The organism is Desulfobacter vibrioformis DSM 8776, assembly GCF_000745975.1.
In the GTDB taxonomy this organism is placed as follows: domain Bacteria; phylum Desulfobacterota; class Desulfobacteria; order Desulfobacterales; family Desulfobacteraceae; genus Desulfobacter; species Desulfobacter vibrioformis.
This window is the reverse complement of the sequence record NZ_JQKJ01000021.1, coordinates 1-57671: the sequence shown is the minus strand read 5'-3', so window position 1 is coordinate 57671 and position 57671 is coordinate 1. Positions and strand designations below refer to the sequence as shown.

Below are 57671 nucleotides of genomic sequence, written 5' to 3'. Positions count from 1 at the left end.
GTGTCCCCGCAGCCAACTGTCCCGGAACTGATCAATCAGGCCAGAATTTCAAGTGATCAAGGATTTGCCCAGGAGGCCCTGCTCATGTACAGTCATGCCCTTGATCTCGTCCAAAGATCCGGGGCCGGTGGTGACGCTGTTTTCAAAACCATGATTCTTGATGATGTTGAAACGCTTTTATCAAAAACAGATCCCGAAGAGATTCAAAGATTTTCAGGCATAACAAATATTTCCATTCCCCAGGACCTTTTCGATTACTGGGCCGGGTACCAATTTGCCCGGCGCCAAGATTATGCCAACGCTGCAACTGTCTTGAATGCTTTTCTTAAAAAATATCCCGGCCATCCCAAGACCGGGCAGATCAAGGAACTGTTGGCAGGTCTGGGCACCATATCCTTTAATAAAAAGAAGCTGGGGGTTATCCTGCCCATGTCCGGGAAGTATAAACTTTACGGACAAAAGGCCATGAAAGGTATAGAGATTGCCCTGGCCCGGCTATCTGAATCCGGTATCAAGGATTTAACCATTGTGGTCAAGGACAGTATGTCAGATTCCGCACACGCTGCCATGTGTGTGGACCAGCTTGGAAAGGAGAATATTTTTTCCATTCTGGGTCCTGTTTTTGTTTCAAGGGAAGCGGCTGACAAGGCCCAGGCCCTTGGCATTCCCATGATGGCCCTGACCCAGAAAACTGAATTCCCTGAATATGGGGATTATATATTTGCCCATTTTATAACCCCTGAAATGCAGGTCCAGGCCTTGGGGACGTATGTTTTTCATGAACTGGGACTGAGAAGAATGGCTGTTTTATATCCGGACGATAAATATGGAAACCGGTATATGCAGGCGTTTCGGGTGATGGTTGATCAGTTTGGAGGCCAATTAACGGCAGCCCAGGTATATGACACCAGCAAAACTGATTTTTCAGCTGCCATCAAAAGGTTGATCAGGAATACGGGGGCAAGTTTCCAGGCACTGTTTATCCCGGATTCGGTGACCCGGATCAATCTGATGCTCCCCCAGCTCGTATATCATGACGCCCGGGGCTTTGCCTTGTTAGGCACCAATCTGTGGCACATGGACAGCTTTTTAAAAGAGACCAGAAGGTATAATAGAAACACCATCATCTGCGACGGATATTTTGCCGGCAGTGCCAATCCTGAAACCGCATGGTTTGATAAGGCATTCCAGGATTTATACCAGGAAAGGCCCGGCTTTCTTGAGGCCGTTGCCTATGATACGGCCCAGATTCTGTTCAGGGCAGCCAATGCCGATGATGTTAATTCAGGCAGACAACTCAAGGAGGTCCTCCAAGGCCAATTTATCTTTGACGGGGCCACCGGCCGCACACGTTTTGACGAGACCGGCACCCCGCACAAGGCGTTGTTTCTGATTACCGTAAAGGATGATCAGTTTATGGAAATCAGCCGTTCAGGCACTGAATAGTGAATTCTGGCCTGTGGATTCAAGAACAGACTGCCACAGCCTGCCTGACGGATCCATCTTTTTGCGCCGTCCGGCTGAGGCATCCATGGGCACATGGACATAATTATTATTCCAGAAACTGATAAGCAGATTGGTTTTACCGGCCATGCCTGCATGTACGGCATCCCGTGCCAGCAGTCCGCAGAACACCGAGTCATTGGCATTGGCCGGCAGGCTGCGGATGATGTAGGATGGATCAATGTATTTCAACGAGATGGGGATATCTTTGGATTCAAAATAGGCGCTGATTTCCGCCTTTAAAAACAGCCCGATATCCTTGAGCTTCACGTTTCCCGATGCATCATGCTCAATATCCTTGTCTTCAAAAAAATTCTGGCCGGCTCCTTCGGCAACAATGATCACCGCATGCTTTCTTAAAGCCAGACGCCGCTCCACAGCTGCCAGAAGCCCGTTTTCGCCATGCAGCATGATTTCTTCTTCAGGAATGAGTACAAAATTGGCATCAGGCTGGGCAAGGGCGGCCGTGGCTGCCAGAAATCCCGAATGCCTGCCCATGAGCTTGATCAGGCCGATACCGTTGGGATAAGCCTCTGCTTCGTTATGGGCGCTTTTGATTGCCAGGGTGGCCACATCCACGGCTGAATCAAAGCCAAAGGAACGGGAAACCAGGAAGATATCATTATCAATGGTTTTTGGAATGCCAACCACGGAAATCTTCAGTCCGCGGTTTAATACTTCATCACCAATGGCCTTGGAGGCCATGAGGGTTCCGTCGCCGCCCACCATGAAAAGCAGCCCCACCCCAATACGTTCCAGGCAGTCCACAATTTCCCCGATATCCTGGCCCCCCCGGGATGAGCCCAGCATGGAGCCTCCGGTATTCTGAATGCCTGACACCTGTTGCGGGTTAAGCTCGATCAGGTCATGGCCGTATTTGGGGATAAAGCCCTGGAGTCCGTAGCGAATACCATAAATATTTTTAACCCCGTACACATGGGACAATTCAAGCACTATCGACCGGATAATGTCGTTCAGCCCTGGGCAAAGTCCTCCGCAGGTAACCACCGCACACTTGAGTTTGCTGGGGTCAAAGTAAATTTTTTCCCGGGGGCCGGCCTGTTCAAAACTGAGTATGCCGTCTTCTTTTTCTTGGGCAATATGGTCAACCTTGACATCAACGCGGATTCTGTCTTCATCTTTCATGAACCGGGTTTTGCCGTCACAGGCTGCACCCTCACAGGCTACGCCCTGGGAAACCAGGGGAGACGGAATCCGGGCAGGGCCTAAAACAGGAATGATGGTGTTGATGTTCATATGTTTCATTGATTGCCTCCATTAAATTTAAAGGTTCCCTTTCCCAGGATATCGTGGAGATGCAGCAAGCCTCTAAGACAGCCGTTCTCCCCAAGGATGGGCAAAACCGTAATTTCATATTTTTCCATTAAATTCAGGGCATCATACAGATAAGAATCTGGGAATAGATGTCTTGGGGAGCGGGTCATCACCTCATCCACAAGAAGGGTGTCGGCCCTACCGCCTCCTTTTGCAATCCAGTGCCGGACATCCCCGTCAGTAAGTATTCCCATGAGTTTATCAGCCGAATCAAGTACAAAAACAGCACCCAGGCGGTGAGCATCCATGCAGGCAAGGGCCTGGGCCATGGTGGCACCTGTTTGCACACAAGGCACGCCTGATTTTTCAAGCATCAGCTCGCGGACCTTGCCTGACAGGCGCTGTCCCAGTGTGCCGCCGGGATGGGAACGCATGAAATCAGCTTTTTTAAACTTTTTCTTTTTGATCAGGGCCACGGCCAGGGCATCTCCCATGGCCAGCTGGGCTGTGGTTGAACAGGTCGGTGCCATATTCAAGGGGCAGGCCTCTTTTTCTACGCCGGTGTTTATAATCAGATCGCAAAACCCTGCCATGGTGGATTCTGGCTTTCCCGTAAATCCTGCAATCCTGCAGCCCACCTGCCGGATCACCGGCAACAGCTGGTTAAGTTCTCCGGTTTCACCGGAATTTGAGATGGCAATGAATATATCATTTCGGCTGACCATGCCAAGATCCCCGTGAACCGCCTCAACCGGATGAAGAAACATGGCATTGGTTCCCGTACTGCTTAAGGTGGCAGCAATTTTTCTTCCGATTAACCCCGATTTTCCGATTCCCGAAATAATGACCCGTCCTTTTGCATTGCAGATTGCATTGACAAGAGTTTGGAAATCCATATTTAGTTTTTCAATAAGGTCCAGAAGCGACTGGGCTTCCATCTTCAGAACTTGAACAGCATCGTCTATGATCATTGGTTTTCCCGAATTATTATTAGACTGGATATGGTTAAGGTTATGATATCTGGCGTTTTCATGTTATACATCAGAAAAGATCTGCCCACAAGAGACAGAACCCGAATTTACCATGGAACAAATATTTGTTTAAAAATAATTAGTTGACAATTAAAGTAGCATTGTGATAGTTGGGTACGGTTTATTTTTCCCGGTTTTATATAAAAAACCGGTTTTATTTTGAAATTTATAACATCATTATAATAATGTAATGAAATATAACACTGAAACAGGAAGACGATTATGATTTGTACAACTGTTAGAGAAGGCCAGGATTGTGTATTCATGACTGCCCAGGGCTGCAGCTATAACGAAGGCAGCTGCCTTCCCATTATTGATGAATGCAAAGGATGCCAGAAAAGCGGGGAGTTCGCCACCGGCGTTTACTGCACGGCTGCACCTGATCCGTCTCTGAAATGGAAAAACGGCAACTGCAACATGGCCACCCATGTTAAAACCGCCACCGAAACCAAAAAACAGAAACTTAACCCCATCAAGGCATCCAAACGAAGATAACACAACTAATTCTGTACATGAAAAAACTCTGCAGTTTTCCTTGGCCTTCCTTGGGTCTGACTGCAGGGTTTTCTTTTTTTCAGGTACAGATATACATTTTTCACTGAACTGGATAATACTAATTTACAGGTTAAATCATGAATCCAATTGCCCAGGAATTGAATAACACAATTAAACAGGCTGCGCCCCATGTGTATGAAATGCTTTCTGATATGGGGAAAAATCTGTTCTTCCCCGAGGGTATTTTAACCCAGAGCGCTGAAGCAAAATTAAAGGCTCACAGGATCAACGCCACCATCGGCATCGCAAGGCAGGGCAGTTGCGTTCTAAGTCTTCCTTCCGTGACAAAATACATTACAGAAATTGAACCGGATAATTACCTGTCCTATGCGTCCTCATTCGGGCTGCTGGAACTGCGTGAAAAATGGCTTAAGGAACTGTATGTTAAAAATCCTTCCCTTGGGGGAACTGCCGTCAGCCTGCCCGTTGTCACATCCGGTATCACCCACGGGGTTTCCATATTGTCTGACATGTGGGTAAATGCCAACGATGTTATTGTCATGCCGGATATGATGTGGGGCAACTACAACATGATTTTCTGTGTCCGCAATAGTGCCCGGTTTGTTACATACAAGTCCTATGACGACGCACTGACCCATTTTAACATCGATGATTTCGAGCGTGTGATCAGGGAACAGGCGGCACACAATGACAAGATCATTACCATACTTAATTTCCCCCACAATCCGACCGGGTATACCTTAAGCAGGGAAGAGGCGACCCGTGTTGCTCAGATCCTCATTGATGTGGCACAAAAGGGCACCAATGTGGTGGCAGCCTGTGATGACGCCTATTTTGGACTGTTTTTCGAAGAGGAAACATCCAAAGAGTCTCTGTTTGCCAAACTTGCCGGCAAAGCGAGCCGGCTTTTGGCTGTCAAACTCGACGGACCCACCAAGGAAGATTATGTCATGGGGTTCAGAACCGGGTTTACCACTTACGGGGTTGCAGCAGATGCCAACCTTGACAGGGTGTATAGGGTCCTGGAAAAAAAGACAGCCGGATGCATCCGGGGCAACATCTCAAACTGTTCCCATTTAAGCCAGACCATTCTTGTTAAATCCATGGAAGATGCAAACTATAAAATTCTTAAACAGGAAAAGTTTGACCTGCTCAAATCCCGGGCCACTGCCATCAAAGAGGTACTCAAAGATCCCAAATATGCGGAGGGTTTTGATGTCTATCCGTTTAATTCAGGATATTTTGTGTGTATCCGTGTTAAGGGTGTGAATGCAGAATCGTTAAGGCGTCATCTTCTTGACAACTATGGTACGGGTCTGATCTCCATTGGAGAAGACAATCTTCGGGTGGCTTTTTCATGCCTGGAGGAAAAGGATGTAAAAACTTTATTTGACATTATCCTTTCAGGGATCAATGATCTGAGATAAGTAAAATTTTTTAGGGGATGTTACAATGGGAGGCAGATTAAAAATATGGGGATAACCTAGGCGTTAACCTGAACCGGAAACTGGCAATATCCGGACAATCCTGGTCTTTAAAAACTGTTTGATCTGATTTTCGTCAGGCGGTTTTGCCGGGACAAGCGATGCAGGGCAGACAATGAAGTTAAGCAGAAAAAGTGATGTTGATCTCAAATATGCCGGCAAATGGGTATTCTATTTTGTCCTGATAGGCGTCATGTCGGGCCTTGGGGCGATTCTGTTCCATTACCTGTGCGGCCTTGGCATGCACTATTTCATGGATATGATGGCCGGATACAGGCCCCAGGGACCTGCAGGCGAACATCTGCTGCTGCCCCACACGGATACACCGTTCAACAAGTGGGTATTATTATTTTTACCGGCATTGGGCGGGCTTGTTTCCGGGTGGCTTGTTTATACCTTTGCCCCCGAGGCCGAGGGGCATGGCACGGATGCCGCAATTGACGCCTTCCATCGCAAGGGCGGCATTATCCGGTCACGGATTCCGATTATCAAAACCATTGCCTCCACCATTACACTGACCACCGGCGGTTCAGGGGGCCGGGAAGGCCCCATTGCCCAGATCGGAGGCGGATTCGGATCTTTTCTGGCCACCAGGTTCAACCTGTCTGAACGGGAGCGGTGCATCATGATGGCCGCAGGCGTCGGTGCCGGTGTGGGCAGTATCTTCAGAGCGCCTTTGGCCGGCGCGCTTTTTGCCGCAGAAGTACTCTACCGTGATCCTGAATTTGAGTCTTCGGTCATCATTCCGGCAGGTATCTCCTCTGTGGTGGCTTATTGTACCTTTTGTCTGGCTTTCGGATGGGGATCGCTTTTTGAGTCCCCGGCGTTTAAATTTCACAATCCGCTGCAACTTGGTCCCTATCTTGCCCTTGCCGTAGTTCTGGTGCTTACCGGCGTTTTATATATTAAAGTGTTTTACGGGACGACACACCTGTTTAGGAAACTGAAAATTCCAAACCATATCAAACCTGCCATTGGCGGGCTTTTGACCGGCATTATCGGGTTTTTCATTCCCGAAACCCTGGCGTTCGGATACGGCATGGCCCAGAATGCCATTTTCAATCAGCTGACCATCTCCGTGCTTTTAGCACTGGCTATAGGAAAAATTTTTACCACGTCGTTTTCCATTGGGTCCGGCGGTTCCGGCGGTGTGTTCGGGCCTTCGATTGTCATCGGCGGAGCCATGGGCGGGGCAGTAGGGCAGTTTTTCCACATGTGTCTGCCCACGGTGATCACCCAGCCCGGCGCCTTTGTTATCGTTGGTATGGCAGGATTTTTCACGGCTGTGTCCAACGCCCCCATATCCACCATTATATTTGTCAGTGAGATGACCAACTCCTATCACCTTCTGCTGCCAAGCCTTCTGGTCTGTTCGGTGTGTTACCTTTTATCAACAAAGTGGTCTATTTATGAAAATCAGGTAAAATCGCGGGTGGATTCGCCGCTTCATGCCGGAGAATTTATGATAGATATTCTTCAAACCATAAAAGTGGAAAAACTTAAAACGCTGATCAAGGAAGTCAGATGCCTGAACCAGGACATGAGTTTCTGTCAGTTTAAAAAAATATTTCAAACCACCAAACAAAGATATTTTCCCGTCATGAATGACCAGGGAAAATTATGCGGCATTTTTTCTTCCACAGATGTCCGGGAGGTCCTTTTTTCAAGTGATCTTGAGCAACTGGTCGTCATGAAGGATATTATGGTATCCAGTATGATTACAACCACCTTGTCCGAAGATCTGAACACGGTACTGCTCAAACTGACAAAGAAAAACATTGATGCACTGCCTGTGGTGGATGAGGATGATCCGGGGCAGTTTATCGGCATGCTTTACCGCCGTGACATCATTGCCTATTATAACCTTCATATAACCAGAATCCGGGAATCCGAAATATAGCATCTCTAATTAATAATTTACGTGATGTAAAAACAGTCCCCTTGAAGGCGCAGTCGCTCCGGCAAGGGGACGTTCACACGAATAGAGTATTTTATTGAACATTTCCGGATTAATCCGTCCTGTACCGGCATCTTTCAGCGTACCCACTATATTTCTGACCATGTTTTTTAAAAATCCTGTGGCACAGATGCAAAATTCCAGCCGATCGTGAGGCATCTTTGCCCAGCTTGCACTGAAAACCGTTCTTACGGTGGAAGATCTTGGGCTGCCTGTATTCTCAAAGGCTTTAAAATCATGTTCGCCCACAAGGTATTCACAACACTGATTCATCATGTCAATATCCAGAACCGGTTTGACATGCCATACATAATCCCGGCCAATGGCAGTGGGGATTTCCCTGTTCAATATGTAATACCGGTACTCTTTGGAAAGGACATGGTACTGGGCATGGAAATCAGACGCTGCAAGACAGCAGTCATGGATCACAATGGGACCGGACACAAGGCTGTTCACCCCTTTTTGAATGATATCCGGGGCAAGCCGGGTCTTTGCATGGAAATGGGCGACCTGGGCCCGGGCATGAACACCTGCATCTGTACGCCCGGAGCCGTGGATCTTAATGTCCTGGTTTAAAATGGTGGATAATATGCGTTCAATCTCGCCCTGGATGGTGGGTTTATCAGTCTGGCGCTGCCACCCGAAAAAGTTAGTGCCATCATAGGCCACCACAATTTTAAAATTCTTTACCGGATTATCCGGCATCCTCGTCATATATTGTGGAAAGGATTGACAGAATGATGGTTATCGGTTTTTCTGTGCATATTCATAATCACCTCTTTAACCCCGTCAACATTTTCCGCAATGCGTTTTATTTCATTAAATGCATCATTTTTTATGTCCGACAGACCTTCCGAATCACTGATGCTTACAACACCGTCATCGGCAGTGACGATGCTTTTCGGAGCTATTTTCACAAGCGCAGCATGGATTTTTGCAGAAAGAAGCGCATCATCAAGGATTTTTTCCGATTCAGGTGTGGTTTCAAAATTGGGTTTTCGAACCGCCCGGCAGATCAGATCTGCGGCATCCTCAACCGAAAGGTTTTTTATATTAAGGACCATATCATAAAGTCTGCTGTCCCATGTATCAATTCCGTATAACCGAAGTCCCCATCTTCTTCGTTCATCATCATCTTTTCTCAGAATATAACGTGCTTTTTCCCCGGTAATATTTTCCCGCCTGACTTCTTCTTTCACACGTTCTTCCATATCCGATATAATTCTGATTTTCAGAACATTTGGGATATTCAGTAAAAAATAGTGTCCTGCCAGTCCGTGATATACAACGTTGTCCTGCCGAATATGCTGTAAAAGCGCTTTACGGATATAACTTACATAGCGTTCCCTGCCGTGGGTGAATCTTTCAAGAACCGAGGGCGCATCATGAAGCGCCCTGACCAGCCTGATTTCCGGAATATTGAATTCTTCCGATGCTTCCAGCAGAATATCCCGGGAAATACATTCATACCCCAGTTCTGCGGCCACCTTTTCAGCGACTTCCTTTCCGCGACTGTAAGAACCTCTTGAGATGGTGATAACGGGCATTGTGAACTCCTTGTTTTAAAGTTTGTATGTCGAAGGATAAACTTTAGGCTGGTATTGATCAAGAAATATTTTAACATCTGAATCACCGGCTCGCCCGGTGCATTTTGATTGTCAGGGAGCGATATATTCGGCCATCTTTGGCGCTAATGAAATAAGCTTCTTTGCTTCCTGGGAATTTAGATCCATAAGTGTGAAATCAGAAAATTCAAAACCAGGAGCAACCGAACAGCCCACCAAGACCGATTCGGAAATAGGTTTTGCCGCTTGCCAGAAACCAGAAGGGACAACATGGCAGAAACAATTGTCGCAAGCAGATAACGTAACACATTGGGGTGGCGTGTTTGTCCCATCCCATGTATACAGTTTAATTCCTGTTCCCTGGTAGAGATTCCACACCTCATCAGAAGAAACTTTATGGAATCTGCTTATTTCTCCCTGATCTAACGAAAAATAAATGTGAGTCAACGCTGATTTTATCGTGCCATCATGTTTTGACACTGTTCCGGCGGATCTAAAAACTTCACGAAATCTGCCTCCCTCTGGATGTTCTGTGAAATCAATTGGTTTCATAATATAATTAAAAAAACTCCCGAATAAAGTTGATTTGTGGTTTTATGTTTAAAGGTTTTTAATTCCAGGATAAGGTTAACAAAAAATTTAAGTTTTTGTCATTAAAAAGCATAAAGGGATTGCGATAGTTTGACAATTACCACATTGTGGCATACCTTAGCGCATAAACTTAATGATTTGTGGAAAGAACCTATGACCAGCAAGGAATTTAAAATATTCAGATCTCGTTTAGACCGTACCCAGAAAGAGATGGCCCAGCTTCTAGGGATATCCATTAAAGCAGTCCACAGCTATGAGCAGGGATGGCGTAAAATTCCGGGCCATGTGGAGCGACAGATCTATTTTCTGCTCTCCCGCACCCTGCAGCGGACCGGCGAGAAAAAAAAGTGCTGGGACCTTTTGCAATGCCCGGAAGAGCAGATGAACCAATGCCCGGCCTATGAATTCAAATCCGGGGATGTGTGCTGGTTTGTCAACGGCACCCGGTGCGGGGGTAAAACCCATGGTTCCTGGGACAAGAAAATGGAAGAGTGCCGAAGTTGTGATGTATTCTTGGCATTGTTTGATGATATGCAGGGGAGTTAAGAAAAATGAGTCTGCCAGATAAAAAAGACAATCTGTGCCGATGTGTGGGCACACGAATCCGGAATGTTCAAAGAACGGCCCTTCCCGGGGTCATTGACCGGATCATCAATACACTGGATGATCCTGAATGCTTTGCCCACATTGGTGATGAACCCATCCATTTTTCCACCTCAGTCGGGGATATGATTGAAAAATTAAGAAATATTCTGTTCCCCGGATATTTTTCAAATGAAAAAGTGGACAGTGTCAACCTGACCTACCATATGGGCCAGGAAATCACGCGGCTCTATGACATCCTTTCCAGGCAGGTCATCCATGTGCTGCGCCATGACTGCCTGAGATATGACAGGGTTTGTTCGGAATGTGAGCGCCGGGGCAATGAGGCCGCGTTCACGGTGATCGAACAGATTCCGGTTCTGCGGAAGAAATTATCCGCCGATGTCAGGGCCGCCTATGACGGCGATCCGGCCGCCAAAAGCCACGATGAAATTATTTTTTCCTATCCGGGCCTGTATGCCATCACGGTTCACCGGATCGCCAGGATCCTTCACCAGCTTGATATCCCGCAACTGCCCAGGATCATGTCGGAACTGGCCCACAGCCTGACCGGCATTGATATTCACCCGGGCGCCACCATTGGTGAGCGCTTTGTCATTGACCACGGAACCGGCGTTGTCATCGGGGAAACATCTGTGATCGGTGACAATGTGCGCATCTACCAGAATGTCACCATTGGGGCGTTGTCCCTGCCCAGGGATGCGGGGGAAAAGTTGCGCTGGGCCAAGCGGCATCCCACCATTGAAGATGATGTGATTGTTTACTCCGGGGCCACGGTGCTCGGGGGCGACACCGTTATCGGGGCACGGTCCGTTGTGGGCGGAAACGTATGGCTCACACACTCAATTCCGGCAGATACCAAAATATTTATGGAAGAGCCCCGCCTGATTATTAAAAGCCAAAAAAAGGAGACGATCCTTGAAAGCAATTAACAATATCACCCAGGCCTGCGGTAATACCCCCCTGGTTTATCTGGAAGCACCTTCCCGGGAATGCGGGGCAGATCTTTTTGCCAAACTGGAGTATTTCAATCCATTGGGCAGCGTCAAGGACCGGGTCGGGCTTGCCATGATTGAGGCAGGTCTGAAAAGCGGACAGATCGGACCGGACACACTGATCGTGGAACCCACCTCGGGAAATACCGGTATTGCGCTGGCGTTTGTGGCCCGTATAAAAGGGTGCAAGCTTGCTTTGACCATGCCGGAAACCATGAGCCTGGAACGCCAAAAATTGTTGCGCCATTTAGGGGCACAACTGATTCTGACCCCGGGACACCTTGGCATGCAGGGTGCCGTGGATAAAGCGGCCGAGATGGTGGCAGCCCATGAGAATGCCTATATGCCTGACCAGTTTTCAAATCCGGCAAATCCGGCTGCCCACCGGACCACCACCGGGCCTGAGATCTGGGAGGCGGCACAAGGCCGGGTTGATATTTTTGTGGCAGGGGTGGGTACCGGCGGCACCCTTACCGGGGTAACGGAATATATCAAGGGCAAACAGCCGGATCTTATGTCCGTTGCCGTGGAACCGGCTGAATCGCCGGTGCTCTCCGGCGGGAAAGCCGGTCCCCACGCCATCCAGGGCATTGGTGCCGGTTTTATCCCGGCGAACCTGAACCGGGATCTGGTCGACCGGATTTTTCCGGTCAAAGGAGAAGATGCCATAAATGGTGCCAGAACCCTTGCCAAATCATGCGGAATTCTTTGCGGCATCTCATCGGGCGCCAATTTTCATGCGGCCTTTCAGACCGGCCGGCGTCATCCGGGGAAAACCATTGTTTTTATAGTATGTGACACTGGAGAACGTTATATCAGCACGAACCTGTTCGCCCTGTAATTGCCCTGGGGTCGGTCATGCATTCCGGGCGCAGTATTTCATCCAGTTGCGCGCTGGTAAGCAGTCCTTTTTCCAAAACCAGGTCATATACACTCCCGCCGGTTTTGAGCGCTTCCTTTGCAATGGACGCGGACTGTTCATACCCAATGACCGGAACCAGCGCGGTGACCAGTCCGATGCTGGTCTGGACATAATTTTGGCATATATCCCGGTTCGCTTTGATGCCGTCAATACAACGTGCAACCAGTGTGATACAGCCATTTTTAAGAATCATCATGCCGTGCAGCAGGTCATAGGCGATGATCGGCTCGCCCATGCACAGCTCCAGCTCACTGGATTCCGCTGCCATGGATACAACCATGTCGTATCCGATGACCTGATAGCAGATCTGGTTCATCAATTCCGGGATAACCGGATTTACCTTGCCTGGCATAATGGAAGATCCAGGCTGCATAGGGGGCAGATTAATTTCATTCAGGCCGCAGCGGGGGCCGGAAGAGAGCCAGCGCAGATCATTACATATTTTTGAAATCTGTACTGCCGCAAGTTTGAGATTGGCAGACATATGGACAAAAATGCCGGCATTCTGGGTGGCCTCCACCAGGTTTTTTGCCCGTCGCAACTGAAAACCACTGACCTGGGTGAGATTTGCCACCACCAGGGCGGAGTAACCCGGCGGACTGTTTATGCCTGTACCGATGGCTGTTGCCCCCATGTTCACATCCCGAAATGCATCTCCCGCCTGGATAATGGAACTGATGGCGCTGTCAATCATGACCGCATAGGCGGAAAATTCCTGACCCAGGGTCATGGGAACCGCATCCTGATTTTCGGTGCGTCCCATCTTCAGTACGTCTTTAAACTCGTCAGCCTTTCTTTCCAGGGAATTGCGCAGTTCTTCCAGTGCCCGCACCAGATTTTTCTGGGAAAGCAGTACCGCAAGTTTTATTGCCGTGGGGTAGGTGTCATTGGTGGATTGGGAGCAATTCACATGGTCATTGGGATGCAGATACTGATACTCGCCTTTATGATGGCCCATGATCTCCAGACCCCGGTTGGCAATGACCTCGTTGGCATTCATATTGGTAGAGGTTCCGGCACCGCCCTGGAACATGTCAACGGTGAACTGGTCGTGCAGTTTACCGTCCAGAATTTCGTCACAGGCCTGGGTTATGGCCGCCATCTTGGCCTGATCAATCCTGCCCAGTTCGTAATTGCTCAGGGCTGCAGCCTTTTTGACCATGGCCAGTGCCTGGACCATGTGTTCAAAATTATTGATATGTGCACCGGAAATGGCAAAGTTTTCCATGGCGCGCTGGGTCTGCACGCCGTAATAAACATCATCGGAAATCTCACGCGCTCCCAGGGAGTCATGTTCCAGGCGAAAACCGGTTGTGACCACAGTATCGTTTTTTTTGTTTTCAAAAAGTTTATTGGCAAGCAGGCGCATGCGCTGGTTAATGCCGACGGCAATCTGGGAGACGATCCTGTAAAAAGAATCCGGTTCAGTTTCTCTGAACGCATCAATTTTTTCCCGTGATATCTGCCAGATTTTTACGCCGTTCCGGGTAAAGGCACCATTGGTGTGTGAATCATTTCCCAGAAACGTGCCCTCGCTGATCATGGATCCTGCATCCATGGAGCCAAGCTTGCGGGAAGATCCATGCAGTCCGCGCACGATTTCCACGTCTCCTTCAAGGATGATGCCGGCCCATCTTCGGGGCGTTGATTCGTGGAATATCCATTCATTGGGCTGGTACACCTGGGCCCGGCCTTGGGTAAGAAAAGTTGCCAGATCCGCCTCGCTGATACCTGTGGATTTTGCGGCCAACTTTATAATACTTTGTTCTATAAACATGAAACTCTCCTACCAATAAATGCAATAAGGGAAATTGGGTAATGTATTTTTTTTGCGCCTATGAGTAACTCGATCGAATATGTTATCACAAAGAAGCGAAAAAATAGCCCCGGTATTGATTAATTCCTACGGGGTATAATAATATTTCCATATTACCCATGAATAGGATGAAAATGCCATGAGACTGCTTTTGGTTGAAGATGATGAAAAAATAGCCAGGTTTGTTGAAAAGGGGCTAAAGGCATCCGGGTTTGCCGTGGACGTGGCCAATACAGGCCCGGACGGCTTTGATATGGCTTTAGGTGCGGATTTTGATACCCTGATCATCGACATCATGCTGCCGGGCATGGATGGGTTTTCCCTGATAGAAAAACTGCGGGCCAGTGGTAAAAATACCCCCATTATTGTACTCAGCGCCCGGGGCAGGGTAGGGGACCGGGTTAAAGGCCTTGAGGCGGGTGCTGATGACTACCTGACCAAACCCTTTTCTTTTTCGGAACTGCTGGCCCGGATTCAGGCGCTTATCCGGCGGGCCGGGAACAGCACCGAACCCGTGTCCCTGTCCTATGCGGATTTAAGTGTGGATATTGTCAAACGCCAGGTCAAAAGAGGAGATGATTTTATTGAGCTGCAGCCCCTGGAATTTTCCCTGCTGGAGTATCTGGTACGCAACCGGGAGCGCGTGGTCTCCAAAACCATGATCATGGAACATGTCTGGAACTATAATTTCGACCCCATGACCAATGTGGTGGAAGCCCGCATCTGCCGGCTGCGCGATAAGATAGACAAAGGGTATCCAAGCAGGCTGATCCATACGGTCCGGGGAGCCGGGTATGTATTAAAGGCCGAAGATGCCTGAGTTTTTCCGCACCGGTTTTTTCAGAAGCATCGCCTTTCGTCTGACTGTATGGTATGCAGGTATTTTTTCCATCTCGTCCTGTGTGGCTTTTGGCTTGTTCTATTTTCTTGCCACCCAGACTATCATGAACCAGGTGGACCAGGAACTGATGGACAAGGCGGGATATTTTCGTACGATTATCAGCCGGAGCGGAATTGTGGGCGCCCAGAATCTGGCCGTGATTGAGGCCCAGGCAGCCGGGGAAAAGCAGGTTTTTTTCAGGCTGCTCTATCCCACAGGCGAGGTCTTTGCCTCCTCTTCCATGTCCTATTGGAAAGATGTCCGCCTGGACAAGAAAATGGTGGACCGGCTGATGAAGTCCAGGGTTACGGTGTTTAATACGCTTCACATTGCAGGCCAGGAACAGAACGCCAGAATGATGTATACCTTTGTGGCTTCCAATGTTATTTTGCATACCGGCCTTGCCATGAATGCATATTCCCGGTTTTTATCAGGTTTCAAGAAAATATTTTCCATTTCCATGGGGTTTGTTATTTTATTTTCAGCGGTTTCAGGCATGTTTTTGTCCCGGCAGGCACTCTACGGTGTTTCGGCCATCAGGGCCACAGCGAGTACCATAACCGGGTCCAATCTGGATGAGCGGGTTCCGGAATCCGGCAGCCAGGACGAGCTTGATCTTCTGGCCGTGACATTTAACCGGATGCTGGACCGGATTTCAGCCCTGGTAAAAAGCATGCGGGAGATGTCCGACAATATTGCCCATGACCTTAAAAGTCCGCTGACCCGGATCCGGGGATTTGCGGAACTGGCATTGATCCAGGAGACCCCGGGGGATATCGAGTCCTACCGGACCATGGCTGCCAACACCATTGAAGAATCCGATCATCTGCTGGACATGATCAACACCATGCTGGTCATCTCCCGGGCCGAGGCCGGGGAGGCTGAATTTGAGTGCGCACCCGTGGATTTAAGTGCCATGATCATTGATGCCTGGGATCTGTTTGTGCCCCTGGCCGAAGATAAGCAGATTACGTTTACCCAGCAGGTGGATAAGGGGGTGTGCATCCAGGGGGATGCCGGCATGCTCCAGCGAGCCTTTGCCAATTTGATTGACAATGCCATCAAGTATACCCCTGAAAAGGGAAGTGTCCACCTGACACTGCAGACTTGCGGCAAAGCACTGGTGGAAATTGGCGTCAAAGATTCCGGGCCTGGTATTGATCCACAAAACTATCAAAAGATCTTTGAGCGGTTTTTCCGGGAAGAATCTTCCCGGACAACACCGGGTACAGGCCTTGGTTTAAGTCTTGCCAAAACCATTATTGAACAGCACTCGGGTACAATTTCAGTGCAACCCTGTGAAAATGGGGGCAGTATATTTATCGTAACATTACCGCATCGTAATTTTGAGATCATTTAAAAATTATCTTTGTGTTTTATTCTTTGTTTACGTCCGCAAAGCAAGCTTTTGAAATAAATTATCCCCCTTTGGGCGGGTTGTTAAGTTTTAGGTGGTATAATTTTTATGTAGATGGAAATTCCTATACGTTTAAATTAATATTTTTTTAAAGGAGGTATAAAATGAGACCGGTTGATAAACAAATCAGAATGATTACGGCATGTTTGATGTTTTTGGGTCTGTTGGTTTTTCCTGCATTGTCAGGTGCGCAGACCCGGATGATTCCGGCAAATTTTTCACAACTGGCTGAGCAGGCCAAACCTGGTGTGGTCAATATCCAGACCGTAAAGACAATCAAAGGCGGCGGCCGGGTCTTCCGGCATTTTTTCGGGTCCCCGTTCGGCAACCAGCCAGGATTGGAAGATTTTTTCAGTCCCTTTGGGGGGGCGCCGCGGAATCGTACGGAAAGCAGCCTTGGATCGGGCTTTATCTTTGATAAGGCAGGATACATTGTAACCAATCACCATGTAATTAAAGATGCGGACCAGATCAAGGTGATCCTTCATGATGACCAGGAATATGATGCCAAGATCATCGGCGCAGATCCTGTAACAGACCTTGCATTGATAAAGATTGATGCCAAGGATCTTAAGCCGTTGAAATTCGGATCCTCCCAAAATGCCCGGGTCGGTTCCTGGGTCGTGGCCATTGGTTCTCCCTTTGGCCTTGAGCAGACAGTGACCGCCGGCATCATTTCAGCCAAGGGCAGGATCATCGGTTCCGGTCCCTATGATGATTTCATCCAGACTGATGCCTCCATTAACCCGGGCAACTCAGGCGGACCCTTGCTGAACATGGACGGTGAGGTGGTCGGCATCAACACCGCCATTATTAAATCCGGCCAGGGCATTGGTTTTGCCATCCCTTCGGATCTTGCCACCACTGTCATTGACCAGCTTAAGGATTCCAAGCGCGTATCCAGAGGATGGATTGGCGTGTCCATCCAGAATGTAAGCAAGGAGATGAGTGAATACTATAATCTGGATCCGGATGAAGGTGTTTACGTGGCAAAAGCCTATGAGGATAATCCTGCCTATGAGGCCGGCATACGCCAGGGTGACGTGATTATCAGTGTTAACGGTGTAAAAACCAATTCATCCAGGGACCTGACCCTGACCATTGCCAATTTAAAGGTGGGTTCCAATGTCAATATTGAGGTGATTCGCCAGGGGAAAAATAAAACGTTCACGGTTAAACTTGGTGAACGTCCGGATAGTGTAGAAGATTCCCAGTTCGGAGAAGAACTCAACGGCTTTGATGATCTGGGCTTTATGTTTAAACCGTTGGATAAGGATTTGGCCGAACAACTTGACTATCCTTCGTCCTTCAAAGGGCTTGTGGTGACCCGGATCGATCCGGAGTCCAGGGCAGCAATGTCCGGCGTGAGAGCCGGGGATCTGCTGGTGGAAATAAACCATAAAAAAATTGCCAGTATAAGTGACTATACCGGAACAATGCGTAAGATAAAGAAAGGACAGGCTGTCCATATGCTCTTCAGGCGAGGCAGCTCCCAGATATTTGTGGTCCGGTTTGGAAAATAGAAAGGTTTAACAGCCGTCAATATTATCTTGAAATTATTTTGAAGACGGTGCATGTCAAGAATTGATGTGTACCGTTTCAGCCATTTTATACAAGGAGAAAATTAATGTTAACCGTTTACGGAGCAGCATGGTGTCCCCATTGCACACAGACCGTTTCCTATTTGGAAGAGAAAAATATTGATTTTAAGTATGTTGACATTGAATCTGCACCCGACGATGTGGTGCGGCAGGTTATTGAAGTCAACGGCGGTGATGACTGGGTGGTTCCCACACTTGAGAACGACGGGAAATGGCGACCCGGCAAGGTGTTCAGTCCCCGTGATATCGACAGCGACCTGAAGGCGCTTGGCCTCAAACTGGACTGACGGTGACGGTTTTTGGGTTTTAAACCTGAAAAGATTACTATTTGATAATACTGGCGTCATGTTCAGGTAAGGTCCAGGTGCTAAGTTATCATCCAACGCCGGATAATTTGCTGTTGCGGCAAATGCGGTGCAAGCCGTTATTGATACATCATAACCGGTGGAAACTCTCCCTCCTTTTTCAAAACGGGCTGCCTTTTTCAGGGCAGCCCGTTTTGATTTATAATTGTTTTTGAATTTTAGTGTTTATACATTGTTGACACGATTTTTTTTGTGCCGTATCATATTTTCACAATATTTAACCTTTTGAGGAAAGACGAAATGGCAGAACTGGTTATTAAAAAGTGGGGCAACAGCTTGGCAGCAAGGATACCAAAAGTGATTGCTGATATGATCCAGCTCGAAAAAGATCAAACCGTTACCATTGAGGCGAAAGACGGCAGGATTATTATTACCCCGATCAAGGAGAAAAAAGATTATACGCTTGACGAGCTTTTAAGCCAATGTGATCCCGATGCTGTTATTCTGGATGCCGAGGATAAGGCATGGCTGAACGACGAGTCCGCAGGAAAGGAATGGTAATGGCTGCAAAATCCGAAAAAAAGATATATATTCCTGAACGTGGAGATCTTGTCTGGACAGATTTTGACCCAGCCGCCGGTCACGAGCAGATGAGACATCGGCCTGCCTTGGTCCTTTCTCCTGCAATTTTCAATAAAAAAATTCTGCTGGCTCTGGTCGCTCCTGTCACGAGCAGGGTTCGGGGGCATGGTTTTGAAGTCGCTTTAACCGGAGAAAAGATTTCTGGTGTTGTTCTCTGTCATCAGGTCAAGACAATTGATTTTGTGGAAAGAGGTTTGACGTTTGCTGAAAAGGCCCCGGCTTCAGTGGTCAGTGATACGTTGGCCAGAGTAAGGGCAATTGTAACAGAATAAGGGACTTCAAAGCGAGGAGCTTGCGGCGGGAACAACTTGCAGGACGGCTTCGTTTTTCAGTGATTTATCTCCCTTGACCGGGCCGGCACGATCTTTTTGTTTTCATTTCTGAGCGAATAACTTTTTTGCTGAAAGGCACATGCCATGATATATATGGTCAATGTCATAAAGTGAAGAAACTTTCAGATTAAAAACACGAAGTTTAATACTCTAATATCTTCGTGAGCTTCGTGTTCTTCGTGGTAAAATAAAATCTCAATGCTTAATTTTATGACATTGTATATATGGTGGGCAAAGCGTTGTGAAAATATAACCAATGGAAAAAGAGCTGTTTGGGGAGAAGCGATGAAGAGATATTTTACGGTAAAAATAGTGTCCTTAAGTGTTGCCATCATGTTTGCCATTTATCTGCTCTTGACAGGACTTGTGGCACCCTGGGCCGGAAAACGCATTTCTGCTGATTCGCTGACTGAAAGCCTGGGACGACAGACTCATATTGAATCCATAACCTTTAATCCGTTTACGCTGGAGGCCCGGGTCAAAAATTTTGCCATTGAAAGTAAAATCAAGGGCGAAAATCTGGCCTTTATTCAGGAAGTTTATTTTAACCTGTCCGCCTCTTCCCTGCTTCATCTGGCCCCGGTGATTTCGGCTGTTCAGGTGACAGGGCCTAAATTTGCCCTTCATTTGAATAAGGACAATACCTTAAATATTTCAGACCTGCTCCAAGGAAAAACGGAGACACCCGGGCCCGCTAAAGAGAAGTCCGGCGCTTTGTTTGAATTCAAGGTATCTAATGTAAAAATTACGGATGCGGCCCTGGTTTTCACCGATCATATCCGTTCCGTTACCCATTCAGTGGCGCAGTTGAATTTTGATCTGCCCCTTGTCAGCACCATGGGAAAGGATCTGGCAACACCTGTCAAAGCAGTTATGAACTGCCTGGTGAATAAGGCCCGGGTGGATATCAATGTGACGGGTATCCCCTTTGATGCCTCCCGGAAAATGTCGGTTTCTCTGAATATGCAGCCCCTGGATCTTAACGCGTTTGTCCCCTACATTGATCTGCCTGCCCCCTATAAAATTAAATCAGCCGGTAATCTTGCCGTATCCGTTTCAGGCGAGTATGAGATCCCGGCCGGAAAAACCGCTGAAGACCAGATCCTTGCCGTCAATCTGAAGACCCGGGTAAAAGATTTTGATCTGGGCAATGTGTCCGGAACCGATTTGTTTGCCTGTCCCGAACTGGCGGTGGATGCATCGTCCCGGAATCTGTTTGATATGAATTTTCTGGTGGACAAGGTGTTGGTTGATCAGGCCTCATTGTTTGTTGAACGTGATGCCCAGGGCCGCATCAACCTGGTTCCCGGGGGGCAGGGAGCCAAGGCCTCCCCGGATCAGGCGGCAAAACCGGCGCCTTTCCCGGAACCGTCAAATCCTGACACCCAGGCAGAAGCGACCCCGGTCCCGGTTGCCCCGTCAGATGCGGATGCCGCTAAACCTGAAAAACCGGTGATTGCCCTGTCCCTGCCTTTTACTGTGAAAATCAACCAGGCAGCCGTGAAAAACATGCATATCCGCTTCAGTGATAAAATGGTATCACCTGAAGTCATAAAAAAGATTTCCAGCCTGAATTTTATCCTCACTGACATTCAAGTCGGTTCCAAGGCCGCAGGAAAATTTGACCTCCATATTCTAACCGGCGACAACGAAGAGATAAAAACAGCAGGCGATTTTCATGTTCAAAATGATCTGGCTGTCAATGGCACTGCTTCTGTTGATGGGATTGCCCTTAAAAATTTTCGCCCCTATCTGGCACCCTATCTTGGCGATAATGTCACCCTTGAAAATGTGGCTGGCGGTCTGAACTTCAAGGTGGGACTGACCCAGGCGGGCTTAGGTGTCAAAGTATCCGACGGTCAGGTGACCCTGAATAAATTCGGTCTGACGGAACAGGACCAAAAAGAGCCCCTGGTACAGTTCGACCAACTGGCATTATCCCAGATCTCCTGTGATCTTTTAAAACAGGAGGCAGGCGTCGGGCTTGTGGAACTTCATAAGGCCCAGGTTAAGGTTAATCGGGATAAAAAAGGGGGGATCGACCTGCTTGCCGCCATTGAGCAGGCTGTGAAAACCGGGGAAGATTCCGGGGCAAAGGCCACGACAGCCAATCCTGCACACACAGAACAGGCAGCCGCCAAACAGGATGGGCAAAACGCGTCTGCATCTTCCTGGGTTGCGACGATACATAAAACGGTCTTAGACCAGTGCCAGGTGCAGATCAGTGATCAGGCCCAAAAAGAGCCGGTGACAGTGGTTGTGAAGGACATTGGTGTCACGGTTGAAAATTTCTCCACAAAAAAAGGGGAAAAATCAACCTTCAAGGCATCCATGACCAACAAGAACAAGGGAGAAATTAATCTTGACGGCAGCTTTGACATTTCAGGGCCAGCGGCAACCGTGAATATAGACTTCAACCGGATTGACGTGAACACCGCTGAACCGTATTTTACTGATTTTTTAAAAATTTCAATATCCAAGGGATATCTTAACACCAAGGGGACAGTGGTCATGACCCCGGCCCAAAAGAAAAGTGACCCGCCAAATATAACATACAAGGGCCAGGTTTCCCTTAATAATTTTCTGTCCAAAAACAAGGTGGATAACACCGATTTCTTTTCATGCAAATCGCTTTATGCCACGGGCATGGATATTTCCGTAAACCCTATGACGGTGGTGATTAAGGAAATCGCGCTGACGGATTTCTACCAGCAGGCCATACTGAACAAAAATGCCCAGCTCAATTACAAAGAGATCATGGTGGAACAACCCGTAGACAAGAACGCGGCCAAAGGTAAAGCCAAGGCCCAAAATGGCGATGGCAGTAGCAGTGCAATACCGGATATTCGCATTGATTCCATTACCCTGCAGGGTGGCCATATCAATTTCAGCGACTATTTTACCCAACCTAATTTTACCGCCAATATGACCGAGATCGCCGGCAGCCTTACAGGCCTGTCCTCCAGGGGAACGGCGCATGCCAGCCTTGTACTCAAAGGTGTGCATGGCGGATATGCGCCTTTGGATATCACAGGGCAGGTGGATCCTTTAAAAGACAATCGTTTTGTTGATCTGACCATATCCTTTAAAAACATTGAGCTGCCTAAATTCAATGTGTATTCCAAAAAGTATCTGGGATATGAAATTGAAAAGGGAAAGCTTATCCTGGATCTGCATTACAATATCGACGAAGATAAACTTAATTCAAGCAATCGTGTTCTGTTTGACCAGTTAACATTAGGTCAGAAAGTGAAGAGTGACGATGCGCCTTCGCTGCCTTTGGAACTTGCCATCTCCCTGCTTAAAAATTCCAAGGGCGAAATTGACCTTGATCTGCCCATTACAGGAGACATCAGCGACCCAAAATTTCATTTCGGGAAGGTTGTGGGAACGGTCCTGAAAAATTTTATTACGGGGATTGTGACTGCCCCTTTTAAATTTTTAGGTGGTCTTGTGGGGGCCGGTAGTAACCAGGATCTGGGATATGTGGAGTTTGATCCGGGAAGAAGCCAGCTGGATCAGGCCCAGAAAGATAAACTGGACAAACTGATAATGGTGCTGGGTAAAAAACCGAACCTTAAACTTGAAATCATGAGCCAGTACAATACACATAACGATGCCGGGCAATTAAGATATGATGCCTATGAAGCCATGGTTTTGTCCATGGACAAAAAACTGCCTGCAGACGGTACGGTCAAGCTGGCTGATTTGGATGAAGAGACGCGCACACGTCTTATTGAAAAATCATATAAAAAGGCTTCGTTCCCCAAACCCAGGGATGCGGCCGGAAAAGAAAAGGAACTGACCCTGGAGGAAAAAGAAAAGCTTTTGATCACCAGCATGCCCCTGGATGGGGATGCCTTAAGTGCCCTGGGGCGGCAGCGTGGCCATGAAGTTGCCAATTACCTGACAAAACCCGGCAAGATTGATATAAGAAGGGTTTTTGTTACAGAACCGGATCCTGTTGCTGCAAATGAAGAGAACAATGCCAGGATCAAAGCCACATTTAATTTGAAATAAGGGGTGCAAACCAGGGGGCGGCTGTTTTTTGTAAGAAACTAGAGACAAGATACAGGAAACAAGAGGGCGAAGCGCCTGGGGCGCCCATTTTAGCCCGCATTGTTGGTGTCTTTAGTTTCATGCTTCGTTGTGTCCGCTAGGACATGGGGGTTTTATATGAAAAAGTTTAACCACGGAAATCACAGAAGACACTGAAGATAGAATTCTGTGATTTCCGTATGTTCTGTGGTTAAAATGTTTTTCATAAGCTCACTCATAGCGGATTTCAAACTGTGTTAATGCCGGATCCACTGAAACCGTTCGGGTGTTTACATCCTTTACCTCTGAAAAGGTGGCACCCTTTCGGCACCAGGCCAGTATATCCTGTATATTCTCCTGATTGCCCTGGAACAGGGCCTGGACCGATCCGTTGGGCATATTTCTGACATAGCCTGACAGACGGCGCTCCCGGGCCGCCAGCCGGGTTTCATGCCTGAAGCATACGCCCTGGACCCTTCCTGTAATGGTTACTTCCACAGCACAAATCGGGTTCACTTTCCGGTCTCCTATGTATTTGGGTGAAAATTTATGGATTTTCAGGTTGGCCTTATTCAGGGCATTGGGGCCGAATTTGGCAAGCACCGAATCCATGGCGCGATCCACGGCCTCCCATTGCCGGAGATCTTCCTGGTTTTGATCGGTAAACAAAGACCGTTGAATGGGTTTTTCTGGGTCCTGGAATTCAGAGACTCCCACCCCCACCAGCCGGATTTTTTTTGTGATATTTAAATTATCATATAAGGACAGTGCCTGGTCAAAAATAGCATTGGATGATGAGATCCATGTTTCAAGGGATTTACTCCGGGTAATTTGGGAAAAATCTGAAAATTTCACTTTAATACTGACCTTTTTACATCTTTTATTGCAGGTCCGCAGTTCATTGCCCACTCTGTGGGCCTGGGCAAGAAGCAAAGATGTCACTTCCCGGGGATCTGAAATATCACGGGACACCGTAACTTCACCGGAGATGGATTTGCGGGGCCTTTCGGGTTCTACGGGGGTGGGATCAATCCCTTTGGCCAGCTCAAACAGCCGTTGTCCGAAACTGCCGAATTTGTTTTTTAACAGTTTGGGATCCACTTTTTTTACATCGCCCAGGGTGTGAATCCGAAGGCCTTGCATCTGGGCCATGGCCTGGGCGCCGACGCCAGGCACCTTGCTGATGGGAAGGGTATCAATCACCTGGGCCATGGCCATTGGGGATATAATGGTCAGTCCGTCCGGCTTGTCCATATCTGATGCGATTTTTGCCAGGAAACGAATCGGTGCTGCGCCCACAGAACAGGTCAGGGCGAGCTGATTGGCAATTTCAGTTTTGATTTTTTTTGCGGTCTGTTCAGGTGTGCCGATCAGTTTTTCACACCCCGTGATGTCCAGGAAGGCTTCATCAATGGAAACAGGTTCCACCAGAGGGGAGAATTGTCTTAAAATAGCCATGATTTTTCTTGAATCCCGGGCATATTTTTCCCGGCTGCCCGGCTGGATAATCAGATGCGGGCATTTCTGTCTGGCCTGGAACACGGGCATGGCTGAATGAATGCCGAATTTTCTTGCTTCGTAACTGGCCGCAGATACCACACTGCGGCCGGAATGACCTGCCACGATAACGGGTTTACCCAAAAGGGCCGGGTTGTCCCGCTGTTCCACTGATGCAAAAAATGCATCCATGTCTACATGGAGGATCATGGTGATGAAAACTCCCCTTGGATCGAATTAAAAATTGCTGTATTGTTTTACTTTTTAAAAATTGTTGTCAAGGATTGATTAAATCATTTTAAAATCAGGGAAGAGATATAGAGGTGACATTCAGGCGGATTTTATTTGCAGTATGGGCGATTCTTTATCTTTGTGTTTTAAGCGGGATGTTCGGATGCTCATCAGACCGGCCCCCAAATGCGCCATCGTCTGAACCGCCTTCCAATGCGGGGCTTGCGCCCCTGGTATATCAGAAACTGCCGGACAATATCCAGTGGATCACCAATGATACAGACCCGGTCTTTGCCTCGGACAATGCTGAAAAAGGCGGGATGCTCCGGGAGGCCATCATGAATTTTCCCATGACCTTCAGGGTGGTGGGGCCGGATTCCAACGGATCTTTCAGAAGCGAAATTTTAAACAATCAGCTCTCTTTGATCAATATTCATCCCATCTCACGGCGGATTATCCCCGAGCTTGCCACCCACTGGGCCTATGCCCCTGATAAAAAGACCATGTATTTCAAGCTGGACCCTGATGCCCTGTGGTCGGACGGGGTGCCGGTTACGGCCAGGGACTATGTGTATACCCTTAGATTTATGCGGTCTGAATATATTGTGGCTCCCTGGTATAATGATTACTACACCCGGGAGATCGAATCTGTTACCGCGTTTGACGACTACACCATTGCGGTAAAAAGCACCAAGGCCGTGCCGGATCTTTATTTGAAGCTGGGCATCAGTCCAACGCCCGAACATTTTTTTAAAACCCTGGGAAAGGATTTTCTATCCCGGTTCAACTGGGCTGTTGTGCCCAATACCGGAGCGTACCAGATCAGTGATTTTAAAAAAGGGCGGTTTATCCGGTTTTCCCGCAAGAAACAGTGGTGGGCAAAAAACCGGCGGTATTTTAAAAACCGGTTTAACGTGGATTCGGTGCTTTTCACGGTAATCCGTGATGCCAACATGCAGTGGGAATATTTTAAGAAAGGCCGGCTGGATACCTTTGGCATGGTGCTGCCCAAATTCTGGTACCAGAAATCCGACACCCCGGTTATTAATAAAGGATATGTGGAACGTATCTGGTTTTTCAACGACCTGGAACAGCCGTCCAGGGGACTGTGGCTGAACCTGGACCGGCCTATATTCAAGGATATCCGGGTTCGGCAGGCCTTTGCCCATGCCATGAACATGGATAAGGTGATCAAGCAGGTTCTACGGGGGGATTATTTCCGGCTGCCCCAGGCCTTTTACGGGTATGGAGAATATACGGATTATACCATTAAACCCCGTGGATACGATATTTCAAAAGTTGAAGCGCTGATGAAGCAGGCCGGCTGGAAAAGAGGGCCGGACGGCATCTGGCACAAAGGGGATATGCGGTTTTCCGTCACCGTGACCTATTATCTGGAAGAGCATATGCCCCGGCTGGCTGTTTTGAAGGAAGAAGCGCTCAAGGCCGGTCTTGACCTGGAACTGGAGCGTCTTGATTCCACAGCCATGTTCAAGAAAACCCTGGAAAAAAAGCATGATGTGGCCTGGATGGGGTGGAGTGCCGGCATGCGGCCCGCCTTTTGGCAGGGGTGGCACTCGGACAACGCACATAAACCCCAGACCAACAACATCACCAACACGGACGACCCTGAACTGGACAGGCTCATTGACCAGTACCGGGACAGCCTGGATGAGCAGGAACGCATCAAGCTGTCCAAGACGATTCAGAATAAGATACACGATATCTGTGCCTATGTGCCTTCCTATATGGTGCCCTATGTCCGGCTGGCCTACTGGCGATGGATGCGGCTGCCGAAATTTCACGGCACCCCGATGTCCGACAGCCTGTTTGATCCTTTTTCCCCGGAGACGGGCGGGCTTTTCTGGATTGATGAACACATTCGGCGTCAGACCCTTGCCGCCATGAAAGGCAAGCAGGTGTTTGCCCCTGTTACCATCATTGACGACAAATATAAAAAAAAGGTCCGGCCGGAATGAATCAAGGGTATCGTCCACCACTTTTAGCTGTTAAACATCTTGGGGTTGCGTTCCAGACCGACCAGGGACAGGTCCTTGCCGTGGATGATGTCAGCTTTGAACTTGAGCCCGGCCAGGTGCTGGGTATTGCCGGGGAATCCGGGTGCGGCAAAAGTGTGACCGCCTTGAGTTTGCTGCGTCTTTTGCCAAAGCCTGTGTCAAAAATCAAAGCAGGTGAAATCCTGTTTAAAGGAGAAAACCTGCTTGATTTGCCCATTGACGAAATGCATAAAATCCGGGGCAAAAAAATATCCATGATTTTCCAGGAGCCCATGACCGCATTAAACCCGGTTCATACAATAGGCCGGCAGATTGCCGAAAGTTATTCCCTGCATTTCCCCGGCATGGGGGCAAAAGAGAAAAAGAGAGCGTCATCGCAGATGCTTGAAAAAGTAGGTATCGCCGATGCCCGGCAGATCATGAAAAAGTATCCCCATCAACTGTCCGGCGGGATGCGCCAGCGGGTAATGATCGGCATGGCACTTGCCTGTGAACCGGATATCCTTATTGCCGATGAGCCCACCACGGCCTTGGATGTAACCGTACAGGCCCAGATTATGGACCTTATTTTTCAATTCCGGGATAGAACAGGTATGGCTGTGATTTTAATCACTCATGATCTTGGACTGATCGCAGAGAACTGTGACAGGGTTGTTGTGATGTATGCCGGTACCGTGGCAGAGAGCGCTTCTGTGACAACCCTGTTTCGGCAACCGTTTCACCCGTACACCAAAGGACTTTTGCAATCCATTCCTTCCCTGGCGCGAACGGCGAAAGAACCGCTTCCCACCATCCCCGGCAATGTGCCTGCTTTGTCTGAAATGTCTGCCGGGTGCCGGTTTGTCAAACGCTGTAACAGGGCATTGATGCAGTGCAAAGACCAACGCCCCAGGCTGATGCCTGTCTCTTCCGGCCATTTTGCTGCATGCCACCTGGTTGATGCTGGCGAAAAAAAATCAAATTTTAATAAATAATCCTTGATTTTTAAGCAAAAGCTAATAATATACATTCAAAGCTGCGGATTACAGGGCTTTTAAAGTTTCGTTCTAAGGACTGGACCCCATTTGTTGGCGTAGAAGGACCTGAGTTTGAAACTAAATTTATTCACTAAAAGTAAGGAGAGAGTCGCAATGGCAAATGGGATCGTAAAGTGGTTTAATGATGCAAAGGGTTACGGATTTATCGAACAGGAGGAGGGGCCTGACGTATTCGTGCATCATACCGGCATCAACGCATCAGGCTTTAAATCTCTTAATGAGGGTGACCGGGTCACTTTTGATGTGGAGGACGGACAGAAAGGACCTGCAGCGGTCAACGTATCTGTCCAATAAGTTCAGTTCAGTAAGTTAAGTCTATTTTCAAAGGGTTTTTGAACAATGATTCTGTTCAGAAGCCCTTTTTTTATGTCCAAGGTATAGGAATCGCCATTTCCTAACACCTAAAACTTAACAACCCGTCCGAAGGGCAATAATCCAATACCCTCCTGTCCCACATATTTAAAGGAGAGTAAAATAGAATACTTTTTGTAATAATTCAACCCTTAATATGCCTTTTTTGTTTTATTTGTGGCGAATTTCTTTCAGGATAAGGTCTTTTACGTGGTGTGAGTCTACGGGTTTTGAAAAATAATATCCCTGGATAAAGTCGCAGCCGATTCCCTGGAGCGTCTCAAATTGGTCATCGGACTCAATACCCTCGGCAATAACTTCAAGGTTCAGGTTCTGGGCAAGGGTGATAATGGCTTTAGCAATTTCAAGATTTTCATGGTCCCGGTTGATATCATTTACAAAGGACTTATCCATTTTCAAAAAATCCAGGGGGAAGTTTTTCAGATACGCCAATGAGAAATAACCTGTGCCGAAATCATCAATGGCAATTTTGATTCCGCTTTGTTTTAACCGGTTAAGGTGACCTATTACCGCCTCAGGTTTGTCGATTACAGCGCTTTCCGTCAGTTCCGCCACAAGGCAGTGGGCAGCAAGTCCTGTGTCATTCAATGCGGTTTCTACAATTTTTTCAAGATTGTTGTAGGAGAACTGCTGGACAGAAATATTGACGCTTACCGTAAGATGCTCATAGCCGGAGAATTGGCTCTGCCACGTTTTAAGTTGTCGGCAGGCGGTTTCAATCACCCACTGCCCAATGGGGATGATCTGGCCGTTTTCTTCGGCAACGGGGATGAAATCCGATGGGGGGATAATCCCTCTGAAGGGGTGGATCCACCGGATCAACGCCTCAAACCCTTTTATCCTGCCTGTTTTTGAGGATACAATGGGTTGATAATACAGGGTAAGCTGCTTTTCCTCCAGTGCGGTTTTCAGATCGTTTTCAAGCTGCAGTGCATCATGGGCCATCTGTTGAAGTTTTTTGCCGAATATCCTGAATCTGGATTTCCCCGTTGTCTTGGCCCGGTACATGGCAATGTCAACATCCCTTAGGATATCATCGGCCCGGATATAAGAACTTGTGTCAAGTATAATGCCGATACTTGCGCTGATCAGGGCCTCCTTTCCTTTGAGCATAAAAGGCCGGGCCGTCTCATCCCGGATTCTTTTGGCAATGGAAATAATCTGTCCGGCATCACTGATATCTTCCAGGAGTACTGAAAATTCATCCCCGCCCAGACGGGCCACCGTGTCCATGCTTCGGACGCAGGATAAAAACCTTTGGGACACTTCTTTTAACAGGGTATCCCCACTTTGGTGGCCCAGGTTGTCATTCACCCATTTGAACCGGTCCAGGTCGATCATAAATACGGCAGAGTGTGCCTGTTTGTTTCGCTCCTGCCGTTTTAAGGTTTGTATGAGGCGGTCTAAAAACAGTACCCGGTTGGGCAGTCCTGTCATGCTGTCGTAAAAGGCTTTGCGGTATAACTGGTCTTCCAGGGCCTTTCGTTCGGTGATGTCCTGGTAAATGAAAAATTCGCCTTCAATACGATTCTTGATCATGATGGGAAAACCGAGAAGGGAAACCGGAATCAGCCGTCCGGATTTATGTCTGCGTTTGGTCTCTTTTTCAATGGTCTTTCCGCTTGAAATGACCTGGCGCAAGGTGGTGGATTCAAGACGCAAATCTTCAGGCACAATCAAATCCAGGTTGTATGCGCCGGTCAGGCTTGCGGCTGGATACCCGAATAAGGTTTCAAATCCTTTATTGGCATGGATAATACGGCCGCCGGGATCCATGGAAACCATGGCCTGGGGTGATCCGTCAAACAGCTGCTGGAACCTGGCCCCCATCTGTTGTAAGGCTTCCATCATTTTATTATACCGGGCCGCAATAATACCGGTATCTGAAAAAGGGTCAGCAGGCACCCGCAGGGACAGATCACCGGTCTGTTCCTGGGCCTGCATGACGCGTAGAAAATTAAAGGTTTCGGTTTTGGCACCGTGCTCGGAAACATTTAATCCCATCTCCTCCTCTTCGACGGATACGCGCAAGGGGGATATCCGATTGATCTTTCTAATGATTAAAAAGGGGATGATAAACCCCGCAAAACAGGCGGCCAGAATGCCTGTGATCTGAACTAAAAGCTGGGATATAAAGTCCAGTCCTGTGCCAAGAATCTGCGGGTCTCCGAAAAGCGCCACGGCAAGGGTTCCCCATACACCACATCCCAGGTGGACCGGCACAGCAGAGACGGCATCATCTATATGGTAATGGAAAAGGAGTTCTTCCATGGCCAGGCACAGGATGCCGGCCACTGCGCCGATGAACACGGATTCTGAAACAGATACGCAATGGCAGCAGGCGGTGATGGCCACAAGGCCGCCTAACGACCCATTGATCAGAAAGGCAATTTTGGAGATTCCGGTAACCATGAACCCGATGAAAAGACAAACGGCTGCCCCCGAGGCTGCTGCCATAATGGTCTTTACAATAATGCCCGGGACCCGGGCATCCATTGCCAAGGTGGAGCCGCCATTGAAACCAACCCAGCCGATCCATAAAAGAAGGGTGCCCAGAACAGATAAGGGCAAGTCGTTGCCATGGAAGTCCACGGGCTTGCCGTCTTTCCCGAAACGCCCATGTCTTGGGCCGATGACAATCAGGGCTGCAAGGGCAACCCAGCCGCCAATGCTGTGGACCACGGTGGAACCGGCAAAATCCACAAACCCTGCGGCCCCCAGCCATCCGGCCGTGGTACCGCTGTCAAGGCCGTTCCAGGCCCAGTGGCCGAACACCGGATAAATAATGGCAGATAAAAGTACCGCCACCTGCAGATATGAAGAAAACTTCATTCGCTCGGCCACCGCGCCTGAAAAAATGGTGGTGGCCGTGCCGCAGAACATGGTCTGGAACAGGAAAAAAGACATCAGATGGAAGTTGTCTGCAAATTCAGGCATGAAACAGGTGGTGCCGATAAGGCCCTGGCGGGAAAGCCCGAACATGAGACCGAACCCGATCAACCAGAATCCCAGGACTGAAAAAACAAAATCGGCAATATTCTTGATGGCCACATTAATGCTGTTCTTTGGCCGGGTAAGTCCGGATTCAAGGCACATGAATCCCGGCTGCATTAAAAAGACCAGTACGGCCGATACAATGACCCAGAAGTTGTCAATAATTCCGCTGCTCATTGCTGCTGTTTACTCACATGTATTTATCCATATCGTAATTTATGTCAGTTTTTTATGCGGTGGCATAGATACGTTTTTATCTCTTTTTTCATCATGTTGCAATTATTGATACCCCAAAAAAGAGCCTACCGTATAGGTGAAAATTCCAGCTTTGTCAACAAAGCCCGGGCGATGGTAACGGTGTACTGCAGATCATTCCCTCCTTATATGATTTTCCTTGATAACCTCAGCTTTGCCGAATCAATCCGGTATGGTATTATCCTCTTTAAACTTGGTGATGCAAAAAATTAAGTGTACACATTAAAACAGCAGGTCACAGCATGATAAAACCCCCCTTTCCGGATTCCGGTCAGATCCATGTGTTCTACACCCGGGCAGACCGGATATCTGATCCCTGTCTTTTAAAACAATACAGGGCCTGTCTTTCCCCCGCTGAAATCCAGAAGGCGGACCGGTACCTGAAGCAATCGGACCGGCACCTGAGCCTGGTGTCCAGGGCCCTGGTGCGGTATTTGATATTTGAGCTGAGCGGAAAACATCCCCAGTCCCTTTGTTTTTCAACCAATGAATACGGCAAACCCTTTCTTGTTGAATTGCCGGATATTCATTTCAACCTTTCCCACAGCCATGGCGTGGCAGCCTGCGCCTTGTGCCGGAGTGCTGCCGTGGGTGTGGATGTGGAGGATGTGGGGCGACACACGGATCTTTCCATTGCCAGTCGATTTTTCTCTTCATCCGAAGCCGAACTTGTATCTAAGGCATCGGGCCCTGGAAAAACAGAGCTGTTTTTTGATATCTGGACCCTGAAAGAGGCCTATATCAAAGCGGTTGGCAAGGGATTATCCATTCCTCTGGACAGCTTTTCCTTTAATGTGGGCGGCCCTGTTATTCAAATCTCTTTCAGTGATACCGGCCAGGCCGATCCCCTGTGGCAGTTTTCCCAATGGCGGCCCGAGCCCGGCAAAATTGTTGCTGCCGCCGTTCGTTCCGCTTCCCCCATTGTTTTTAAACACTTTTGGTGTGTTCCGTTTGTGGGTATAGACCCCAACCCGGGGATACGCTGATTTAATCCGGTTCTTCAAAATGTATTTTTTCTTGACGTATAAGTGCCCCGGATTTATGCTTGCCCCTTGATGGTTCAGGCGCATTACACAGGCTCACTTGAGAATAGGACTTCTAATGAACATACCCCAGATAGTCAGTCCGGACGGTTACATTGATACCATTGCCCCACGTACGTCCGGAGACGCGCAGATGGATGTTCGGTTTCTGTTCCCCAAGGTGTCCGATTATATTGTATCATCCTTAAAGGAAGGCAAACCCTGGTTTTTTTCCGGCAGGAGCGGCAATGCCCAGATCGGACTGCTTACGGACACCCACATGCCCGGGGAAACCCCGCCGGTGCCGGAAATTGACGGATCAAAGATTCTGCTTTCCGGCATGATCCGAAATCTGAACCCCCTTTTGACCAATGCCCTGGATTTATTTGAGACCGGAGATGAGATCGGCCGGCTCGTACTCATGGACCCGGAACTGCGCATCCGGGATGTCCGCCATTATCTTCATAAACGGCTTTTTGTGGGCAACCGGGTGGGCAAGGGGTATTATGAAGGATTTGATATCTGCCAGGAAACCGATGCGTTAACCGGGAAAAACTGCGATTATATTGAGGTGGCGCTTTCATCTTTCCAGTATTGTTTTGAACCGGCAGCCATGAACCGGTCCAGTATTGGTGCGGTGATAAAAAAGGGCCGAAGCGCCCTGAATGCCATCCGGTCCAAGGTTTCCATGGATCCGGAGCATGCCCTTCTCAATCCGGGGGCACTTTTTGTGGGGGCCATCAAGATCTCTCTGGGCGACATTTACGGGATTATTGATGCCGTGGTTACCCCGGAAAAAGATAATATTATCCATCTTCCTGCCAGGGTGCTGGATCCTTTCCGCACCTTCAGGGACCGGCAGGTGGAACTGTATCATATGGGGGAAACACCGGTTGGCTTAAGTGATATCCGTATCCGCATCCGGTTTTTCAGAAGTCAAAACCCCTTGACCGTCCCCCTGGAAAAGGCCAGGGTCAAGGAAGGGTACCGCTTATACGACCTGCTCACCCATGCCGAGGTGTCCAATCTGTTCGATATTCTGGACGACAATGCCATGGGCCTGATCCTGAACAAAGGTAATTTCATCCAGGTGCCCCGGGCCCTGGATACCAAAGGAGAGGCCCAGCTGGAGATCATTAAAAACTGTCTGGCAAAAAGTACCCAGCGCCGCCATGAGCCCTTCATCCCCGATACCCTGGGCCACAGGCTCAAGGAGACCCTTGGCAAGCTGTCCGTTCTGGGCGGGGTCAATTCCCGGGTGTTCATTGGCCGGCGATTTCCGGAACGGGAAGTGGTGGATGCGCTGCGAAGAACCGGATTGTGTACGTTTCTTATAAATATGGAAAATCCGTGTTTTGCCGACGACGATATACGGCACATGATCGCTTTGACCCATGCCGGGCAAGCCAGGTGCGAATTCATGCGATACGATCCTGTGATCGACAAGCTGTATTCATTTTACCACGGGTGTTTCATGGAGCCCGACGACTGGGAGCGCTTTGACCGGGTAAGGTTCTGGTTTGCCTTTTACGGGTCACATACAAATGCTGTGGACAACCGCCTGACCATTGACCTGATCAATCGTCTGGCCCTGCGTTTAGGGGATGAAATGGGCATTGTCCATGGCGGCGGCCCCGGCCTGATGAAGGAGGCCAATGATCTGGCCCGCCGGCACAATATCATGAGCGTGGGCATCGCCGTTGAGCTGGAAGGGGAAAACCAGGCCTCTTTAACCACCTGTGACGGGTTGATTAAATATAATGAAGGCCTGCGCCTGGCCCGCCAGGATCATCTGCAGAAACTGAGCAACCTGCCCGTGATCAACACCGGCGGATACGGCAGTGCCGAGGAGTTGAGCATCACCATCACATCCATGAAAATCCATGAAAATATTCTGGCACCCATTATCCTTCTGGACCCGGATAATTTATGGGAAAATGCCAGAAAGCAGACCCAGAAAATCGCAGATAAAAAATACGGACCTGCATTCATCCCCCATCTTGTGAAATCCTGTAAAAATGCAGCCCAGGCAGAAACCCATCTGATTGAATTTCTATCAGATCCTGAGCTCTGGTATGAGAAAAACAAAATACCGGCCCAAAGCGTGGAAACGGCAAGAATCAAAGCGGCAAGGATCCGGCGCTCCTTTTTGTGTCTTGGGGATGTGGAGCTGTTTTGCACACCCAGCCCGCGGCTTTCACCGGTACGGAGCATTAATACTAATTAAGGAGTGTTAATAAGACCATGACTTCCAAAACGCGTTTCAGGTGCCTTGCTGTTTTGATGCTGGGTTTTTTTGTGCTTTCAGCCGGTGTTTCTCCGGGCCGTGCGGAATCGGTATGCGACCATGTTACCCTGGCGTGGTTACAAACCCAGGTGCCTGTGCCCAAAGATGCGGAGCTGGTATTTAAAAAAGATCAGGGCGTTATTTGTGAAGCCGTACTTTCCATTGAAGGCGGTCTTGCGCCGGTATACGCGGGCAAGGATTTCATTGTGGCCGGCCAGCTGTATAAAAACGGTGTGTCCATCACCCGGAATACCATGTCCAGCCTGTCTGACGTTGCTGATGCAGCACGAAAAAAAGCCAGAGAAAAAGAGGCAAAGGCTGTTGAGATGCGCAAAACTTTTTTTAAAACCCATGCTGCAGACCTGGCAGACCTGGTCTCCTTAAGTTTTTCGCCGCAGGGATCGTCGGATAAGTTCATTTATGTGATCTCAGATCCGGCCTGCAGCCACTGCGAGGCACTTCTTGGCGGCCTGGAAGACGTTGCTGCGGAGACAGGCCTTACCCTGAAACTGGTCATATATCCGGTTCTGGGTGAACAAAGCAAAACCATGGCTGCCCATGTTATCTGTAACCGCTTAAGCTATGGTGCATATAAAACCCTGAAAAGGGATGACGCAGCAGAAGGCTGCGACAAGGCGGACCTGCGCATAAACAAAACCTTTGATCTGCTCAAAAAGGCTGATATCTCTTTTGTGCCTCTGGTGATTGCCCAGGACGGCTCCTGGATGGTGGAGGGCAATGATATCTGCGGCGTACGTGAGCACCTGGGGCTGGACCCGGGCACCGGCGAAAAAGGCGGCGACTGCCAGACGGCCCAGGAAGAATAAATCTGAAATGGCCGCCCCAGGCGCTTTGCCCTCTTGTTTCCTGCATCTTGTCTCTAGTTTCTTATAAAAAGCCATCCTAAATTGGCATTAAAATGCAGGCAAGTTACAGAGCATTACCCTGCCGGAAATGCGAAATTCCATTGATATCTGCCTGGAATTTATGTAAATTAACAAAACAGTTCAGATTCTTATAAAGTGCTGCCCGGGAAAAGGGACGTGCCAATCGCAAAACCTGACCGGTTTTTTTGTTTACGACAGGGGATAACCCATCATAAGGGGGGAAGTTGTACCATGGAAAAACAAAGACATTATCCGGGCAAGGCTCCGGAAACCAATGAACAGCCCGCCACAAATCTTCACGAAGAGATTAAACAGCACATCATGACAACCATGGGGAACGATTTTTATCCCCCCAGGAAAGACACGTATTACAAGGGACTGGCTTACAGTGTCCGGGGCCGGCTGGTGAAAAAGTGGCTCAACGCCCAGCGCTCTTTCTACGATAGAAGTGCGAAACGGATTTATTATCTTTCCCTTGAGTTTTTACCGGGTCGGTTTCTGATGAATTATGTCACCAATATGCAATTGAACAAAGAGTGCGAAAAAACCCTGGAAGAAGCCGGATTCACCCTGGAGGAAATTGAGGAACAGGAGTGGGATGCAGGCCTTGGCAACGGCGGTTTAGGGCGGCTTGCCTCCTGTTACATGGATTCCATGGCATCCCTGGATATCCCGGGCTATGGCTATGGTATCATGTATGATTACGGCATATTTTATCAAACCATTGTGAACGGCTACCAGGTTGAACAATGTGATAACTGGGTCCGCTGGGGAAATCCCTGGGAATTCAAGCGCCGGGGATTTTTATCAAGGATTCAGTTTTACGGCAGGTCCGAACCCTATAAAAACAGTGCGGGCAAGCGTTGTTACCGGTGGGTGGATACCTTGGATATTAATGCCATGGCCTGCGATATCCTTATTCCGGGGTATGGTACCCAGAATGTAAACAACATGCGGTTGTGGGCGGCCATGTCCAGCCAGGATTTTTCCTTGAAGGAGTTTAATCAGGGCGACTATATTGGTGCCATGGAGAGCAAGGTGCTCACGGAAAATATCTCCAAGGTGCTTTATCCCAATGATGAGAAAGAGGTGGGCCGGGAACTTCGCCTCAAACAGCAGTATTTTTTTGTGGCAGCCACCTTCCAGGACATTGTGCGCAGGTTTAAAAAGCACAATTCCGATTTCAAGTTACTTCCTGACCGGGCCGCTGTCCAGCTCAACGATACCCACCCCGCCATTGCCATCCCCGAACTGATGCGCTTGCTGGTGGATGAGGAAGGTCTTGAATGGGATAATGCCTGGGAGATTTCAGTAAAAACCTTTGCCTATACCAATCACACGGTACTTCCCGAAGCCCTGGAGACCTGGCCGGTCAGCCTTGTTTCCCGCCTTTTGCCCCGTCATATGGAGATCATCTACGAGATAAACAGACAGTTTTTAGGCATGGTGGAAAAACTATACCCTGGCAAGCCGGAGCTGTTAAAGCGGGTCAGCATTATTGAGGACGGCCAGGAACAAAGGGTGCGCATGGCCCATCTGGCCATTGTGGGGAGCCACACGGTCAACGGTGTTGCCGCGCTTCATTCCAGAATTCTGAAAGATAAATTATTTAATGATTTTAACATTATTTTTCCCGGAAAAATCATTAATGTCACCAACGGGGTCACCCCTCGACGGTGGGTGCTCCAGGCAAACCCGGCCCTGTCTGCGCTGATCACCGAGACCATCGGATCAGACTGGATCACCGATCTTGATCAGCTCAAAAAGCTTATTCCCCATGCAGACAGCACTGAATTTCTTGAAAAATGGAGACAGGTGAAATTGGGGAATAAGGCGCAGCTGGTAAAATATATCAAACGTAAAGTAAATATGGATATAAACCCTGATACCCTGTTTGATGTTCATGTGAAGCGGATTCACGAATACAAACGTCAGCTTTTAAATATTTTCCATGTCATTACCCTGTATAACCGGATAAAAAAGGATCCGGCCAAAGAGGTTGTGCCAAGGACGGTTATTTTTGGTGGCAAGGCGGCACCTGCCTATGTTCAGGCAAAACTGATCATCAAACTGATCAATTCCGTTGCAGACATGGTGAACAATGATCCGGACGTGAACCATAAACTTAAGGTTGTTTTTCTGCCGAACTATTGTGTTTCCCAGGCTGAAAAGATCATACCCGCAACAGATCTTTCCGAGCAGATTTCAACGGCCGGGCTTGAAGCATCAGGTACCGGGAACATGAAATTTGCCTTAAACGGAGCACTGACCATCGGCACCCTTGACGGGGCCAATATCGAGATCATGGAAGAGGTGGGCGAAGACAATATCTTTATTTTCGGCCTGACCGCCAAAGAGGTGGAAAAGAAAAGAGCCCAGGGATACAACCCCTGGGATTATTATAACAACGATGAAGATCTGAAAACCACACTGGACATGGTAAGGACTAATCATTTTATTCCGGGGGAACCCAATCTTTTCCTGCCTATCTGGGATTCGCTGATGGCCCATGGAGACCGCTATCTTGTCCTTGCTGATTTCCGCGCTTTTATCCAGGCCCAGGAAAGGGTCCGTCTCCTGTATCAGGATCAGGAACAATGGACCAGATGTTCCGTTTTAAATACGGCAAATATGGGGAAATTCTCCAGCGACAGAGCTGTCAGGGAGTATGCCCGGAATATCTGGCACATTGAGACAGTCAAATAGTGTTTGAACGGCTCATAGAGAAGCTTTCGCTCTTCTATCGGGCCGTTCAAACACGGGTTTTCCGTTCAGGCACTGAATAATATAATAATTCGAATAGTATAGGATTTTCCATTTCCTAACACCTAACACCTAAAACTTAACAACCCGCCCAAAGGGCGATAATATATTTGTCAGGCTGTTGCAGCGGCGCGCAGCTCTTTGGCCGCTGCCGCCAGATTTTTCAAGGATGCTTTTGTCTCGGGCCAGGCCCGGGTTTTTAAGCCGCAGTCCGGGTTGATCCACAGCCGTTCCTTTGGGATTCGTTTGGCAGCCTCCTGCATGTTGGCCACAATGAACTCTACGGATGGTACGTTGGGAGAGTGGATATCATACACCCCCGGACCGATCTCGTTGGGATAGGCGGTTTTGTCAAAGGCGTTTAATATCTCCATGTTGGAACGCGATGCCTCAATGGTGATGACGTCGGCATCCATGCGTGTGATGGCATCAATGATATCGTTGAATTCCGAATAGCACATATGGGTATGAAGCTGGGTGGCGTCTTTGACTCCGTTGGCGGCAATCCGGAATGCCCCCACGGCCCAGTTCAGATATGCCTTCCACTGATGTTTACGCAGGGGCAGCCCTTCTCTTAAGGCTGCTTCATCCAGTTGGATGATGGAAACCCCGGCCTTTTCCAGATCCAGTACCTCGTCGCGGATCGCAAGAGCGATCTGGCGGCAAGTGTCGGCCCGGCTTTGGTCGTCCCGGACAAAGGACCAGTTCAAAATGGTTACAGGGCCTGTGAGCATCCCTTTGACCGGTTTTTCAGACAGGGACTGGGCATAGCCAATCCACGCCACGGTCATGGGCCGGGGCCGGGACACGTCGCCAAAAAGAATGGGCGGTTTGACGCAACGGGACCCGTATGACTGCACCCAGCCATAGCGGCTGAAGGCAAAGCCGTCCAACTGCTCGCCAAAGTATTCCACCATATCGTTGCGTTCGGCTTCGCCATGAACCAGCACATCCAGGCCAATCTCTTCCTGGAATTCAATGGTGGTTCGTATCTGGTCCCGGATGCCGGCGGTGTAGGCATCCTGGCTGATTTCCCCTTTTTTGAATTTAAGGCGCAGCGCGCGGATCTCTTTGGTTTGGGGAAAGGAACCAATGGTGGTGGTGGGGTAAAGGGGCAGATTGAGTCTCTCTTTATGAATTTTGGCTCGTTCCGGGTAGGGCTGATTGCGTTGTCCCCAACTGTCATCCACCCGGGCCAGGCGGGCCTGGACCTCCGGGTTGTGAATCCGGGCTGAATTTTTCCGGTTTTCCAATGCCTTTGCGTTCTCTTCCAGGGCCGCTGCCACTAGTGTTCGCCCCTGGTTCAACGCCGTTGCCAGAAGATCTAATTCAACCAGTTTCTGCCGGGCAAAGGCCATCCAGCTTAAAAGTTCGGTATCCAGTCCGGTCTCTTTTTCCAAGTCCACAGGCACATGGAGCAAGGCGCAGGAGGGGGCCAGCCACAGCCGGTCGCCAAGCTGGTCATGGATGGGTGCCAGTTGATCCAAAAGGGCGTTTAAATCCGTTTTCCAGATATTTCTGCCGTCAATCACCCCCAATGACAAGGCCATATGTTCGGGCAGCCGGGAAACCAGATCCGGTACCTGGTCTTTTCCCCGCACCGCATCCACATGAAGGGCCTGAACCGGCAGCGACAGGGCCAGATCCAGGTTATCGCCAAGGGAACCAAAATAGGTGGCCAGCATGATCTTGACCGCTTCGTTCCCCAACGTCTGGTAGGCTTGTTCCACCAGCAGTTTCCAGTCATTATCCAAATCCGTGACCATCAACGGTTCATCCATCTGCACCCACTCGACATCCCGGTCGGCCAGCAGATTCAACAGCCGGGCATACTCCGGCAGCAGCTTTTTGAGCAGGGTTTTCTTGTCAATATTTTCTGCCTTGCCCAAAAAAAGATAGGTCACAGGCCCTAAAATAACCGGCTTGGGCGTTACGCCCGATTTTTGAGCCTCTTGTATCTGGTCCAGCAGAGGTTGGGCATCCAGGCAAAATCCGGAAGATGGATCAAATTCCGGGACAATGTAGTGGTAGTTGGTATCAAACCACTTGGTCATTTCCCCGGCGCAAATCTGGTTGGCTTCCCCATCGCCTGCGGACTGTCCCCGGGCTGTGCGGAAGTACCGGTCCAATGGTGATCCACAGGTTTCCCGGGCCCGGGCAGGGATATTTCCAAGCATCCAGCTGGTGTCCAGAACATGGTCGTAAAATGAAAAATCGCCCACAGGCACATAATCAAGCGCCTTTTGGCCGGCCCAATTGTTTTTCCGAAGCCGGGCACCGGTTTCAAGCAGTTGGTTTTGGGATGTTTCTCCCCGCCAGTAGGATTCCAGTGCGTGTTTGAGTTCCCTGTTGTCGCCGATGCGGGGAAACCCCAGGTTGTGGGTTTTCATGCAGTTCATTCTCCTTTTTCCAAGCGTTATTGTTGGTCAGACTATAAAGGAAAGTAAAGCATGATGAAAAATGATATATTTTTAGTTATTCATAAAAATATATTATGATTTTGCACGGATTAAAACCACGAAGTTCACGAAGTTTAGTCCTCTGATATCTTCGTGCCCTTCGTGGTAAAATACTCAATGCCTAGGTTTATGACATTGAGACCCGGCACCTATCTTGGATGTCTAATCAAGATAATCCACATGTTTAATTATTTCTGCCACAACGGTCTCTTTCTTTTCATTAAACATCGCCTTGTTTTTTTCAAAAAGATTATTTCCTTTTGTATCAATGGAAACAATCAATGGGCCAAATTCTTTAACACGCATCACCCACATGGCTTCGGGCATGCCCAGGTCCAGCCATTCAACAGATTCCACCTCTTCTACCCGGCTTGCGGCAAGCACTGCGCATCCGCCGGGAAATACGGTATGAACCGTTTTATTGGCTTGACAGGCTTCAGCCGTTTTCGGCCCCATACCGCCCTTGCCCACAACCAGTTTAAGGCCTGTTGCTTCTATAAATTCTTTTTGAAGTTTTTCCATGCGCATACTGGTTGTCGGCCCGATGGAAATAACCTCGTACTTGCCGGGTTCATCTTTTTTTTCCTGCATAATAGGACCGGCATGGAAAATGGCTTTGCCTGCAAGGTCAACGGGCAGTTCTTTTCCCTGTGTGATATGGCGGTGATGAACATCATCCCGGCTGGTGACCAGATATCCGTTCAGGAATACGACATCTCCAATCGTAAGGGATTCAAGATCTTCATTTTTTATGGGTGTTGTTAAGATTTTTTTGCTCATAGTACTGCTCCTTTATGTGAGATGATTTCATATTCCAGGCTTGAATCAAATTTGATGAGTGCTCTTCTGTGGGCCCAGCACCCGGTTGACAGGCCAACGGCAATGGTCGCAGGATGGCGTCCTGCCTGCTCAATATTTACACCCATGACGGAATTTTTACCGGTAAGGCCGCCCGGACCGATTTCAATGTCATTGAGTCCTTTTTCAATCATCGCCTCCAGTTCTGCGCCGCGGGTGTTGCTGTTATGCGTTCCGATGGGGCGAAGCAGGGCTTTTTTAGAAAGCTTGGCTGCCACCTCTACGGACCCGGCAATACCAATACCAACCAAAAGCGGCGGACAGGCGTTAATGCCATAGGAGGTGATCTGATCAAATATAAATTTGACCGCACCATCATATCCTTCCAGCGGCATCAGGACCTTTGCGGTGCCGGGCAGGCTGCATCCGCCCCCTGCCATATACATATAGATTTTTACCTCGTCATTGTGGGGAACAACCTCCCAGTCGATCCAGGGAATTCTTGTGCCGACATTATTGCCGGTATTTTTTTCATCAAAGATCTCTACGCAATTATGACGCAAGGGAGATTCTATGGTGGCTTTTTTTACCGCTTCAACCAGACAGCTTTCAATCTCGTCAATCATGGGGAATTTAGAACCGACCTGCACAAAGTACTGAATAACACCCGTATCCTGACAAGCAGGTCTGTTAAGCTCGTGTGCCATTTTCAAGTCATCAAACATGGCATCATAAACGAGTTTTGCCATGGGCGTATCTTCCTGTGACCTGAGTTCTTCGAGTTTGGCAATAACATCATCGGGAAGATGTTTGCCTGCATAGCCGGTAAACTTGGCCATCACATCAATGAAGTGTTCGCGTTGCGTGTTTAGGTCCATTAATCTTATTCTCCTTATGTGGTTTTAGGGATAGGAACCAAGTAAATAATAGAAACCATACGAGACATTCGTCTCCTCCAAAAAAAAACCACAAAGATTTGGCGCTCATTATCCGCCCTAACCTTCGTGGTTTTTTAACATGTCCGTTACAAAGGCCCTCTGGGTCAGCGTTCCCGTTCCTGACCCAGTGAACCATCCATAACGGCGATCTCACTGCTATATCAAAAAAAAAGCCACGAAGATTTGGCGGATATTATCCGTCCTAACCTTCGTGGCATTTTTGATATTATTAGCCCAGAGGAACTGATCTAAATTAAAACGGTTGCTCTGGTTTTAAATCTTATTTACCGCTCTTGCCTTCTGGCAAAAAGTGATCTTAATTTGTTTTCCTAAAAAAATAATAAATCCTGATTTGTTAGAAATGTACTATATTCGATTTGTATGAATGTCAAGCATTAAAATGCGGCAACCCGGATATTTGCCATAAGGATCATGATTCTTTCTTTTGGCCCGCCCTTTTACGGGTGCCCCCATTATGCTTTAAACTGCATTATCCCGCAACGCCGTTTCCATCTCCTGCTTGACGGTTTTAAGGCTTTCAACCGCTTCCACACGTTTCTTGCGGTTTTCTTCGACAATCTTTTTACCTGCATCACAGATCTGTACCAGGGTCTCTTTCATGGAGATCAGCAAGGCAATCTTGGTGGCATAATCCCCTTCTGATTTTTTGGCTTCCAGGATGGCGTCTTTCATGGTGCGGTTGCGAAGATCTTCCACCCGCTTCAGCATGGCTTCTTCATCCTTGCGGCCGAGCTGCAGCTTGCGCAGGCGGGCTGTGGTCACGATGTCGATGACCGCCTCTTTTAAGGCCGGTATCACAAAGATCACCTTGTCCACCAGATTATCCATCTCAATGTTGATGGCATCCTGGATGGCGCGGATTTTGGGGATGGTGGTGGCAGCCCGCTGGGTAAATGAAATCTGCAGGTTGACCAATCTGTGATTGAACGCTTCCAGGCCGTTGGCAAAATCCTGGACCTGGGAGGCCAGTAAGGTGTTGGCCGGCTGATCCTGGGCCTGTTGTTTCAGCGCAGTGAATTCTTCTATTCCCCGTTTCAGGGCCAGCTGGCCCCCCACGATAATGGGCATCACCGCTGCGATCTGGTCAATGGTACGGTCCAGCAGCATCTGGTATTTGGTGTTGTCCTCGATCAGGGTGTTGCGTTCGCCTTCGGCCTGCATCTGCATTTTGTCAAACTGGGTACGCACATTCTTTTGCCGGTCCACCAGGAACTGGATCATTTTGCCAAGTTCCTTGGCCTTGCTGGTGAACATGCCGAAAATTCCACCGGTTTCTTTACCTTCCAGGATGTCCTGGAATTTCTGCAGTTTTAAGTCATCAATGTTGCGGTTCAGGGCAATGAGCAACTGGCCGGCCAGGTCCGAATCCTTGGCCTTGATGCCGTCCAGCAGTTCATCCAGAAAGTCGGACATGGCCTTTTCTTCATTATATCCGTAGAATCTGACACTGTTGCGGTCAATAAAGTCAACAGCTTGGGCGTACTCATGGGCCATTGCCTGCTGGGCCTGGTCCAGTTGTTCGTAGGTCAGGATGCTTGGCTGGTGCTCCAGCATGGAAAGCTTGATTTGTGCGGGCAGGTTTGCCGTTGGCTGGGGGGAGACACCGGCCCCTGCCTGTGTCTGGGGGGCTGTTGCGGCCTGGATCTTTTTCCGTGCATTGATTTCATCTGGCAGGTTAAATTCGTTGTCTGTCATGGGCTGGCCTTCCTAAATATATAAGAAAATTATTGTTTGATTGTATTTAAAATGATGTCCATGGTTTCTGACGACGGCATCTGGATGATGGAGGTGATCACCTCGGGCAGGCCGGACACCTTGTGTTTGCTTGGATCGTTTCTCACCCCTTTGACCGAGGACCTGAATCCATGGCTTTCCCAGGCAATCTGTTGGATTTCAGGGTCTTTCAGCGCTTCCATAAGCCGCTGGCCTTTTTCATTGACTGCGATCAGCGGATGGGAAGACCAGACCGTAGGCTGGGGATAAAGGGTCCTGATATTCTTTTTTAAAAAATCAATGCTGTAGTCGTCACTGTTCTGGATGGCATATTCAATGAGCTGGTTTTCATACCCCACCAGCAAAGGATAGGTATATGGGTTGGAGATAAACAGATCAAAAATATCGCCCGAAGATTTTTGCTGGAACCCCATGCGGTCATAATATGCTTTGATTTTCGGCAGGATATCTACAATGGTGGCGACGCTGACCACATCCCCATAAAGCACGTTGGCCAAAAGCCCGAAAAAAATATTCCCGGAGTTGCTCTGGGCAGGGTCCGTGGACAGAATCTTAATACTGCCCGGAATGATGGGAAGATCAATATCCTTCCATTTGGCGGCGTTGACAGCTAAGTCCGCAAGCTTTGGAAAATCAACAATGTAATGCACATTTTCCTGGACACTGACCACCCCGATTTTAATCAGGGCATCGGCCACCTTGGCCGGGCAGTAAAGCACAATAGGGGAGTTGAAAATAACGTCCGCTCCCGTGGATGTGCCGCCTGTTTTTTTGAACCACTCCACACACACAAAATTGGAGGGCCAGAAAAAATCAGTGTCAGGGGTGCGATACACCGGGTCTTTAACCATCTCCACACTGCCTTTTTTATGGGCGTCTATGGTGATGCGGTATTTTTTATCCAGAATTTTTTTAACCGCTTCATTGGCCAGAAATCCCATTTTTTCCCCGCCCACATATCCTTTTACCGTAATCGCGTCCGGTTGCTTGACTTCCTTGAGCATGTCGCTGCTGCCTAAAAACCGGAATACGCCAATGGCGGCAATGGCCGCCAGGGCCAGCACAATGCCCAGCATGCTTTTTTTGTTCATTGGTTTGTATATCTCCTAGACCGGATTTATATATCTATATTATATATGGTTTCCATGCTCTGCCCTTCCACCTGAAGCTGGGTAAAATCGTTGTTCCTGAAGGCTTCCAAATGCCGGGAAAAGCTTTCCCGGATGGTGGTGACTTTATTTTCCATGTCCGCAAGCTTGGCCTGTTCATTACCCGTCAGCCGGCCTGCCGCAGCTAAGCCGGTATACGCGGTCAGAAATTTATGGGCCCGGGGCAGATGGTCGTTGATCAGCCGCCTGGCATTGTTGGTGGTCAAATCCTTGGGGTCCTGTTCAAAGTTGGTGAACAGGGTGGATACGGTTGCTGCAATGTCCCGGATTTTTGCCGCGGTATCCGGGCGCACACGATCCAGTTGTCTTGCCAGCTTTTCTAATTTTTGGGTCCAGTCCCTGCCAAGGGCCTGGGTATCTTTAAGTTCCTGCAGGGTAAGGCCCGGTACGACTTCGATTTCAGAATCTTCTTCTTTATCCCGCAGGATCAGCTGGTTGACGATTCCGCCAAAAAACAGGGCAATGATCACATCCACCCACCATTTGAATTCAAGAAACGTATCTGCTGCAAAATAAGCCCCCACAGTCACCAGCGCACTGATCACCATATTGACCTTCCAGTTTACCGGCATGGTTATCTCCTAATTATAGCCTTTCATCTTCCTGAACGCATCGGCCACATTGTGCTGCCCTGAAAAGTACCGGCCCCCGAAAGAGGCTGCAAGTTCCTTGAGCTGCCGCTCATCCGCCTCAGAACCAAAACTTAAGGTGAAAATAGGGATATCTTCCAGGCCCAGGCGCATTACCGCCTGTCTGACAGGGTGAATGCTTCCCTTGGACTGCCCGTCGGACAACACAACAATAGCTGGAAAATGGCCTTTGACGTCGTCCGGGTGCTGACTGATGTATGTCAGGGCCGCCACAACCCCTGCGTACATGTCTGTACCGGAGCCAAGCTGCATTTGGGCCACTTTGTCCATAAGAGATGACAGAACCGCCGGATCATTGCCCTGGGCTGTGATGGGCGGTCCGGGTGTGTCACTGAAAGGAATGATCACATGAATGTCCCTGGGCGTTGGCTGAAGCTTGTATTCCCTTGCCTTTTCCGGGGTGAGCAGGATGGACATGGCCTGCTGCACAGCTTTTTTGCCATTGTTGTTATACATGGATCCGGAATCGTCAATCACCCAGAAGGTGGCGGACGGTTTTCTGACCTCTTCCTGGTACAGATCCAGTATGGCAGTGAGAACTTCTTCCCGGGGCGGCTGGATCGGGGCAATGATCCTTTTAACGTCAAACCCGTATTCGGGATTGAACGCCTTTTTATCGGACAGGGACGGATCCATGGCTAAAAGCTTGTTGCGTCTGCCTTTGGAGATCATCTCTTTCTGGGCATCAGGGGAGAGAAGATAATTTTGCAGTTCATTGAATATTTTTTCCTTTTGCCCGTTGCCCTTGTCCACATACCCCAAAGGATGGTCCGCCATCATGGTTGCATCGGACAGATAGACCACATGCAAGGGGTCCAGTCCCTTTTCCAGAAGACCGGGGTGGTGAACCGTCTTGCCGGTGGCGTTGTCAATTGTGGTCCAGCCGATGTTGGCTTCGCTGATCATGGCTTCATAGTTGATCATACCGTCCAGTTTGTCTGCACTGTCCACCATTTTGGATTTAAGCCAGCCGGAACTGCCGGAGGTGGCTGCTACTGTGGATTCCATCTCTTTTACCCGGGCCTGGATCTGCGGGTCTTTCACAAGATCCATGGTCCAGGTGTCGGGTTTTCCGGCAAAGGCCCACCAGGCCGCCAGATGGAAAAGCGCCCCTGAGTTGGACTGTGTGGAACTGGTTTTGCCGTATTTAAATTCTTTTTTTTGGGCCGCGGCCAGAAACGTTTCCATGGCAGGGCTTTGCTTATCCCAGCCCAGTTTTTTCACCACGCTTTCCTTCAAGCCTGCCACAATGGGGGAGACCATGATGCTGCGCCTGTTTTTTACGGCATGGCTGGTGTCGCCCAGAATGAACCAGATGGTGTGAGCGGGCCAGAAGGCATCGGCAGGGGTGGCGGTCCCGTCATTCATCATGCGCATCATGTCAATGGAGCCTTTGTAGTGAATCTGAATGGGATATCCTTTTTTATCAGCCCATTTTCTAATCATGGGTTCAAGCCCGCTCATTTCCGAACCCGCATATATGACGAATTTTTCAGATGAATTTGATGGGACATTGCCGGACTGGGATGTGTTGGCCTGCTGTTTGTGTTCCGGGGCATTATCCGAACAGCCTGATGCAAGTGCTAAAAGCAGGGCCAGGACCCAGATCCAGGTCATTATCTTTATGCAATGGGGTTTCACGTGGTTTCTCCTTTGGCGGTTTATGAAAGGTAAGACCTGTAATAATATAATACCAGAATGCCGTGTTACCGTTAGAATACGATTAGAAAGCGAAGGGTTCCGCAGGAAATAATGATGGCTTTTAACTCATTGCCGGTGGGTGTATTTTTATGAGAAACTAGAGACAAGAAACAGGAAACAAGAGGGCGAAGCGCCTGGTGGCGCACATTTTAGCCCTGCATTGTTTGTTGTGGGCTTGCGGCCTTGCGGCCTATGTGGGGTCTACAAATTTTGCTGCAGCTGCAGCGCAGTTCTCTCCGTCAATGGCTGCGGATACGATACCGCCGGCATGGCCGGCCCCTTCTGCGCAGGGGAACAGCCCGTGAACATCCGGGTGCATGAAGGTTGTCCTGTCCCTGGGAATTCTTACCGGAGAACTGGTTCTTGTTTCCACGCCGATGAGCTGGGCATCATTGGAGGAAAATCCGGGCATTTTTTTATTGAAAATAGTTAATGCCTCCCCAAGGCCTTTAACCATAAACCGGGGCAGCCGTTCATGCAGGGGGGCGGATATGATGCCCGGGATATACGAGCTTGGATTCAGGGTTGTACTGTTTTTTCCGTTTAAAAAATCCATGGCTTTCTGGGCCGGAGCCACCTGGGAATGGCCGCCCAGTTCAAAGGCCATCTTTTCAAGGGCCATGCGGAGTTTTAATCCGGCAAATTCATTTTCCTGCCTGTAATCCGTCCAGTCTTTTTCCCCGACACTGACCACAAACCCGGAGTTGGCAAAGGGTGAGTTGCGTCCGGAAACAGACATGCCGTTAACCACCTGCTCATCAGGACAGGTGGCTGCCGGCACAATAATGCCGCCCGGGCACATGCAGAATGAAAATGCCCCCCGTTCACTGGTCTGGCAGGTCAGGGTGTAGGCGGCTGCCGGCAGGTTGCTGCTATAGTTTTTTGAATGGTACTGGATTTCATTGATCAGCTTTTGGGGGTGTTCAATTCTCACCCCCATGGCAAATGGCTTTGCCTCAAGCCGGATATTATGTTTTCGAAGCATATAATAAACATCCACGGCAGAATGGCCCGTGGCAAGTATGAGTTCTTGTCCCGGCACTTCTACGCAATCATTGACCACCACCCCTTCAAGCCTGTGGTCCCTGATCATAAGGTCAGTGACCCGGCTGTTGAACTGTATTTCACCGCCATTGGACAGGATGGTTTCCCTTATGGCTGAAACGATCCTGGGCAGTTTGTTGGAACCGATATGGGGGTGGGCATCTATTAATATATCCGGGTCTGCGCCATGCTGAACAAGGATGTTTAATATCCTTTTGACATCTCCGCGTTTTGTTGAGCGGGTAAAAAGCTTGCCGTCACTGTATGCTCCGGCACCTCCTTCCCCGAAACAATAGTTGGAGTCCGGGTTGACCCCATGGTTTCTTTGTATGGCACTGATGTCAAACCGCCGGTCCCTGACATTTTTGCCCCGCTCCAGGACAACGGGTTTGATGCCGGCCTCAATCAGTTTCAGGGCCGCAAACATCCCTGCCGGGCCGAATCCTGCAATGATTACATGTCTGCCCTGTTTGACCGGTTTGTATGAAATGTCCTTTTTTACGGGGAGATAGGGTTCATCAATATATACCTCATACCGTATCCGGAATGCCGCGGATTTGCGGGCATCAACGGAGCGTTTCAACGGTATCAGGGCAGTGATTTCATTGACATGCGCCTGTAACTTTTTTGCGGCCAGTTTTTTATGAAGCGCCCTGTCATAAAGGCTGTCCGGGTGAATGGCAAGTTCAATCTGTTTTAGCATCCCCGGTTCCTGGTTTAAAACTTATGATAAATTTGTTCCTGTTCATCCAGAATGTCGTCCAGGATGGCTTCGGTGGTATAGGGGTTCATGATAACGCTTCGGAGCACCACCACCATGAAGTCATCCTCTGGCGTAAGTTTTAGCCGGGTTCTGGAGACAAAACTTTTGCCGGCCTCCCGCTGGATGCGCTGGATGCGGATATTGATTTCGTCAAGCTCCTGGTTCAGGTCTTTGCGCGCCTGCCCCCGGGCTGTTTCCAGCTTCTGCCGGATGGACATGGGCACCAGCCGGTAGGTCAGGATATTGAGTACAGGCCGGGTCACAAGTTCGAATTCCGGCCGCTCTTCTATTTTTTGGGCAAAGGCCCTGGCCGTTTCAATACCGTGATCAATCATCAGGGCATACCCTTTGGCGCCCATGATTTTCAAGGCGGCATCCAGGATCAGACAGGCGGCTTCCCTGGAGCCTTCAAGGGTTTTGATGCCTAAATCCACAGATCCTTTCCGGTTGACGTACCGGGCATGGTAGGCAATGGCGTCAAGGGCATGGGCGTTTTTAAAATAAACCATGCCCGTTCCCATGGGCATGTAAAACTGTTTGTGGCCGTCAATGGTGACGGAATCTGCCCGTTCAATGCCCGAAAGCAGATGGGCATAGGTGTCTGATAACAGTATCGGCCCGCCCCATGCCGCATCCACATGAAAATGAATCTGCTCCTGTTCACAGATGTCGGCCATCTTTTGCAATGGATCAATGGTTCCTGTTTCCGTGGCCCCGGCAATGCCCACTATTGCGGCGATTTTTGTACGCCCCTCGTGCTTCAGGTCCTGGACAGCCTGCTTAAGTTTGTCTATATCAATGGCGTGATCCGCTGTAACATCTATGGTAATGATGTTTTTATTGCCCAGGCCCAGAATCCCGCTTGCTTTTCTCAAAGAATAGTGGCCCCGCCGGGATACAAGGATCACCACCCGGTCCGTGTGATGGACGCTCATGGCCTTGAACAGGCCGTCTTCTTCAATGCTTGAAAAATCATCTTTGGGCGGGAACAGGCGATTTCTGGCCACCCACATGGCTGTCATGTTGGCCGTGGTGCCGCCGGATGTAAATGCGCCCAAAGCCGTACGGGTATTCTGGACATGGGCCCGGTAAAAGTCCCGGCTTTGTTTGAAAATCAGGCAGTGGATTTTGGCCAGCACCTGCCGTTCAATGACAGCCAGCACCTTGGAGGTTTCCATTTTAATGACATTCTGGTTCAAGGCTGCGGTAATGGTTTTAAGATGCACCATGAAAAAGGGCAGGGCAGAGGTCATGTGACCAATGAAGTAGGGCGATGCCACATTGACTGCTCTAGGGGCAATGTCTTCAATGATATCTTCAATAACCTGGCCCAGATTTTTCTGGGGATGTGCGCTGATCGTAACGTCCATGTAATTTTTAGCCAGTTCAGTGAGGCTGATCTCTTCGGTGACGCCCACATGCCGGTTAAGAAAATCATGCAGTCCGAACAGGATCTGCTCCATATATTTAACCAGGGTCTTTTTGCTGTTTTCATCTTCGGGGCGGATGAATACCCGGTCCAGGGATTTGCGGTCTGCGATCAGCTGCCCGGCTGGTTTTCGAAAATTTTTATGGCCTTGATTCCAGGTACTTTTTCCAGACAATGAAAAAAATGAAAAAGAGGATGACATATTGTGAAGGTCTTTCCTTCAGTTTAAAAATTGTGTTGTCCGGCATCATGGATCTGCCGCCTTTTGCATTCTGCGACCGTCATGTTTTTAATTTAACTTGAAAATCGCCTTAAAGTATGGCAGGTCTACCCTAAAATAAGGAGAAAATCAAATGGAACTTAATATTAAAGATATTTTAACACGGGTTACCCGGTACAATCTGATCCGCAACGGCAGAATGATCTATATTGATGTTCACAAAAAGATCCAGGGCAACCTGGCAGGGGATTATGTTGCCGTGCCCAACCTGGTGAATATTATTGCAGAATCTAAGCATCAGGGTGCGGGCAGCACCGAGGACGACGCCCTTTCAGACTGTCTGAAAAAAATCAAGGACCTGAACCTGGAAGATCTGTTTCCCAAGGTTGTCCCGAAAAACAATGCCCCGAAGCCTGCGGAAAAATTCCGGGAAGATCATTAACCGGCAGGCGGTTGATTCCCTTTTTTTGTTTTTTTTCAGATTTCCTTTGATTCCATAGCGGTCTGTTATTGAGTTGTAACAGGGAGTGTGTTATTTTTGAACCATCATCTCACCCAAAAAAGGAGAGCCTATGAACATTTCAATCACTTTTAAAAACATTCCTTCATCAGATGCTTTAAAATCCCATATCGAAAAGAAATTAAATAAATTAGATAAAATGCTGGATTCCCCGGCCGAGGCTCAGATTGTCCTGTCAGAGGAAAAATTACACAGCATTGCTGAAGTCAATCTGACTTGCAATAAGCTGAAAATTCATGCCAGGAGCGAGGCGGAAGACAACAACATGTATTCAGCCATTGACAGTCTGGCCGAAAAAATTAGAACCCAGATCAGTAAATTCAAAGAAAAGCAACGGCGGCATCTGGCTGGTGATAAACAAAGTATCAAAGATGAAGTGCTGGATTACGAAGTGCTGGATTAGGCAGACAGCGAACAGACGTTTGTCTGAAATATGATTGAACCGGATCCCGGTCCCGAAAAGGACTGGGATCTTTATTTTGTATCAATTTGTTTTGTATCAATTAAGATAACGCTATAAAAGGATAACGCTATAAATTTCTTTCAGCCTGGATAATGGCCTGCACCCCTTTGTGAAGATTCTTTACAATGGTATTGGCGCTGATACCTAACCTGCGGATATTGGAGATGTCAAACACTGCTTTTTCAACAGCGGTTTTTTCCCCGCCCGTGCCCCGGATCTGCAAATGGTGATCCCGGGCTATGGTTTCAAGAAAAGATGGGTTTTGTTCCAGTTTTTCAAGGTGAATATGCACCCCTGCCCGCATGGCTGTTCCGATATTGGTGGGGCAGGCTGTGAGGAAGCCTTTTTTCCGGTCAAAGGCAAAATCAAGTCTATTGTCCAATGCCTTGATCATCTGTATCAGCCGGTGAAAAACATTCGCAATATCCCCGCCCGGGGCCTGGGCCATGATGCGCAGATGATCTTCCTCATTGACCCATACCCGGACCACGTTGTCCTGGCTTGTGAATATGCCGCGGCCTAAAGGATAATCCCGGTTGATGCCTGCCGCATCCATGAACCGGTCGCCTTTCCCGAAGGCCAGCCCTTTTTCAAGCAGGGCATTGAACTGTTTTTCATTCAAATCTGTAAAAGAAATATAGGCACCGGATAGTTTTTCGGGCAGGGATTTGAAGGCGTGTTTTACCGTCTCTTCCAGGGCCAGGCGCTGATCCGGGGTCATATTGCCCGAAAAAGGAAACCTTTTCAGGTTTCTTGCCACCCGTATCCGGGATGAGCGTATGAATGTCTGTTCCGGGTCCAGGTCCGGCAGACTCGCTTCCTCCAGGCCGGGTTTATGGCACCAGCCCGGGCCAAGATGATGGTAGTCCTCAATGATGGGGAGCAACACCGGTGCAAAGCAGTCATAGCTTTCCATATCCCCGGCATAGATACCAATGCTGGAATCGGGATTTTCAATGCCGGACCTGATGGCCTGATCAAGACTGTATCCCGACGGGGTGCGAATGGTTTTAAGGTCGTGATAAAGTTTTTGGGTCAGGTGCTGTTTTATTCTGGACTGGGAAAAGACGTGAAAAGGCAGTCCCGGTTCAGCTTTCATAACGGGAAGACTGGGAAGATATTCCCCGGGCCAGCCGGGTCTGGATCTGGTCTAAAATAATACAGTCAGCATGGCATCTGGGCAGGTGTTCCCTGAATTCACAATTGACGCATGGGCTTTGGGTCAGATAGCCCACTTCAAAATCAAATAAATCTCTTTTGACTGTTTGGTTGTTCATATCTTTTATATATACTGCAGGTTAAAATAGAAACTTTTATATCATTTTATTCAGGCCCGGGTCAATATCCGGGTTACAACCCAGGCTCTCCAGGGCACATAAGAGAGACCAGGCGTGCCATAAATTTACGGCGTTCATGGTTGATATTTCGGGAAAAGGCGAGTTTATACAAGCGATTACGAATAATGGATGGTCCCTTACGCACCCACCAGGTTTTCGGACAATACTGAAATATGCTCGGGGCCTATTCCGCAGCATCCGCCGATCAGCGTCGCGCCTTCCCGAACCCATTTCCGGGCCCAGTTCAGATATGATAATGGGGTTAAATCCCTGCGCATATCATTGAGTTCTTCGTTTGCCTTTGCATCTTCGGACTGTGGCGGGAATGCATTGGCATAGGCTCCGATTTCAATATCCCCGGCGCCCAGGCGTGCCAACTGATGCCGGGTTACCTTAATGGCCTGACTGATGACCTCGGGTTGGCAGCAGTTAAATAAAACAGCATCCACCTTCGCATGAACCATTGCTTTGACCGCATCAGCCACGGATTCGCCGGAGCGTAACACGGGTTCCCGATTTAAATGTAAATCGTCCAGGGTGAAAGAAACCCAGAACGGTTTGCCTGAGATATCCAAGTGATCAGTCAAAGACTTGATACGGACAGGTTCATCAATCAGGCTCTGGGTTTCACACAGCCATAAATCTATATATGGACAAAGCCCCTCTATTAAAGGGGTTGCAATTTCAACCACCCGTTCCGGTCGGTACAAATCGGCACGGTAGGAGCCGAATAATGGAGGGATGGAACCTGCAACGCGTGTACGGGGCCGGGTTTTGATCCGGGTTTCATTGACGGCTGCACGAGCCGTCTTACCGGCGCCGGCGGCCAGAGTTCTGCTCTGTTTTTTAAATTGTTCTTCACCAATATGAAAAGGGACCAGGGCATAACTATTGGTTGTTATGACCGATGCGCCACTTGCAATAAATGCTTTATGAATCTGCTTGACAGCCCAAGGGGCCTCAATCATGGCCAGTGCTGACCACTCCGGCTGTTTGAACGGCGCTCCCTGCCGTTCCAGTTCCCTTCCAATGCCACCGTCCAGAATCGTCACTTTTCCCGTCGTCATTGCGGGCTCCTTATATTTTACCCAAATATTTCAGAAGTTTGATTGTCATAACTACTTTTAGTTGCCTATATAACTGCCCAGAATACGGATTCACTTTTTAAACTTGGCCGAATATCGTTCAATCATATTTGATTGTTCAAACAGTGAGAACAGTTCCGGGTCAATATGTACGGTTGAGGCCATTTCCCGCATGATATCCAGTGCGGTTTCCGGTGTTTTAGCTGTTTTGTAGGGTCGGTCATTGGCCGTAAGCGCTTCATAGATATATGCAAAAGATTAGACCAATTTTTAACTACCCATAATTCCATTAAAAAGGACAGATTTTTATGAAAAAGGGTTGCTATTCCCATCCTCAAGAGTGAAAAAAGCGATCAAATTTTCATCAAATTTGATTACGGCTTAATTTTGAGCCTGCTTTGTCAAACCCAATAATCTCCTTATGTAAAAGGTGAGACACACCCATTTTTAAAATTATCTCGTACAGGTTTTAATCAAATTAATCTGGCTTAAAATGAAAAGGACGAAAAGCTTTGTCGAGCCTCTCGTCCTTAAACACCGGGATTTTAAAATCCCAACAAAAACATATAAATGATAGTGAAGGTCAAAACAGAGATCAAGAAAATTTGCAAAAAATAACGGTGCCGAGCCTTATCCTCAAAGTGCGCCTTTAAATTCGGGCTATTAAGCCTTCGCTGTTTTTTATTTAAAAAAGTCTCATGTCGCGTTCGGCGTTTTGGGGGCTTACTTTATCATCACCTCAATGAGTGAGTGAAGCAGGGATTTTCCTCGTTTACCAGCGTTATGAACGAATTCAAAAAAAACGAGGTAAGAAGGTAGTTTCTCTTGTGAGATACCTTGATGTGGACGAATCCAGCTTCGGAGTAATGACCAGAAGCTTTCCATCATCCCGAGCAGACAGTCCGCCTGGAAAACAAACTGCCCGCTTATACCGTAGGCAGCCTGCAAAGATTGTCTCAAGTAGAAACCCTGCTGGCGTTTATTGGGTCGATATTGCAGCAGAGCAATCCTTTTGCAAAGCTTAAAGAACTCACTCAACTTGTCAAAGAACATTTTCAACTAATACCATCTGCCAAACATATGGTTGGAAGGGATTTGGGAAGGTTAGAGCCAACCCCTTCATTGAAATACAAAATATAAACTATGGTTCGTATAAAATACGACATCAAGTTGTCACGAAAAAAACTTGATAGTCGAGTTTTAGATTTTGTTATGGGCTGTACTAATTACACGAAATCAGTGAAGTCAAAAGTAGTAATTCAAGATGCCTGCGGCAGAAGTTGTTGGCACCGATCAATATCCAATTATTTTAACAACTGATTATAGTGAGTTAACATGTTCTGCATGTCTTCATCCTCTTTTAAACTAATGGACGACATAAACGTTAATCCTGACTTCGCCATTTTTTTGAAATCTTCTATTAACTTACCCTGAGGAAAGGTAGCGGTTTTACCACTAACATCACCGATAGTAACCATCTTGCTTTTATTTACAAATGTAGACGTACCAACATAACTACATGCATCAAATGTATAGTCTTTACCGTTTTTGATTGCATCAATGGAGGAAAGCAGAAAGTGATGAATTAAACTCACCATATAATCACTAACTTCAAGTACATAGTTATCATTGCTTATTAACTCAATTTTTCCGTATATATGGTACCAGTCCTCTGCTGGATTTGGACAAATCTTATTTTGATTCATTTGCCATTCGTGCTCAGCAATGAAGCTGCCTAAATTATCGCGTAGTAAGATGGAGGTTTTCATAAACTGTCTTTTTTATTCCTTTTATCTAAGATTGTTAAGCGCATTGGCTTCTGCGAGGGAAATGACCTGATGTGCGGCACCTGTTGGGAAAATGGTGGGTATCCAATGATTGGCGCCACCACCACCGATTCGGTAGCCTCCTGTGTTCACATTATTACCGAGGTTTATGTTAGCAATTTGAGGATCAGACAACCCATTGATTAATGGTTGTATAATTGCGTATAGTCCTGCGTAGGCAGTTCCAGGAGCATAAAACCCCTGTTGGACATTGGCTGCTCCAAAATTGAAATTATTATAAGTATGTCTGGTTAGAACATGATTCCATGAATTAAAGCTGGCTCTTTGGGTGACTGCAGTATTCCACTTCGTTATGGTTGCTGGCAATCCCCCAGCCGCCAGTGGATGGTGAAAAAAATTAAGTGTTGCGATCATTGCGTTAAATCGTACCAATGTAGCTACGGCTAGAAGCAATGCTCTGATATTGTTAGGGGTATTTGTCACGGCATTGCGAGCAACAGCAGTTGTCATATCGGTTATAGCAGCGCCACCTACCGGACATGCTGTTATCATGTTTTGTATTTCGGCAAGGGTGCCATTTGCAGCTACGGCTGTGACGAGTGCGGTTGTATTTGGGACAGTACCTTTACCTGCTATATGAGGAAGCAACGCAGTTAATGCATTTGTGGTTCCCGCTCCGTTTGGCGAAGCAACCAGTAATGCATCAGCCTCTGCAAT

The 57671-nt window shown here is 48.5% G+C and carries 46 protein-coding genes and 1 pseudogene (1 of these 47 running past the window's edge); 23 read left to right on the top strand and 24 right to left on the bottom strand.

Annotation, left to right across the window (positions count from 1 at the left end):
• Positions 1-1446, top strand: the 3' portion of a protein-coding gene (locus Q366_RS13835) for a penicillin-binding protein activator (protein WP_035239983.1). 153 nt of this gene lie to the left of the window's left edge; only the last 1446 of its 1599 coding nucleotides appear in the window; its start codon lies beyond the left edge, outside the window; the stop codon is at positions 1444-1446.
• On the opposite strand, the gene Q366_RS13830 is transcribed toward Q366_RS13835, so the two are convergent.
• Complete coding sequence (locus Q366_RS13830) at positions 1432-2769, bottom strand: ATP-dependent 6-phosphofructokinase (RefSeq protein WP_035239981.1); 1338 nt, start codon at positions 2767-2769, stop codon at positions 1432-1434. The genes Q366_RS13835 and Q366_RS13830 overlap by 15 nt on opposite strands.
• A complete protein-coding gene (locus Q366_RS13825) occupies positions 2766-3749 on the bottom strand; it encodes a KpsF/GutQ family sugar-phosphate isomerase (RefSeq protein ID WP_035239979.1) in 984 nt (327 codons plus the stop codon). The genes Q366_RS13830 and Q366_RS13825 overlap by 4 nt, the downstream gene beginning before the upstream one ends.
• A gap of 282 nt (positions 3750-4031) precedes the next feature.
• Here Q366_RS13825 and Q366_RS13820 point away from each other — a divergent pair, with 282 nt between their 5' ends.
• The 3 genes from Q366_RS13820 to Q366_RS13810 all read left to right on the top strand — a co-directional run bounded on the left by Q366_RS13820 (position 4032) and on the right by Q366_RS13810 (position 7709).
• A complete protein-coding gene (locus Q366_RS13820) occupies positions 4032-4304 on the top strand; it encodes a PxxKW family cysteine-rich protein (protein ID WP_035239978.1) in 273 nt (90 codons plus the stop codon).
• A gap of 137 nt (positions 4305-4441) precedes the next feature.
• Positions 4442-5752 carry an aminotransferase class I/II-fold pyridoxal phosphate-dependent enzyme gene (locus Q366_RS13815; RefSeq protein ID WP_035239975.1) on the top strand — a complete coding sequence of 437 codons (1311 nt, stop codon included), beginning with the start codon at positions 4442-4444 and terminating at the stop codon, positions 5750-5752.
• Between the two features lie 172 nt (positions 5753-5924).
• Complete coding sequence (locus Q366_RS13810; RefSeq protein WP_035239973.1) at positions 5925-7709, top strand: chloride channel protein; 1785 nt, start codon at positions 5925-5927, stop codon at positions 7707-7709.
• Between the two features lie 9 nt (positions 7710-7718).
• On the opposite strand, the gene truA is transcribed toward Q366_RS13810, so the two are convergent.
• From truA to Q366_RS13795, 3 genes are all read right to left on the bottom strand, one after another.
• Positions 7719-8471, bottom strand: a complete 753-nt coding sequence (truA, locus tag Q366_RS13805) for a tRNA pseudouridine(38-40) synthase TruA (RefSeq protein WP_035239971.1) — start codon at positions 8469-8471, stop codon at positions 7719-7721.
• 5 nt (positions 8472-8476) lie between these two features.
• Positions 8477-9313 carry a cytidylate kinase family protein gene (locus Q366_RS13800; RefSeq protein WP_035239969.1) on the bottom strand — a complete coding sequence of 279 codons (837 nt, stop codon included), beginning with the start codon at positions 9311-9313 and terminating at the stop codon, positions 8477-8479.
• 111 nt (positions 9314-9424) lie between these two features.
• Positions 9425-9883 (bottom strand): cupin domain-containing protein, encoded by a 459-nt coding sequence (locus tag Q366_RS13795; RefSeq protein WP_035239967.1) that lies wholly within the window; start codon positions 9881-9883, stop codon positions 9425-9427.
• A 192-nt stretch (positions 9884-10075) separates the two neighbouring features.
• On the opposite strand from Q366_RS13795, the gene Q366_RS13790 reads away from it, so the two are divergent.
• Genes Q366_RS13790 through cysK form a run of 3 tightly spaced genes read left to right on the top strand, consistent with a single transcriptional unit; the run spans position 10076 to position 12361 of the window.
• Entirely contained in the window at positions 10076-10468 is a 393-nt protein-coding gene (locus tag Q366_RS13790) for a helix-turn-helix domain-containing protein (protein ID WP_035239965.1), read from the top strand.
• A 5-nt stretch (positions 10469-10473) separates the two neighbouring features.
• Positions 10474-11457 carry a serine O-acetyltransferase gene (locus tag Q366_RS13785; protein WP_035239963.1) on the top strand — a complete coding sequence of 328 codons (984 nt, stop codon included), beginning with the start codon at positions 10474-10476 and terminating at the stop codon, positions 11455-11457.
• Positions 11444-12361, top strand: a complete 918-nt coding sequence (gene cysK, locus Q366_RS13780) for a cysteine synthase A (protein WP_035239961.1) — start codon at positions 11444-11446, stop codon at positions 12359-12361. The genes Q366_RS13785 and cysK overlap by 14 nt, the downstream gene beginning before the upstream one ends.
• Here the strand turns inward: cysK and aspA are convergent.
• Positions 12336-14219 (bottom strand): aspartate ammonia-lyase, encoded by a 1884-nt coding sequence (gene aspA / locus Q366_RS13775; RefSeq protein WP_084691835.1) that lies wholly within the window; start codon positions 14217-14219, stop codon positions 12336-12338. The genes cysK and aspA overlap by 26 nt on opposite strands.
• Positions 14220-14397: 178 nt before the next feature.
• Between aspA and Q366_RS13770 the strand changes: the two genes are divergently transcribed.
• The 7 genes from Q366_RS13770 (at position 14398) to Q366_RS13740 (ending at position 23455) form a co-directional block, all read left to right on the top strand.
• Positions 14398-15078, top strand: coding sequence for a response regulator (locus Q366_RS13770; RefSeq protein ID WP_035239959.1), 681 nt, complete (start codon positions 14398-14400; stop codon positions 15076-15078).
• Complete coding sequence (locus Q366_RS13765) at positions 15071-16498, top strand: sensor histidine kinase (protein ID WP_035239958.1); 1428 nt, start codon at positions 15071-15073, stop codon at positions 16496-16498. Before Q366_RS13770 ends, Q366_RS13765 begins: the two co-directional genes overlap by 8 nt.
• Before the next feature lie 161 nt (positions 16499-16659).
• A complete protein-coding gene (locus tag Q366_RS13760) occupies positions 16660-18078 on the top strand; it encodes a Do family serine endopeptidase (protein WP_035239956.1) in 1419 nt (472 codons plus the stop codon).
• Positions 18079-18182: 104 nt separating this feature from the next.
• Complete coding sequence (locus Q366_RS13755; protein WP_035239954.1) at positions 18183-18443, top strand: glutaredoxin family protein; 261 nt, start codon at positions 18183-18185, stop codon at positions 18441-18443.
• Positions 18444-18761: 318 nt separating this feature from the next.
• Positions 18762-19022, top strand: coding sequence for an AbrB/MazE/SpoVT family DNA-binding domain-containing protein (locus Q366_RS13750; protein ID WP_035239952.1), 261 nt, complete (start codon positions 18762-18764; stop codon positions 19020-19022).
• Positions 19022-19375, top strand: a complete 354-nt coding sequence (locus tag Q366_RS13745) for a type II toxin-antitoxin system PemK/MazF family toxin (RefSeq protein WP_035239951.1) — start codon at positions 19022-19024, stop codon at positions 19373-19375. The genes Q366_RS13750 and Q366_RS13745 overlap by 1 nt, the downstream gene beginning before the upstream one ends.
• A 345-nt stretch (positions 19376-19720) precedes the next feature.
• Positions 19721-23455: a DUF748 domain-containing protein gene (locus Q366_RS13740; protein ID WP_035239949.1), complete on the top strand. Its 3735-nt coding sequence runs from the start codon at positions 19721-19723 to the stop codon at positions 23453-23455.
• 249 nt (positions 23456-23704) lie between these two features.
• On the opposite strand, the gene dinB is transcribed toward Q366_RS13740, so the two are convergent.
• Complete coding sequence (dinB, locus tag Q366_RS13735; RefSeq protein ID WP_035239947.1) at positions 23705-25180, bottom strand: DNA polymerase IV; 1476 nt, start codon at positions 25178-25180, stop codon at positions 23705-23707.
• Positions 25181-25293: 113 nt separating this feature from the next.
• On the opposite strand from dinB, the gene Q366_RS13730 reads away from it, so the two are divergent.
• The 3 genes from Q366_RS13730 to Q366_RS13720 all read left to right on the top strand — a co-directional run bounded on the left by Q366_RS13730 (position 25294) and on the right by Q366_RS13720 (position 28550).
• On the top strand, positions 25294-27180 hold the full coding sequence (locus Q366_RS13730) for an extracellular solute-binding protein (RefSeq protein WP_156968181.1): 1887 nt from the start codon (positions 25294-25296) through the stop codon (positions 27178-27180).
• Positions 27177-28193: an ABC transporter ATP-binding protein gene (locus tag Q366_RS13725; RefSeq protein ID WP_035239944.1), complete on the top strand. Its 1017-nt coding sequence runs from the start codon at positions 27177-27179 to the stop codon at positions 28191-28193. The genes Q366_RS13730 and Q366_RS13725 overlap by 4 nt, the downstream gene beginning before the upstream one ends.
• A gap of 156 nt (positions 28194-28349) precedes the next feature.
• Positions 28350-28550, top strand: a complete 201-nt coding sequence (locus Q366_RS13720) for a cold-shock protein (protein ID WP_035239942.1) — start codon at positions 28350-28352, stop codon at positions 28548-28550.
• A gap of 228 nt (positions 28551-28778) precedes the next feature.
• On the opposite strand, the gene amt is transcribed toward Q366_RS13720, so the two are convergent.
• Positions 28779-31799 (bottom strand): ammonium transporter, encoded by a 3021-nt coding sequence (gene amt, locus Q366_RS13715; protein ID WP_051958064.1) that lies wholly within the window; start codon positions 31797-31799, stop codon positions 28779-28781.
• Between the two features lie 320 nt (positions 31800-32119).
• Between amt and Q366_RS13705 the strand changes: the two genes are divergently transcribed.
• The 4 genes from Q366_RS13705 (at position 32120) to Q366_RS13690 (ending at position 38779) form a co-directional block, all read left to right on the top strand.
• Positions 32120-32863 (top strand): 4'-phosphopantetheinyl transferase family protein, encoded by a 744-nt coding sequence (locus Q366_RS13705; protein ID WP_035239938.1) that lies wholly within the window; start codon positions 32120-32122, stop codon positions 32861-32863.
• A 115-nt stretch (positions 32864-32978) separates the two neighbouring features.
• Complete coding sequence (locus Q366_RS13700; protein WP_035239936.1) at positions 32979-35126, top strand: LOG family protein; 2148 nt, start codon at positions 32979-32981, stop codon at positions 35124-35126.
• A 17-nt stretch (positions 35127-35143) separates the two neighbouring features.
• Positions 35144-36013, top strand: coding sequence for a thioredoxin domain-containing protein (locus Q366_RS13695; protein WP_051958063.1), 870 nt, complete (start codon positions 35144-35146; stop codon positions 36011-36013).
• Between the two features lie 291 nt (positions 36014-36304).
• Entirely contained in the window at positions 36305-38779 is a 2475-nt protein-coding gene (locus tag Q366_RS13690; RefSeq protein WP_035239934.1) for a glycogen/starch/alpha-glucan phosphorylase, read from the top strand.
• 170 nt (positions 38780-38949) lie between these two features.
• Here Q366_RS13690 and metE read toward each other — a convergent pair whose 3' ends face one another.
• The 9 genes from metE to panP form a co-directional block, all read right to left on the bottom strand.
• The gene (gene metE, locus Q366_RS13685) at positions 38950-41226 is read right to left on the bottom strand and encodes a 5-methyltetrahydropteroyltriglutamate--homocysteine S-methyltransferase (protein ID WP_035239932.1); all 2277 of its coding nucleotides are present in this window, start codon (positions 41224-41226) and stop codon (positions 38950-38952) included.
• Positions 41227-41457: 231 nt separating this feature from the next.
• Positions 41458-42075: a L(+)-tartrate dehydratase subunit beta gene (gene ttdB, locus Q366_RS13680; RefSeq protein WP_035239929.1), complete on the bottom strand. Its 618-nt coding sequence runs from the start codon at positions 42073-42075 to the stop codon at positions 41458-41460.
• Positions 42072-42971 carry a L(+)-tartrate dehydratase subunit alpha gene (gene ttdA, locus Q366_RS13675; RefSeq protein WP_035239927.1) on the bottom strand — a complete coding sequence of 300 codons (900 nt, stop codon included), beginning with the start codon at positions 42969-42971 and terminating at the stop codon, positions 42072-42074. Before ttdA ends, ttdB begins: the two co-directional genes overlap by 4 nt.
• Before the next feature lie 540 nt (positions 42972-43511).
• Positions 43512-44747, bottom strand: coding sequence for a toxic anion resistance protein (locus tag Q366_RS13670; protein WP_035239925.1), 1236 nt, complete (start codon positions 44745-44747; stop codon positions 43512-43514).
• A gap of 29 nt (positions 44748-44776) precedes the next feature.
• Complete coding sequence (locus Q366_RS13665; protein WP_051958062.1) at positions 44777-45877, bottom strand: hypothetical protein; 1101 nt, start codon at positions 45875-45877, stop codon at positions 44777-44779.
• A gap of 26 nt (positions 45878-45903) precedes the next feature.
• Positions 45904-46527: a 5-bromo-4-chloroindolyl phosphate hydrolysis family protein gene (locus Q366_RS13660; RefSeq protein ID WP_035239923.1), complete on the bottom strand. Its 624-nt coding sequence runs from the start codon at positions 46525-46527 to the stop codon at positions 45904-45906.
• 9 nt (positions 46528-46536) lie between these two features.
• Entirely contained in the window at positions 46537-48246 is a 1710-nt protein-coding gene (locus Q366_RS13655) for a vWA domain-containing protein (RefSeq protein ID WP_156968180.1), read from the bottom strand.
• 250 nt (positions 48247-48496) lie between these two features.
• A complete protein-coding gene (locus Q366_RS13650) occupies positions 48497-50053 on the bottom strand; it encodes an NAD(P)/FAD-dependent oxidoreductase (RefSeq protein WP_035239919.1) in 1557 nt (518 codons plus the stop codon).
• Between the two features lie 14 nt (positions 50054-50067).
• Positions 50068-51744 (bottom strand): pyridoxal-dependent aspartate 1-decarboxylase PanP, encoded by a 1677-nt coding sequence (gene panP, locus Q366_RS13645; RefSeq protein WP_051958061.1) that lies wholly within the window; start codon positions 51742-51744, stop codon positions 50068-50070.
• Between the two features lie 151 nt (positions 51745-51895).
• On the opposite strand from panP, the gene Q366_RS13640 reads away from it, so the two are divergent.
• Together Q366_RS13640 and hpf are read left to right on the top strand one after the other, a co-directional pair.
• On the top strand, positions 51896-52204 hold the full coding sequence (locus Q366_RS13640; protein WP_035239918.1) for a hypothetical protein: 309 nt from the start codon (positions 51896-51898) through the stop codon (positions 52202-52204).
• 130 nt (positions 52205-52334) lie between these two features.
• Entirely contained in the window at positions 52335-52685 is a 351-nt protein-coding gene (gene hpf / locus Q366_RS13635; protein WP_035239917.1) for a ribosome hibernation-promoting factor, HPF/YfiA family, read from the top strand.
• A 127-nt stretch (positions 52686-52812) separates the two neighbouring features.
• Here the strand turns inward: hpf and Q366_RS13630 are convergent, their stop codons facing one another.
• The 7 genes and pseudogenes from Q366_RS13630 to Q366_RS21590 form a co-directional block, all read right to left on the bottom strand.
• Complete coding sequence (locus Q366_RS13630; protein WP_051958060.1) at positions 52813-53844, bottom strand: phosphagen kinase; 1032 nt, start codon at positions 53842-53844, stop codon at positions 52813-52815.
• Positions 53834-54022, bottom strand: coding sequence for a hypothetical protein (locus Q366_RS13625; protein WP_035239916.1), 189 nt, complete (start codon positions 54020-54022; stop codon positions 53834-53836). Before Q366_RS13625 ends, Q366_RS13630 begins: the two co-directional genes overlap by 11 nt.
• Before the next feature lie 197 nt (positions 54023-54219).
• Complete coding sequence (locus tag Q366_RS13620; protein ID WP_035239915.1) at positions 54220-55149, bottom strand: homocysteine S-methyltransferase family protein; 930 nt, start codon at positions 55147-55149, stop codon at positions 54220-54222.
• Positions 55150-55239: 90 nt separating this feature from the next.
• Entirely contained in the window at positions 55240-55413 is a 174-nt protein-coding gene (locus tag Q366_RS22395; RefSeq protein ID WP_425388325.1) for an HD domain-containing phosphohydrolase, read from the bottom strand.
• A 477-nt stretch (positions 55414-55890) separates the two neighbouring features.
• A pseudogene (locus Q366_RS22390) lies at positions 55891-56052 on the bottom strand (IS1595 family transposase); the annotation flags it as partial.
• A gap of 419 nt (positions 56053-56471) precedes the next feature.
• Complete coding sequence (locus Q366_RS13610) at positions 56472-56936, bottom strand: hypothetical protein (RefSeq protein WP_035239914.1); 465 nt, start codon at positions 56934-56936, stop codon at positions 56472-56474.
• 21 nt (positions 56937-56957) lie between these two features.
• Positions 56958-57671, bottom strand: a 714-nt coding sequence (locus Q366_RS21590) for a hypothetical protein (protein WP_035239913.1), incomplete at its 5' end; no start/stop codon positions are given.

Bases quoted from the DNA above. Each gene is read 5' to 3' on its own strand.
- Q366_RS13810 (WP_035239973.1), top strand. From the start codon at position 5,925: ATGAAGTTAAGCAGAAAAAGTGATGTTGATCTCAAATATGCCGGCAAA.
- Q366_RS13770 (WP_035239959.1), top strand. From the start codon at position 14,398: ATGAGACTGCTTTTGGTTGAAGATGATGAAAAAATAGCCAGGTTTGTT.
- Q366_RS13740 (WP_035239949.1), top strand. From the start codon at position 19,721: ATGAAGAGATATTTTACGGTAAAAATAGTGTCCTTAAGTGTTGCCATC.
- Q366_RS13790 (WP_035239965.1), top strand. From the start codon at position 10,076: ATGACCAGCAAGGAATTTAAAATATTCAGATCTCGTTTAGACCGTACC.
- Q366_RS13705 (WP_035239938.1), top strand. From the start codon at position 32,120: ATGATAAAACCCCCCTTTCCGGATTCCGGTCAGATCCATGTGTTCTAC.
- Q366_RS13750 (WP_035239952.1), top strand. From the start codon at position 18,762: ATGGCAGAACTGGTTATTAAAAAGTGGGGCAACAGCTTGGCAGCAAGG.
- Q366_RS13830 (WP_035239981.1), bottom strand. From the start codon at position 2,769: ATGAAACATATGAACATCAACACCATCATTCCTGTTTTAGGCCCTGCC.
- Q366_RS13660 (WP_035239923.1), bottom strand. From the start codon at position 46,527: ATGCCGGTAAACTGGAAGGTCAATATGGTGATCAGTGCGCTGGTGACT.
- Q366_RS13630 (WP_051958060.1), bottom strand. From the start codon at position 53,844: ATGAAAGCTGAACCGGGACTGCCTTTTCACGTCTTTTCCCAGTCCAGA.
- Q366_RS13745 (WP_035239951.1), top strand. From the start codon at position 19,022: ATGGCTGCAAAATCCGAAAAAAAGATATATATTCCTGAACGTGGAGAT.
- truA (WP_035239971.1), bottom strand. From the start codon at position 8,471: ATGCCGGATAATCCGGTAAAGAATTTTAAAATTGTGGTGGCCTATGAT.
- Q366_RS13610 (WP_035239914.1), bottom strand. From the start codon at position 56,936: ATGAAAACCTCCATCTTACTACGCGATAATTTAGGCAGCTTCATTGCT.
- hpf (WP_035239917.1), top strand. From the start codon at position 52,335: ATGAACATTTCAATCACTTTTAAAAACATTCCTTCATCAGATGCTTTA.
- Q366_RS13785 (WP_035239963.1), top strand. From the start codon at position 10,474: ATGAGTCTGCCAGATAAAAAAGACAATCTGTGCCGATGTGTGGGCACA.
- Q366_RS13820 (WP_035239978.1), top strand. From the start codon at position 4,032: ATGATTTGTACAACTGTTAGAGAAGGCCAGGATTGTGTATTCATGACT.
- Q366_RS13760 (WP_035239956.1), top strand. From the start codon at position 16,660: ATGAGACCGGTTGATAAACAAATCAGAATGATTACGGCATGTTTGATG.
- Q366_RS13625 (WP_035239916.1), bottom strand. From the start codon at position 54,022: ATGAACAACCAAACAGTCAAAAGAGATTTATTTGATTTTGAAGTGGGC.
- Q366_RS13650 (WP_035239919.1), bottom strand. From the start codon at position 50,053: ATGCTAAAACAGATTGAACTTGCCATTCACCCGGACAGCCTTTATGAC.
- Q366_RS13815 (WP_035239975.1), top strand. From the start codon at position 4,442: ATGAATCCAATTGCCCAGGAATTGAATAACACAATTAAACAGGCTGCG.
- Q366_RS13665 (WP_051958062.1), bottom strand. From the start codon at position 45,877: ATGAACAAAAAAAGCATGCTGGGCATTGTGCTGGCCCTGGCGGCCATT.
- ttdA (WP_035239927.1), bottom strand. From the start codon at position 42,971: ATGGACCTAAACACGCAACGCGAACACTTCATTGATGTGATGGCCAAG.
- Q366_RS13765 (WP_035239958.1), top strand. From the start codon at position 15,071: ATGCCTGAGTTTTTCCGCACCGGTTTTTTCAGAAGCATCGCCTTTCGT.
- Q366_RS13725 (WP_035239944.1), top strand. From the start codon at position 27,177: ATGAATCAAGGGTATCGTCCACCACTTTTAGCTGTTAAACATCTTGGG.
- Q366_RS13695 (WP_051958063.1), top strand. From the start codon at position 35,144: ATGACTTCCAAAACGCGTTTCAGGTGCCTTGCTGTTTTGATGCTGGGT.
- Q366_RS13755 (WP_035239954.1), top strand. From the start codon at position 18,183: ATGTTAACCGTTTACGGAGCAGCATGGTGTCCCCATTGCACACAGACC.
- Q366_RS13795 (WP_035239967.1), bottom strand. From the start codon at position 9,883: ATGAAACCAATTGATTTCACAGAACATCCAGAGGGAGGCAGATTTCGT.
- panP (WP_051958061.1), bottom strand. From the start codon at position 51,744: ATGTCATCCTCTTTTTCATTTTTTTCATTGTCTGGAAAAAGTACCTGG.
- Q366_RS13825 (WP_035239979.1), bottom strand. From the start codon at position 3,749: ATGATCATAGACGATGCTGTTCAAGTTCTGAAGATGGAAGCCCAGTCG.
- Q366_RS13640 (WP_035239918.1), top strand. From the start codon at position 51,896: ATGGAACTTAATATTAAAGATATTTTAACACGGGTTACCCGGTACAAT.
- Q366_RS13720 (WP_035239942.1), top strand. From the start codon at position 28,350: ATGGCAAATGGGATCGTAAAGTGGTTTAATGATGCAAAGGGTTACGGA.
- metE (WP_035239932.1), bottom strand. From the start codon at position 41,226: ATGAAAACCCACAACCTGGGGTTTCCCCGCATCGGCGACAACAGGGAA.
- amt (WP_051958064.1), bottom strand. From the start codon at position 31,799: ATGAGCAGCGGAATTATTGACAACTTCTGGGTCATTGTATCGGCCGTA.
- Q366_RS13800 (WP_035239969.1), bottom strand. From the start codon at position 9,313: ATGCCCGTTATCACCATCTCAAGAGGTTCTTACAGTCGCGGAAAGGAA.
- aspA (WP_084691835.1), bottom strand. From the start codon at position 14,219: ATGTTTATAGAACAAAGTATTATAAAGTTGGCCGCAAAATCCACAGGT.
- dinB (WP_035239947.1), bottom strand. From the start codon at position 25,180: ATGATCCTCCATGTAGACATGGATGCATTTTTTGCATCAGTGGAACAG.
- Q366_RS13700 (WP_035239936.1), top strand. From the start codon at position 32,979: ATGAACATACCCCAGATAGTCAGTCCGGACGGTTACATTGATACCATT.
- Q366_RS13670 (WP_035239925.1), bottom strand. From the start codon at position 44,747: ATGACAGACAACGAATTTAACCTGCCAGATGAAATCAATGCACGGAAA.
- ttdB (WP_035239929.1), bottom strand. From the start codon at position 42,075: ATGAGCAAAAAAATCTTAACAACACCCATAAAAAATGAAGATCTTGAA.
- Q366_RS13690 (WP_035239934.1), top strand. From the start codon at position 36,305: ATGGAAAAACAAAGACATTATCCGGGCAAGGCTCCGGAAACCAATGAA.
- Q366_RS13620 (WP_035239915.1), bottom strand. From the start codon at position 55,149: ATGACGACGGGAAAAGTGACGATTCTGGACGGTGGCATTGGAAGGGAA.